Annotated in this window: 48 protein-coding genes; 31 read left to right on the top strand and 17 right to left on the bottom strand. The window is 70.4% G+C overall.

All coding sequences use genetic code 11. The features are described from left to right. The 14 genes from Q8S40_RS15965 to Q8S40_RS15900 form a co-directional block, all read left to right on the top strand. On the top strand, window positions 1-921 hold a 921-nt coding region (locus tag Q8S40_RS15965), incomplete at its 5' end, for an HAD-IC family P-type ATPase (protein WP_305671165.1). Then, entirely contained in the window at window positions 911-1441 is a 531-nt protein-coding gene (locus Q8S40_RS15960) for a copper chaperone PCu(A)C (protein WP_230165286.1), read from the top strand. The genes Q8S40_RS15965 and Q8S40_RS15960, both read left to right, overlap by 11 nt. 2 nt (window positions 1442-1443) lie before the next feature. Next, window positions 1444-3087, top strand: coding sequence for an apolipoprotein N-acyltransferase (lnt, locus tag Q8S40_RS15955; RefSeq protein ID WP_305671164.1), 1644 nt, complete (start codon window positions 1444-1446; stop codon window positions 3085-3087). After that, window positions 3084-3806 carry a cytochrome c biogenesis CcdA family protein gene (locus Q8S40_RS15950; RefSeq protein WP_230165284.1) on the top strand — a complete coding sequence of 241 codons (723 nt, stop codon included), beginning with the start codon at window positions 3084-3086 and terminating at the stop codon, window positions 3804-3806. Before lnt ends, Q8S40_RS15950 begins: the two co-directional genes overlap by 4 nt. Continuing rightward, window positions 3803-4306 carry a signal peptidase II gene (gene lspA / locus Q8S40_RS15945; RefSeq protein WP_244458921.1) on the top strand — a complete coding sequence of 168 codons (504 nt, stop codon included), beginning with the start codon at window positions 3803-3805 and terminating at the stop codon, window positions 4304-4306. The genes Q8S40_RS15950 and lspA overlap by 4 nt, the downstream gene beginning before the upstream one ends. A gap of 29 nt (window positions 4307-4335) precedes the next feature. Further along, window positions 4336-5004, top strand: a complete 669-nt coding sequence (locus tag Q8S40_RS15940; protein WP_230165282.1) for a thioredoxin domain-containing protein — start codon at window positions 4336-4338, stop codon at window positions 5002-5004. Between the two features lie 46 nt (window positions 5005-5050). After that, entirely contained in the window at window positions 5051-5548 is a 498-nt protein-coding gene (locus tag Q8S40_RS15935; protein ID WP_305671163.1) for a M23 family metallopeptidase, read from the top strand. Continuing rightward, a complete protein-coding gene (locus Q8S40_RS15930; protein WP_305671162.1) occupies window positions 5545-5871 on the top strand; it encodes a YnfA family protein in 327 nt (108 codons plus the stop codon). Before Q8S40_RS15935 ends, Q8S40_RS15930 begins: the two co-directional genes overlap by 4 nt. Beyond that, a complete protein-coding gene (locus Q8S40_RS15925) occupies window positions 5868-6260 on the top strand; it encodes a DUF2946 family protein (protein WP_230165279.1) in 393 nt (130 codons plus the stop codon). Before Q8S40_RS15930 ends, Q8S40_RS15925 begins: the two co-directional genes overlap by 4 nt. A 53-nt stretch (window positions 6261-6313) precedes the next feature. Next, window positions 6314-6811, top strand: a complete 498-nt coding sequence (locus Q8S40_RS15920; protein ID WP_230165278.1) for a copper chaperone PCu(A)C — start codon at window positions 6314-6316, stop codon at window positions 6809-6811. Window positions 6812-6818: 7 nt separating this feature from the next. Further along, window positions 6819-7439 carry an SCO family protein gene (locus tag Q8S40_RS15915; RefSeq protein WP_305671161.1) on the top strand — a complete coding sequence of 207 codons (621 nt, stop codon included), beginning with the start codon at window positions 6819-6821 and terminating at the stop codon, window positions 7437-7439. A 248-nt stretch (window positions 7440-7687) separates the two neighbouring features. Beyond that, window positions 7688-8155 (top strand): RidA family protein, encoded by a 468-nt coding sequence (locus tag Q8S40_RS15910; protein WP_304814698.1) that lies wholly within the window; start codon window positions 7688-7690, stop codon window positions 8153-8155. Further along, window positions 8152-9780: a GMC family oxidoreductase gene (locus tag Q8S40_RS15905; RefSeq protein ID WP_305671160.1), complete on the top strand. Its 1629-nt coding sequence runs from the start codon at window positions 8152-8154 to the stop codon at window positions 9778-9780. The genes Q8S40_RS15910 and Q8S40_RS15905 overlap by 4 nt, the downstream gene beginning before the upstream one ends. Window positions 9781-9899: 119 nt before the next feature. Further along, window positions 9900-11057 (top strand): glycosyltransferase family 2 protein, encoded by a 1158-nt coding sequence (locus Q8S40_RS15900; protein ID WP_305671159.1) that lies wholly within the window; start codon window positions 9900-9902, stop codon window positions 11055-11057. Here Q8S40_RS15900 and Q8S40_RS15895 read toward each other — a convergent pair. Genes Q8S40_RS15895 through Q8S40_RS15885 form a run of 3 tightly spaced genes read right to left on the bottom strand, consistent with a single transcriptional unit; the run spans window position 11002 to window position 13471 of the window. Beyond that, window positions 11002-11571 carry an SAM-dependent methyltransferase gene (locus Q8S40_RS15895; RefSeq protein WP_305671158.1) on the bottom strand — a complete coding sequence of 190 codons (570 nt, stop codon included), beginning with the start codon at window positions 11569-11571 and terminating at the stop codon, window positions 11002-11004. The genes Q8S40_RS15900 and Q8S40_RS15895 overlap by 56 nt on opposite strands. After that, window positions 11568-12344 carry a PIG-L deacetylase family protein gene (locus Q8S40_RS15890; protein ID WP_371136846.1) on the bottom strand — a complete coding sequence of 259 codons (777 nt, stop codon included), beginning with the start codon at window positions 12342-12344 and terminating at the stop codon, window positions 11568-11570. Before Q8S40_RS15890 ends, Q8S40_RS15895 begins: the two co-directional genes overlap by 4 nt. Then, a complete protein-coding gene (locus tag Q8S40_RS15885) occupies window positions 12335-13471 on the bottom strand; it encodes an acyl-CoA dehydrogenase family protein (protein WP_305671157.1) in 1137 nt (378 codons plus the stop codon). Before Q8S40_RS15885 ends, Q8S40_RS15890 begins: the two co-directional genes overlap by 10 nt. 404 nt (window positions 13472-13875) lie before the next feature. Here Q8S40_RS15885 and Q8S40_RS15880 point away from each other — a divergent pair, with 404 nt between their 5' ends. After that, a complete protein-coding gene (locus Q8S40_RS15880; protein WP_305671156.1) occupies window positions 13876-15906 on the top strand; it encodes a carbohydrate-binding domain-containing protein in 2031 nt (676 codons plus the stop codon). Between the two features lie 85 nt (window positions 15907-15991). On the opposite strand, the gene Q8S40_RS15875 is transcribed toward Q8S40_RS15880, so the two are convergent. Continuing rightward, on the bottom strand, window positions 15992-16993 hold the full coding sequence (locus Q8S40_RS15875; RefSeq protein WP_305671155.1) for an LLM class flavin-dependent oxidoreductase: 1002 nt from the start codon (window positions 16991-16993) through the stop codon (window positions 15992-15994). A 57-nt stretch (window positions 16994-17050) separates the two neighbouring features. Between Q8S40_RS15875 and Q8S40_RS15870 the strand changes: the two genes are divergently transcribed. Next, window positions 17051-18298, top strand: a complete 1248-nt coding sequence (locus Q8S40_RS15870) for a glycosyltransferase (RefSeq protein ID WP_305671154.1) — start codon at window positions 17051-17053, stop codon at window positions 18296-18298. Here Q8S40_RS15870 and minE read toward each other — a convergent pair. The 3 genes from minE to minC form a co-directional block, all read right to left on the bottom strand. After that, window positions 18295-18591 (bottom strand): cell division topological specificity factor MinE, encoded by a 297-nt coding sequence (gene minE / locus Q8S40_RS15865; protein WP_304812050.1) that lies wholly within the window; start codon window positions 18589-18591, stop codon window positions 18295-18297. The two genes, Q8S40_RS15870 and minE, sit on opposite strands and share 4 nt — an antisense overlap. Next, the gene (gene minD / locus Q8S40_RS15860; RefSeq protein WP_304812052.1) at window positions 18588-19406 is read right to left on the bottom strand and encodes a septum site-determining protein MinD; all 819 of its coding nucleotides are present in this window, start codon (window positions 19404-19406) and stop codon (window positions 18588-18590) included. Before minD ends, minE begins: the two co-directional genes overlap by 4 nt. 97 nt (window positions 19407-19503) lie before the next feature. Next, a complete protein-coding gene (gene minC / locus Q8S40_RS15855) occupies window positions 19504-20277 on the bottom strand; it encodes a septum site-determining protein MinC (RefSeq protein ID WP_305671153.1) in 774 nt (257 codons plus the stop codon). A gap of 233 nt (window positions 20278-20510) precedes the next feature. Here minC and Q8S40_RS15850 point away from each other — a divergent pair, with 233 nt between their 5' ends. Further along, window positions 20511-20648 (top strand): hypothetical protein, encoded by a 138-nt coding sequence (locus tag Q8S40_RS15850; protein WP_305671152.1) that lies wholly within the window; start codon window positions 20511-20513, stop codon window positions 20646-20648. Further along, window positions 20645-21079: a thioesterase family protein gene (locus Q8S40_RS15845; protein ID WP_305671151.1), complete on the top strand. Its 435-nt coding sequence runs from the start codon at window positions 20645-20647 to the stop codon at window positions 21077-21079. The genes Q8S40_RS15850 and Q8S40_RS15845 overlap by 4 nt, the downstream gene beginning before the upstream one ends. Window positions 21080-21095: 16 nt before the next feature. Here the strand turns inward: Q8S40_RS15845 and Q8S40_RS15840 are convergent, their stop codons facing one another. Beyond that, window positions 21096-21770 (bottom strand): hypothetical protein, encoded by a 675-nt coding sequence (locus tag Q8S40_RS15840; protein WP_305671150.1) that lies wholly within the window; start codon window positions 21768-21770, stop codon window positions 21096-21098. A gap of 88 nt (window positions 21771-21858) precedes the next feature. Between Q8S40_RS15840 and Q8S40_RS15835 the strand changes: the two genes are divergently transcribed. The 4 genes from Q8S40_RS15835 (at window position 21859) to Q8S40_RS15820 (ending at window position 25038) form a co-directional block, all read left to right on the top strand. Then, window positions 21859-22200 (top strand): thioesterase family protein, encoded by a 342-nt coding sequence (locus Q8S40_RS15835; RefSeq protein ID WP_305671149.1) that lies wholly within the window; start codon window positions 21859-21861, stop codon window positions 22198-22200. Between the two features lie 105 nt (window positions 22201-22305). Further along, window positions 22306-23175: a hypothetical protein gene (locus tag Q8S40_RS15830; RefSeq protein ID WP_305671148.1), complete on the top strand. Its 870-nt coding sequence runs from the start codon at window positions 22306-22308 to the stop codon at window positions 23173-23175. A gap of 58 nt (window positions 23176-23233) precedes the next feature. Then, window positions 23234-24211, top strand: a complete 978-nt coding sequence (locus Q8S40_RS15825) for a D-2-hydroxyacid dehydrogenase family protein (protein WP_305671147.1) — start codon at window positions 23234-23236, stop codon at window positions 24209-24211. Then, window positions 24208-25038: an alpha/beta hydrolase gene (locus tag Q8S40_RS15820; protein ID WP_305671146.1), complete on the top strand. Its 831-nt coding sequence runs from the start codon at window positions 24208-24210 to the stop codon at window positions 25036-25038. Before Q8S40_RS15825 ends, Q8S40_RS15820 begins: the two co-directional genes overlap by 4 nt. Window positions 25039-25089: 51 nt before the next feature. Here the strand turns inward: Q8S40_RS15820 and Q8S40_RS15815 are convergent, their stop codons facing one another. Beyond that, window positions 25090-26304, bottom strand: coding sequence for a Zn-dependent hydrolase (locus Q8S40_RS15815; protein WP_305671145.1), 1215 nt, complete (start codon window positions 26302-26304; stop codon window positions 25090-25092). A 76-nt stretch (window positions 26305-26380) separates the two neighbouring features. Between Q8S40_RS15815 and Q8S40_RS15810 the strand changes: the two genes are divergently transcribed. Then, the gene (locus Q8S40_RS15810) at window positions 26381-26767 is read left to right on the top strand and encodes a RidA family protein (RefSeq protein ID WP_305671144.1); all 387 of its coding nucleotides are present in this window, start codon (window positions 26381-26383) and stop codon (window positions 26765-26767) included. Here the strand turns inward: Q8S40_RS15810 and Q8S40_RS15805 are convergent. Next, a complete protein-coding gene (locus Q8S40_RS15805; protein ID WP_305671143.1) occupies window positions 26764-27717 on the bottom strand; it encodes a tripartite tricarboxylate transporter substrate binding protein in 954 nt (317 codons plus the stop codon). The genes Q8S40_RS15810 and Q8S40_RS15805 overlap by 4 nt on opposite strands. A 122-nt stretch (window positions 27718-27839) precedes the next feature. On the opposite strand from Q8S40_RS15805, the gene Q8S40_RS15800 reads away from it, so the two are divergent. Continuing rightward, window positions 27840-28907 carry an LLM class flavin-dependent oxidoreductase gene (locus Q8S40_RS15800; RefSeq protein ID WP_305671142.1) on the top strand — a complete coding sequence of 356 codons (1068 nt, stop codon included), beginning with the start codon at window positions 27840-27842 and terminating at the stop codon, window positions 28905-28907. Here Q8S40_RS15800 and Q8S40_RS15795 read toward each other — a convergent pair whose 3' ends face one another. From Q8S40_RS15795 to Q8S40_RS15775, 5 genes are all read right to left on the bottom strand, one after another. Continuing rightward, window positions 28908-29672, bottom strand: a complete 765-nt coding sequence (locus Q8S40_RS15795; protein WP_305671141.1) for an SDR family NAD(P)-dependent oxidoreductase — start codon at window positions 29670-29672, stop codon at window positions 28908-28910. It abuts the gene before it with no gap. Further along, window positions 29669-30643, bottom strand: a complete 975-nt coding sequence (locus tag Q8S40_RS15790) for a 3-hydroxyacyl-CoA dehydrogenase family protein (protein ID WP_305671140.1) — start codon at window positions 30641-30643, stop codon at window positions 29669-29671. The genes Q8S40_RS15795 and Q8S40_RS15790 overlap by 4 nt, the downstream gene beginning before the upstream one ends. Before the next feature lie 66 nt (window positions 30644-30709). Next, entirely contained in the window at window positions 30710-31324 is a 615-nt protein-coding gene (locus Q8S40_RS15785; protein ID WP_305671139.1) for a DUF2243 domain-containing protein, read from the bottom strand. A gap of 35 nt (window positions 31325-31359) precedes the next feature. Beyond that, window positions 31360-31698: a hydroxyisourate hydrolase gene (gene uraH, locus Q8S40_RS15780; RefSeq protein ID WP_305671138.1), complete on the bottom strand. Its 339-nt coding sequence runs from the start codon at window positions 31696-31698 to the stop codon at window positions 31360-31362. Further along, window positions 31695-32876, bottom strand: coding sequence for a urate hydroxylase PuuD (locus Q8S40_RS15775; protein ID WP_305671137.1), 1182 nt, complete (start codon window positions 32874-32876; stop codon window positions 31695-31697). The genes uraH and Q8S40_RS15775 overlap by 4 nt, the downstream gene beginning before the upstream one ends. 245 nt (window positions 32877-33121) lie before the next feature. Between Q8S40_RS15775 and Q8S40_RS15770 the strand changes: the two genes are divergently transcribed. Both Q8S40_RS15770 and Q8S40_RS15765 read left to right on the top strand, forming a co-directional pair. After that, the gene (locus Q8S40_RS15770) at window positions 33122-34411 is read left to right on the top strand and encodes an HlyC/CorC family transporter (protein WP_305671136.1); all 1290 of its coding nucleotides are present in this window, start codon (window positions 33122-33124) and stop codon (window positions 34409-34411) included. A gap of 129 nt (window positions 34412-34540) precedes the next feature. Beyond that, window positions 34541-36358 (top strand): hypothetical protein, encoded by a 1818-nt coding sequence (locus tag Q8S40_RS15765; RefSeq protein ID WP_305671135.1) that lies wholly within the window; start codon window positions 34541-34543, stop codon window positions 36356-36358. Window positions 36359-36361: 3 nt separating this feature from the next. On the opposite strand, the gene Q8S40_RS15760 is transcribed toward Q8S40_RS15765, so the two are convergent. Continuing rightward, a complete protein-coding gene (locus tag Q8S40_RS15760) occupies window positions 36362-36967 on the bottom strand; it encodes a glutathione S-transferase N-terminal domain-containing protein (protein WP_305671134.1) in 606 nt (201 codons plus the stop codon). Next, entirely contained in the window at window positions 36964-37953 is a 990-nt protein-coding gene (locus Q8S40_RS15755) for a LysR family transcriptional regulator (RefSeq protein WP_305671133.1), read from the bottom strand. Before Q8S40_RS15755 ends, Q8S40_RS15760 begins: the two co-directional genes overlap by 4 nt. A 132-nt stretch (window positions 37954-38085) precedes the next feature. On the opposite strand from Q8S40_RS15755, the gene Q8S40_RS15750 reads away from it, so the two are divergent. From Q8S40_RS15750 to ggt, 5 genes are all read left to right on the top strand, one after another. After that, window positions 38086-39909 (top strand): CocE/NonD family hydrolase, encoded by a 1824-nt coding sequence (locus Q8S40_RS15750; RefSeq protein WP_305671132.1) that lies wholly within the window; start codon window positions 38086-38088, stop codon window positions 39907-39909. Between the two features lie 122 nt (window positions 39910-40031). Next, entirely contained in the window at window positions 40032-41627 is a 1596-nt protein-coding gene (locus tag Q8S40_RS15745; RefSeq protein WP_305671131.1) for an ABC transporter substrate-binding protein, read from the top strand. Between the two features lies 1 nt (window position 41628). Then, window positions 41629-42168 carry a GAF domain-containing protein gene (locus Q8S40_RS15740; protein ID WP_305671130.1) on the top strand — a complete coding sequence of 180 codons (540 nt, stop codon included), beginning with the start codon at window positions 41629-41631 and terminating at the stop codon, window positions 42166-42168. A 2-nt stretch (window positions 42169-42170) separates the two neighbouring features. Further along, window positions 42171-43166, top strand: coding sequence for a tripartite tricarboxylate transporter substrate binding protein (locus Q8S40_RS15735; RefSeq protein ID WP_304813176.1), 996 nt, complete (start codon window positions 42171-42173; stop codon window positions 43164-43166). A gap of 69 nt (window positions 43167-43235) precedes the next feature. Then, entirely contained in the window at window positions 43236-44843 is a 1608-nt protein-coding gene (gene ggt, locus Q8S40_RS15730; protein WP_305671129.1) for a gamma-glutamyltransferase, read from the top strand. The last annotated feature ends 315 nt before the right edge of the window (window positions 44844-45158 follow it).

Here is a 45158-nt window from a genome sequence, read left to right as displayed (position 1 = left end):
ACGCTGACCGAAGGCCGTCCGCGCGTCACCGACGTGCTGCCGGCCGAGGGCCGCACGGCAGAGGCGGTGCTCGCGCTCGCCGCGGCGGTCGAGCAGGGCTCCTCCCACCCGCTCGCCAAGGCGATCCTGGCGGAGGCGGCGGCGCGCGGTGTCGCGGTGTCGGCGGCAGAGGCGCAGTCGGCCATCCCCGGCCGCGCCGTGGCCGGCACGGTCGATGGCGTGCAGGTCAGCATCGGCAGCCCGCGCCATGCGCGGGAGTCGAACGCCACGCTCGGCCCGCTGGAGGCCGAACTCGACCGGCTCCAGGGCGAGGGCAAGACGGTGTCGGTCGTGCTTGCCGGCGGCGCGGTCGCCGCGCTGGTCGCTCTGCGCGACGAGCCGCGCGCGGACGCCGCGGCCGGCATCGCGGCGATCACCGCGCTCGGCGTGCGCCCGGTGATGCTGACCGGCGACAACCGCCGCACCGGGGAGGCGATCGCCATCTCGCTCGGCCTCGACGCCAAGGCGGAACTGCTGCCCGACGACAAGCTGCGCGAAATCGGCAAGCTGCGCGAGCGCGGCGCGGTGGTGATGGTGGGCGACGGCATCAACGACGCGCCGGCGCTGGCGGCGGCCAATGTCGGCGTGGCGATGGGCGGCGGCACCGATGTCGCGCTGGAGACCGCCGATGCCGCCGTGCTGAAGGACCGCGTGACGGGGGTGGCGGAACTCGTCTCCCTGTCGCGCGCGACCATGGCGAATGTGAAGCAGAACGTCGCCGTCGCGGTTGGGCTGAAGGCGGTGTTCCTGGTCACCACAATGCTCGGCATCACCGGGTTGTGGCCGGCGATCATGGCGGATACCGGCGCGACGGTCCTGGTGACGCTGAATGCGCTCAGGCTGCTGCGCTGGACGCCTGCCAGGCCCAAGGATGCTGCCTGATGTCCTTCGTCGTAGATCCCTGGGTGGCGCGGAACAGCACAAGGGCGACCGTATGACGCCCGGCAGCATTCCCGGGCGGCGCTGGCTGATGCCCGCTGTCCTCCTCGCGTGGCGCCTGATCCTGTCGGGCCCGGCTGCGGCCCAGGATGTTCAGGCGGGCGGCCTGCTTCTGACCGGAGCCTGGGCGAAGGCCGCCGACAACGACCAGCGCCTGTCGTTCGGGTTCGTGACGATCCGCAACCGGGGCAGTGAGGCGGACAGGCTGCTCTCCGCCACGTCGTCCGGCGCGGCCGCCGTGGAACTGCGTGAACCAGACCCGTCCGCCTCCGGCGGTGCGCGCGCCGTCACAGAGGGCTTCGTCATCCCTGCCGGTGACGTCGTCGCCCTGGAGCCCGGCGGGCGGCACCTTCTGCTGCGCGACCTGCAGGCACCGCTCGCGCTCGGCGACGAAATCCGCGTCACGTTGCGCTTCGAACGCGCGGGCGCAGTGGTCCTGCCGCTCCGGGCGCATTGGCACTGACAATGGGAAGGCCGGCCCCGAACGACAGCGCTGATCTGCACCGCGCCATGAAGGGCTTCGTGCTGCCGCGGACCCGCCACGACGGCGCGTGCGTGACGCGGTCGCAAGCGGCACGCGGACCAATCCGCCGCGTGACGCACCGCATGGCCTATGGCGCCACCGCGCTCGGGCTCGGAGCGCTCAGTGCCATCGCGCTGGCGCCACTGCACATCGCGCCCGCCGGCGTGGTGGCCTTCGGCGGCCTGTGGTTCCAGCTTGAGCGGACGGCGTCCCTGCGCGGCGCCTTCGTGCTTGGCTGGTTGTTCGGCCTGGGATCGTTCCTGGTCGGCCTGTCCTGGATCACCGAGGCGTTCAGCGCGGATGCGGCGCGCTTTGGCGCGCTGGCGCTGCCGGCCCTGGCCGCGCTCAGCGCCGGCCTCGCGCTGTTCCCCGCATGCTCGGTCGCTGCGGCGCGGCTGCTGGCGGGCCGCGCGGGCGGCGTGCCGCTCGCCCTGGCGTTGGCCGCGTTCTGGGTCGCGGGCGAATGGCTGCGCGGCGCGGTGCTGACCGGCTTTCCGTGGAATATCGCGGGCCATGCCTGGGGCGCCAGCGATGCCGGGCTGCAGGCGGCGGCGCTGGTCGGCATCCATGGCCTCGGGCTGCTCGCCGTGCTTGCCGCGGTGCTGGCCGGCGTGGCGGTGCGGCAGCGGCGCGTCGGGCCCGCGCTTGCCGCGACGGTCATCATTGCCCTGCCCTGGGCCTGGGGCACAACGCGGCTTGCCGATGCGATGCCCGCTGACGCGCCAGGCATCCGGCTGCGCCTGGTGCAGCCGAACATCGCGCAGGACCTGAAATGGGCCGAGGGCGAGCGCGAGCGCATCCTCGGCCGCCTGCTGGCGCTCAGTGCCGCGCCTGCGGCGGATGGCGTGGCACCGACCCACATCATCTGGCCGGAAAGTGCCGTGCCCTACCTCCTCGCCGAATCGCCGGCGATCCGCGCGGAGGTCGCGCGCATCATCCCGCCGGGCGGCGCGCTGCTGACCGGCGCGGTGCGACGGACCATCGCGGACGATGGCGGCCCGGCGCTGCTCAACAGCCTGGTCGCGCTCGACGACACCGGGGCGATCACCGCCGCCTACGACAAGATCCAGCTGGTGCCGTTCGGCGAATACCAGCCGCTCCGCCGGCTGCTCGCGGATCTGCCGAAGATCACCGTCGGGACGGTGGACTTCATCCCCGGCCCGCCTCGCGAGGCGATGCGCGTGGCCGGGCTGCCGCCGCTCTGGCCGCTGATCTGCTACGAGGCAATCTTCCCCACCACGTTGCCGGCGCAAGGTCCGGCGCCGGGCTGGATCCTGACGGTAACCAACGATGCCTGGTTCGGCACCTCCTGGGGCCCCTACCAGCACGCCCTGGCCGCCCGGCTGCGCGCCATCGAACTCGGCCTGCCGCTGATTCGCGTGGCGAACAGCGGCATCTCGCTGGTGACCGACGCGGTGGGGCGCGAGCGCGCGCGGCTGCCGCTGGCGACCGAAGGCGTGCTGGACCTGCCGCTGCCGGCGGCGCTGCCCGGCGGCACGCCCTATGCGCGCTTTGGCGACCTGCCTGTCGCGATCGGCGTCGCGGCGCTCGCGGGAATCGCGCTGGCCGGGAGGCGACGCGCGTGACGATCGACCTCACCCTGTTCGGCATGGTTCTCGCCTTCGGCGGGGGGCTGGTGTCGTTCCTGTCGCCCTGCGTGCTGCCGCTGGTGCCGGGCTACGTCGCCTGGGTGGCGGGGACCGACCTCGCCACGGCGCGCGCCGAGCGTTGGCGGGCGCTGCGCCTGTCCGTCTTTTTCGTGCTGGGCTTCGGGCTGGTGTTCGTGCTGCTGGGCCTCGGCGCGACCGCGATCGGCGGGCTGCTGCGGCGCTGGTCCTACGAGCTCACCGTCGTCTCCGGCCTGCTCATCGCGGCGATGGGGCTCGTGCAGATGGGCCTGCTGCGCGTGGCGCCGCTGATGCGCGACCTGCGCTTCAGGCCGCCGGGCGAGGGCGGCGGCCCGGTCTCCGCCACGCTGATCGGCGTCGCCTTCGGCTTCGGCTGGACGCCCTGCATCGGGCCGGTGCTGGCCGGCGTGTTGACGGCCGCGGCGCTGACACCCGGCGCCGGGGTCGGGCTGCTGGCCGCCTATGCGCTGGGCCTCGGCGTGCCGTTCCTGCTGGCGGCCTTCTACCTGCCGGCAGCGATGGCTCGTGCGCGGCGGCTCGGGCGGCTCGGGCGGATCCTGCAGGTCGCGAGCGGCGTCGTCATGCTCGCGGCCGGCCTGGCCATCGCAACCGGCGAGATGACCCGTCTCGCCATCTGGATCCTGGAGGCATTTCCATGGCTGGCTCGGCTGGGATGACGACGCCCGCCCCCCGCGCGCTGCGCCGCTTCGGCCTGATCGCGGCACCAATCGCAGCGGTCATCGACCAGGCGACCAAGGCCTGGGCGCTGGAAGCGCTCTGGCCGCCCTACAGCGAAGGGATCACGCTGCTGCCGGTGCTGAACCTGCGGCTTGGCTTCAACACCGGCGTCACCTTCGGGATGTTCGCCGACAGCGCGGCCGGCGCGGTGTGGCTGCTGGTCGGCATCAAGCTCGCCGTGGTGGCCTGGCTGCTACATTGGCTGCGGCGCGCGGCCAACCGGACCGAGGCGACGGCGATCGGCCTCATCATCGGCGGGGCGATCGGCAACATCGCCGACCGCCTGCGCATCGGCGCGGTCACCGACTTCATCGACGCGCATTACGGCGGCTGGCACTGGCCGACCTTCAACATGGCCGATGTCGCCATCGTCTGCGGCGTCACGCTGCTGGTGCTGACTAGCTTTCGCGCACCGTCGCCCCAGGTGCAGCCGCAATGACCACTATCCCAGAGCCGGAGGAACCACCCATGTCCCACACCATAACCCGCCGGGCGGCGCTTGCCGCCGCATTCGTCGTTCCGGCGGCGACCGCACTCGCCCAGGCGCCCGGGCCCCAGGCCTTCGAGCCGACGGCACCCGCCCCCGACACCCCGCGACCGCTGCCGGGCGAGCGCATCATCGGCCGCGCCGATGCCCCGGTGGCGGTCATCGAGTACCACTCGCTGACCTGCGGCAATTGCGCGAACTTCCACACCACGATCTTCCCGCGCATTCGCACGACCTTCATCGAGCCGGGGCTGGTGCGCTTCGTGATGCGCGACTTCCCGCTCGACCGCGTGGCGCTCGATGCGGCGGCGATGGTCCATTGCGGCGGGCCGGAGCGATACGAGGCGCTGATCTCGACCCTCTACGCGAACAAGGAGGCCTGGGCGCACAGCCCGGATGCGCGCACCTGGCTGCGCCGCGCCGGCACGCTCGCCGGGATCCCGGCGGCGCGGATCGACGCCTGCATGACCGACCGCGGCTTCACCGACCCGATCATCCTGATGCGGCTGCAGGGCGAGCGCGAGTCGGGCGTCAACGCGACCCCTTCCTTCGTGATCAACGGGCAGCTGCATCGCGGCGTGCAGAGCTTCGAGCGCTTCTCCGCGCTGATCCGCCCACTGCTGCCGCCGGGCGCGGCGCCCCGTGGCTGAGGCTCCGGGGTTGCCTTCCGGAGCGGGTCAAGGCACGGACCGCGCCATGATCCATCGTCCCTCCCTGATCCTCGGTCTCGCCTTCGTTCTCGGCACCGGGTCCGCCGCGCTCGCAGCCCCCTGTCCAGCGACCATGCCGGTCGCGGGCGAGTTCTCCTCGGGCTTCGGCTTGCGCCACGGCAGGCCTCATCCCGGCGTGGACATCCGCGCGCCGGTCGGCACGCCCGTGGTGGCGCTGAGCGACGGCGTGGTGGTCTTCGCCGGCCGCTACTACGACTACGGCCTGATGATCGAGATCGAGCACGCCGACGGCTCCCGCGCTCGATACGCCCACCTGGCACGCTTCGCGCCCGGCGTGGCGGCCGGGCGTCCGGTCGCGGCGGGCCAGGACCTCGGCGTGGTGGGGCGCACCGGCCGCACCACCGGGGCGAACCTGCATGTCGAGCTGCGCCGCGACGGGCGCGCGGAGAATCCCTGGCCCTGGCTGACCCGACAGTCCTGCATCCCCGGCATCGAGGTCGCCGAGGCGCCCGCCCGGCGATGAGGACGGTCGCGATCTACGCCGCGGCCGCGCTGGCGGAGATCGCTGGCTGTTTCGCCTTCTGGGCGTGGCTGCGGCTGGGCCATTCGGCGGTGTGGGCAGCCGCGGGCGTCGCCGCGCTCATCGCCTTCGCGTGGTTGCTGACCCTGGTCGAGGTGGAGCATGCCGGCCGCGCCTATGCGGTCTATGGCGGCGTCTACATCGCGGCGACACTTGTGTGGCTGCGGGTGGTCGAGGGTTTCGAGCCCGATCGCTGGGACCTGATCGGCGGTGCCGTTGCCCTGGGTGGCGCGGCGATCATCCTGTGGGGGCCGCGCGCCGCATGAGGCGGGCCTGGGCCGAACTGCGCGTGCCGATCTCCGCCCTGGTGCTGCTGGCCATGGTGGCGCGGCTACTGGCGCCGCTGCCGGCCTTCGCGGCAATGGACAGGGCCGCCTTCGACGCGATGCTGCGGGCAAGCCTGTGCCTGCCGTCCGGCCTGCCCGCGCCGGATGCGCCCGAGCAGGCGCCGGACGCCGAGGCCGCGTCGCATTGTCCGCTGTGCCGTCTGCCCGATGCGGCGGATGCGCCGCCGCCGGCCCCACTCGTGCTGCCGATGCCGGCCTGGACGACGCTGGCCGCGCACCGCGCTGCCTTCGCCGGCGCATCGCCCCTGCCGCCGGCGCGTGCACCGCCGCCGGCCCGCGCACCGCCTGTCGCTCCGACCCTCGGCTGAAGCCCGCCCCGCCTGGCGCGGGGCTGTTCCATCCCTTGTCGGAGCAACCTTCCATGCGTCGCACCCTTCTGCGCGCGGTCCTGATGACCGGCGCCGCCTTCGTCTCCCTGCCCTTCCTTGGCGCCCCGCTCGCCGCGCACGATTTCCGTGCCGGGGACCTGGCCATCGACCATCCCTGGACGCGCGCCGTGGGCGCCGCGGCGCCGACTGCCGCCGGCTACATGGTGATCCGCAACACCGGCTCCGCGCCGGATCGGCTGGTCGCCGCCGAGACGCCGCGCGCGGCGCGCGTCGAGTTGCACGAGATGTCCGTCACCGACGGCATCATGCGCATGCGCCCGATCACCGACGGCATTGCGGTGCCGCCAGGCGGGGAGGTGCGGTTGGCACCTGGCGGCCAGCATCTGATGCTGATCGGGCCACAAGGCGGCTTCCAACAGGGCGCCAGCGTGCCGCTCACCCTCGTGTTCGAGCGCGCGGGGCGTGTTGCGGTCGAACTAGCCGTCGATGCGCCGGGTGCGCGCGGCACCGGGCCGCACCAGGGGCATTGAGGCGACGATGCTGCGCATCATCCGTTGGGTGGCCTGGGGCGCCGTTGGCGTCGTGGGCTTCCTGCTGCTGGCCACCACCGGCGGGTGGCTGGTCTCCGATGGTCCGCTGGCGCCGCCGCGCGTCGCGACCGGGCCGCAGACGCTGGCGATCGGCGGGCCCTTCAGCCTGACCGACCACCGCGGCCGCGCGGTCACCGAACGCGACTTCCGCGGCCGGCCGATGGCGGTGTTCTTCGGCTTCACCTATTGCCCCGATGTCTGCCCGACCACGCTCACCGAGATGACGGGCTTCATCGAGGCGCTGGGCGCCGATGCGGACCAGCTTCATTGGCTGTTCGTGAGCGTCGACGGCGAGCGCGACACGCCGCAGGCGATGGCCGCCTACCTGGAGGCCTTTGATCGGAAGATCATCGGGCTGACCGGCACCGAGGCGCAGATCGCGGCGGCTGCACGCGGCTTTCGTGTCATCTACCGCCGCGTTCCGCTGGAGGGCGGCGGCTACACGATGGACCATTCCGCCAGCATCTTCCTGCTTGACGCGGCGGGGCGGTTCGCCGGGACGATCGACCACAAGGAAAGCGAGCGTGTAGCGTTGGAGAAGCTCCGCCTTCTGACGCGGCGCGGCTAGAAGTGCGCACTGATTGGCTGTGAGCGGCGATGCTCGGGCTGCCATCCGGGCGGGCTCTCTGAGGCTATCATCTGACGGTATGGATGACGGTATATGACGGCGTTATGGGGCGAATTTCTGAATGAAAACTTGTGCCTAAGACTCTGATTGACCATCGAGTGGGAGTGACGCGCCAGCCTCAATCGGGGGATGGATCAGCGGCGCCCTGCCCGGCAGATTAGGAACCATTCCCGCCACGGAGCCGCCCCATGTCCGCCGAACGCCGCCTCGCCGAACTCGGCCTGGAACTGCCGCCCTCGCCGAAGCCGATGGGCAACTACGTGCCCTGGCGGATCGGCGGGGGGCTCCTGTTCCTCTCGGGCGTGGGGCCGCGGCGGGCGGATGGCAGTTCGATCACCGGGCTGGTCGGCGCCGATCTCGATGTGGCGCAGGGGTATGAGGCGGCGCGGCTCTGCGGCATCAACCTGCTGGCCAATATGCGCGGCGCGCTGGGTTCGCTGGACCGGGTGGACACCATCCTGAAGGTGCTCGGCATGGTCCGCGCCGTGCCGGAATTCGGCCACCAGCCGGAAGTCATCAACGGCTGTACCGATTTGTTCGTGGAGGTGTTCGGCGATTCCGGCCGCCCGGCACGCTCCGCCGTGGGCCTGGCCAGCCTGCCTCGCGGCATCGCCGTGGAGATCGAGGCCGTGGTGCTGCTGAAATCCGCGCCGTGACCGAAAGCTTCGACTACGTCATCGTCGGGTCCGGCGCGGCCGGATCGGTGCTGGCCAACCGGCTGACGGCTGACCCGGCTGTCACCGTCTGCGTGCTGGAAGCCGGGCCGCCGGACCGCAACCCCTTCATCCATATCCCGGCCGGCTTCATCAAGACGCTCGCCAACCCGGCGGTGACCTGGCAGTTCAAGACCGAGGCCATCCCGATGACCGGCGGGCGGCGCATCAGCACGACGCAGGGGCGCACGCTGGGCGGGTCTTCCTCCGTCAACGGGCTGATCTACAATCGCGGCCAGCCGACCGATCTGGACAGTTGGGCGCAGCGCGGCAATCGCGGCTGGGGCTATGCGGATTGCCTGCCCTATTACCGGCGCAGCGAGAATCGCATCGGCCCGGTGGGGAAGGAAATCGGCGAGTCGCGCGGCCGCAATGCGGATGGCATCCCGATCACCGACATGGACTGGATCAACCAGGTCTCGGAGGCCTTCATCCGCGGCTGCGAGGGCATCGGCATCCCCCGCGCGCCGGACTACAACAGCGGCCAACAGGCCGGCGTCGGCTACTACCAGCGCACCATCCGCAACGGCCGCCGCATCTCCGCCGCCGTGGCCTTCCTGAGGCCGGCGATGAAGCGGCCGAACCTGGAAGTCCGCACCAACGCCCGCGCCAGCCGCATCCTGTTCGAGGGCACCCGCGCCACCGGCATCGCCTACCTTACCGCGCGCGGCGCGGCGCCGCGGCAGGTGATGGCGCGGCGGGAGGTGATCCTGTGTTCCGGCACGGTGAATACGGCGCGGCTGCTGCAGATCTCGGGCGTCGGGCCTGCGGAATTGCTGGGGCGGCTTGGCGTGCCGGTGGTGCGCGATGTGCGCGGCGTCGGGTCCAACTTCCGCGACCATTATGCCAGCCGCTTCGTCATGCGCGCCAAGCCGGGCGTGGAGACGCTGAACGAATTGGCGCGCGGCCTGAAGCTCGGCGCGCAGATCGCCCGCTGGGCCACCGGGCGGCCGAGCATCCTGGCCACCACGCCATCCCATGTGCATGTCTTCTGGAAAAGCTTCGAGGGGCTGGACCAGCCCGATCTGCAATGCGTCTTCACCCCCGGCAGTTACGCCGAGGGCAAGGTCTATGTGCTGGACGACTACCCCGGCGTCACCGCCGGCGCCTGGCAACACCGCCCCGAAAGCACCGGCTGGGTGCGGGCGCGCAGCACCGACGTGTTCGAGGACCCGGAGATCAACCCGAACTACCTGTCGGACCCGATGGATATCCGCGTGCATCTCGGCGGCATGAAGCTGCTGCGCCGGATGCTCGGCACGCCGGAGCTGGGCCAGTATCTGGATGGCGAAACGCTGCCGGGGCCGAAGGTGCAGGGCGATGACGAGTTGCTCGATTTCGCCAAAAGGAACGGCAGCACCACCTACCACCTGATCGGCACGGCGCGGATGGGGCCGGAGACGGACCCGACCGCCGTAGTCAGCGACCGGCTGCTGGTGCATGGGCTGGCCGGGCTGCGCGTGGTGGATGCCTCGATCATGCCGTCCATGCCGTCCGCCAACACCTATGCGACGACGTTGATGATCGCGGAACGCGCGGCCGATTTCATCACCGGCGCGGTGACCTGAGTGACCGTTTGAGAATGCCGGCGGCTGACGACCTGCAGGTGTTCTCAAACGGTCACTGACCCTTCCAACGGTTCCGTGACGGAACGGCCCCGGGGTGGGGGGCGTTTGCCCGGCGCCCAATGCCGATTTCATCCCCCTCCCCGCCGCGCCTTGTCATCGCCATCCCTGCACGGGACGAGGCCGACCAATTGCCCGCCTGCCTTGCGGCCCTGGCGGTGCAGCAGGGCGTGCAGCAGGACGCGATCGCCGTGCTGGTGCTGGCCAATAATTGCAGCGACGACACCGCCGGTCTGGCCCGCAGCCTGGCACCGGCCCTGCCCTATCGGCTGGAGGTGGCCGAATGCTGCCTGCCGCCCCGCCGCGCCCATGCCGGCGGCGCCCGCCGCGCGGCGATGGATGCCGGCGCGGCCCTGTTCGGCGCGGCGCCAGGGCCCGATCCGCTGCTGTTCAGCACCGATGCGGATGGCCGCGCCACCCCCGGCTGGATCGCCGCCAACCTGGCCGCCTTCGCCGCCGGCGCGGATGCCGTGGCCGGCACCTACGCCACGGACCCCACCGAAGCCGCGTTGCTGCCCGCGTCCTTGCGGAGGTGGGAGGCGATGGAGGCCCGCTACGCCGCGCTGCTGGAGGAACTGGCAACCCTGGTCGATTCCGACCCGCACGACCCCTGGCCGCGCCACGCCGTGCATTCCGGCGCCTCCATCGCGCTGCGCCTGTCCGCCTATCGCGCCGTCGGCGGGCTGCCGGAGTTGCCGGTGGGGGAGGATCGCGCCCTGTTCGCGGCATTGCTCGGCGCCGGGCTGCGGGTGCGGCACAGCCCGGCGGCGCGCGTCATCGTCTCATGCCGCCTGGAGGGGCGGGCGGTGGGTGGCATGGCGGATACGCTGCGCCAGCGCCTGGCGCAGCCCGATGCACCGGTCGATGACAGGCTGGAGCCCGCCCTCGCCGCGCTGCTGCGGCTGCGCTGCCGCCACGCGCTGCGGCGCCTGCATTCCGGCCGGCCCCGCCTGGGCGACCCGGCCCGGCTGGCGCTGGCGCTCGGCCTGCCGCGCGAGAGGCTGCGCGCCATCGCCGCGATGCCGCATTTCTGGCCGGCCTGGGAGGAGTTGCAGCGCGCCGCACCGGCGCTGCGCCGCCGGCCGCTGCGGCTTGCCGATCTGCCGGAGGAAATCGCCCGCGGTCGCACCCTGCTGAAGCTGCTGCGCCTGGGCCGGGCGGTGTTCAGCGGCCGCGCAGCAGGTCCAGCCGGTAGCGATCTGCGCGGTTTTGCCAGGTGACCTCGGCCTGCGACGAGAGGGCAGCGCAGAAGGCCTCGGCGGCCGCATCGCCGGTCAGCGGGTAGTCCGTCTCGCCCGTCCAATGCACCAGCAGGATGTCGCCGCCCGCTGCCAGGCTGGCCGCTGTCCGTGCCGCCAGGCGGTGCAGATCGTCCCGGTCCAGATAGTACAGAACCTCGGAAAACAGCATCAGGTCGAAGCGCGCCGCCGGCCAATCCGCCGGCAGCACCGCCTGGCGCAGCGTGACCTGCGGCAGCGCGGCGCAGCGGTCCCGCGCCGCCTGCAAGGGCGCGGCCGCCGCATCCACCGCCAGCAGCGCGTCGCAGCGTGGCGCCAGCGCCGCCGTCAGCACGCCGATGGAACAGCCGGCCTCGAAGGCGCGTCGGTAGCGGCGGCGCGGCAGGGCGGCGAGGGTGGCTGCGTATTTGTCGCGTTCGTAGTCGCTTTCGGCGAAGCGCCAGGGGTCGGGGTCGGCCTGGTACAGCGCCTCGAAATACGCCGGTGGCAGGCTCATGCCGGATCCTCCAGGAACAGTTCCTCCGCCCGGCAGGCGAGGTCCAGCAGCGCCTGTGGCAGCACGAAGCCAGCCGGATCGTCCTGCACCACCTGGCCGAGCTGGGACCGGTGGGCGGCGATGGCGCGGCGCTTGGCGGGCAGCCAGGCCGAGACATCCAGGCGATGGCCGCGCGGCGGCGCCGGCAATTCAGGCGGCGGGGCCAGCGGGAAGCCGGGCACGGGATGCGCATGGGCCAGGCCCCAGACCGGGTAGGCGAATAGCCGGGCCGCAAGGCGCTGCCGCAGCGCCGCAGCCAGGACGAAGCTGGCGGCGTGGTCGGCATGCGGGTCGTGCTGCCAGGCGGCGAAGATGGTGCAGGACGGCGGCGCCAAATCCAGCAGCCGCGCCAGCGCCGCGTCGAAGGCCGCACCTTCGCGCGGCACGCTGCGATCGGGCAGCCCCAGGAAATGCAGGTCCCGCGCCGCATCCAGACCCAGCGCCGCCACCGCATCCCGCGTCTCCGCCTGGCGCAGCTCCGCGAGGCGCACGGGCGGCCAGGTGCGGGAGCCGGGGTGGGACCCGGCGCCATCGCTGACCACCACCACCGTCACCCTCCGCCCCGCCGCGGCGCAGGCGGCGAGAAGCCCGCCGCAGCCGACGCTCTCATCATCCGGATGCGGCGCCAGCACCAGCGCCGCGCCATCCGGGCCGAGCAGCGCGGCGGGGTCGGCGCCGCGGGGCAGGTCGCGCTCCGCCGCGCGCAGCCAATCCCCGGCCGGGATCAGCCCCACAGGTCACCCGGCTCCGCCGCCGCCTCCAGCACATGCGCCGCCGCGCCGACCAGCGCCCGGTCCGGCGCCGGCTGGCGCAGATAGGTGGCGAGGTCGCGGGCGACGCGCTCGATGGGGTTGGGGCGCATGAAGGCCTGCAACCCGATGGAGCGCTGCGCCAGTTCCAGCACATCCAGCGCCGTCCGCTCCACCGCCAGCCGTGCCAGGTTCACATAGGCCACGGTGTCCGCCTCCGGCAGCGCCGCTTCGGCGCGTTGCGCGGCGGAGTGCACCCAGAGCCGCGCCGTCTCCGCCGCCATCGCAGCCTGGCCGAGCCGCGCCGCCTGGTGCGGGTCACCGCCTCGGCCGGTGTGGCTGAGATGCGCGCGGAGCAGGCCGAGCACCGCTTCCACCCCGCCGCATTGCACGGCGGCGAAGCGCCAGGCGCCGCCGGAGAAATCCGGCTGGCGCAGGTAATCGCCCTGCTGGCCGATCAGCACGGCAGGCAGGCCGGTGAAATCCACGGCGCCGGTGGCGGAGGCGCGCATGCCCTGCGCGGTCCAGGGCGACAGATCCGCCCGCTCCCCCGGCGCAAGATCAACCAGCAGCATCTGCGGCGGCGCCGCGACGCTGTCCCGTGCCGTGACCAGCGCACGGTCCACCCGGCCGGCACCGGAACACAGGATCTTTCGCCCGCGCAGCACGCCGTCCGCCACGGCCAGGGGCGGCTCGTTGAAGCCATCGGTGTTCCAGACGCCGAAGAAGCAGCCTCGCCGTGCATCCCGCGCCGCGGCCTCGGCCTGCGCAGGGCTGCCATGGCGCAGCACCAGGCGCAGCGCGTTCACATGACCCTCATAGAGCCGACCCAGCGGCAGGCTGGCGCGGCCGACCAGCCGCAGCGCGGTGGCCAGCGGCGCGGCCCCTTCCGGCGTGGTGCCAAGGCCTGCGCCGCCAAGGGCGCGCGGCAGGGGGGCGGTCAGCAGGCCGATGTCGCGCAGCGCGGCGACACCCGCCCCGGGGAAGGCGCCATCGACATCCAGTGTCGCCGCTTCCGCAGCGATATGGGCGGCCGCTTCGCGCAGCGCGGCGAGAAGCCCGGTCGTGGGGTCGGGGCGTATCGGTTCAGGCCGAAGGTGCAGGCTTCTCATGTCACAGCGCGGCAGCGCATCCCCGGTCCCTTCATCACGGCACATGATGCGCCGAATGCGTAACGGGCGAGGATGCGAAAGGATGCAGCCCGGAGCCCTGCGGGAACGGGGATGAGCCTGCACGGCCAGTGCCGCCGCGGACGACCGGCCCAAGCCTCGCCGGACGAGATCCGAAGCGGCAGCAGTCACGCCGCCATCGCCATATCAGCGCCGAATCACGACATAGAATGAACACATTCGTCGGAAGTTAATCCGGACCTATTCAGCGCGTAGAATAATCTAATACAGTTCTGGTTTGCCTGAATTTCTGAACGAACACCGAACAATTTTTTCTCTAACTTGACTCCTCCACGCCACGATGATTTTTGATTGTCGCGGACCGCCAATATCGTAAGGAATTTATAGTGGCGATTTTGACTATAGGTGAGGACAAGCAGTTCTCGAATATTTCTGCCGCAGTGGCAGCGTCGCGTGATGGGGATGTTCTGGCGGTCGACGCCGGCACCTACATCAACGACTTCGCGACCATCGATACCAAGATCACGCTCCAGGGCGTCGGTGGCATGGTGAAGATGGTCGCCACGGAGGCCCCCGGGAACAGGAAGGGGATCCTGGTCACCAACACGGACATCACGATCGATCGTTTCGAATTCTCCGGCGCCGCGGTGCCGGACGGCAACGGCGCCGGCATCCGCTACCAGGGCGGCGATCTCACGATCACCAACAGCTATTTCCACGACAACCAGAACGGCCTGCTGGCCAACCCGGCGCCCTCGGGCAGCATCACGATCCGTGACTCGGAGTTCAGCAGCAACGGCGCCGGCGACGGCTACACCCACAATCTCTATGTGGGCGAGATCGGCAGGCTGACCGTGTCCGACAGCTACTTCCACGACGCGGCCGTCGGCCACCAGATCAAGAGCCGTGCCTTGGCCACCACCATCACCGACAGCCGCATCGTGGATGGCGCGGATGGCACCGGCAGCTACAGCATCGACCTGCCCAATGGCGGCGTCGCCGTCATCAAGGGCAACGTCATCGAACAAGGCGCGAAATCCGGCAACCCGGTGATGATCTCCTATGGCGTGGAGGGCAATGTGCACCGCGGCTCCACCCTGGAGGTCAGCAACAACACCTTCCTGAACGACATGGCCTCGCCAAGCGCCAGGCTGCTGTGGAACGCGACCTCGACGACCGCGACGCTCACGGCCAACAGTGTCAACGGGCTTTCGCCGTCGCAATACGGCACCGGCCCCATGACCATCACCGATATGATCACGCTGACATACGATCCCGGCGTGGATACCGCCTCGCCTTGGGCCGTCATCGTGGCCCCGCCCCCGGCATCGCAGCCCACCCCCGCGCCGGAACCGGCCCCTGCGCCGGAACCCAGCCCGGCGCCGGAACCCGCACCCGCGCCGGATGCCGATCCGGCCGGCGTTCCACTGACCATCAGGCTCGGTGCGGAGAGCTGGCAGGGTGACCCCATTGCCGTTGTCATCCTGAACAGCGAGACGGTCTTCAACGGCGCCATCACCGCGCCGCACGCAACGGGAGGGCAGGTGGTGGAACTTGGCAGAGTCGATGCCGGCCAGCCCCACCAGGTTTCCGTCCAGTTCACCAATGATGCCTGGGGCGGGACGGCCACCACCGACCGGAACCTCCATGTCCAGGCCATCGAGATTGGCGGCGTCGATACAGGTTCGTCGCGCAGCCTGATGTCGAACGGCACCGCGAGCTTCACGGTCGCTGCGGCTCAGCCGGCGGCCGAGCCGCCCGCACCGCCGGAACCCGCACCAGCGCCGGATGCCGACCCGGCCGGCGTTCCATTGACCATCAGGCTCGGTGCGGAGAGCTGGCAGGGTGACCCCATTGCCGGTGTCATCCTGAACAGCGAGACGGTCTTCAACGGCGCCATCACCGCGCCGCACGCAACGGGAGGGCAGGTGGTGGAGCTTGGCAGAGTCGATGCCGGCCAGCCCCACCAGGTTTCCGTCCGGTTCACCAATGATGCCTGGGGCGGGACGGCCACCACCGACCGGAACCTCCATGTCCAGGCCATCGAGATTGGCGGCGTCGATACGGGCCTGTCGCAGGCCCTGATGTCGAACGGCACCGCGAGCTTCACGGTGGCTGCGGCTCAGCCGGCGGCCGAGCGGCCCGCACCGCCGGAACCGGCAACGGCGCCCGCGTCTGCACCAGCGCCGGTGGATGCCACGCCCCCGGTCAGCACCGGAGACGACACGCGCTTCAGCCAGGCGGAGTGGAACGCCGTCATACAGTCGGAAAACGGGCAGCTGGACGGTGAAGGCGTGGCGCTGGTCCAAGCCTGGGCCGATAGCGATGCCAGTGTCATGGCCGATGCGGATATGATGAACGCGCTGCAGGGCACCCAGAGGGCAGACCCGACAGCGGGTGACTTCCTCTTCGTCTGACCCTTGGGGCCGGGGCGGCGCGGGCCGTTGCGCCGCCTCTCACGCGTATCGGACAGACCCGCCGCCGTCCCGGCGCATCAACCCGTCAGGCAGCAACGGGCGCCGCCGCACGCGCCTCCGCCAGGATGCCGAAGGAGCGCAGCCGCGCGGCATGGTCGTGGATCTGGGCCGTCACCATCAGCTCATCCGCGCCGGTGCGGGCGACGAAATCCGCGAGGCCCCGGCGCACCGTCTCCGGCCCGCCGACGATGGAACAGGACAGCGCATTGTCCAGCATCGCCTGCGCCCGCGGGTCCAACCGTTCCGCGAAACCCTCCATCGGCGCGGGCAGCTTGCCGGCGCGGCCGGTCCGCAGGTTCACGAAGGCCTGTTGCAGGGAGGTGTACAGGAAGCGCGCCTCCGCATCGGTCGCCGCCGCCACGACGTTGACGCCCAGCATCACATGCGGCGCCGCCAAACGGGCGGAGGGCCGGAAGCGGGCGCGGTAGATCTCCACCGCATCGCGCATCTGCGTCGGCGCGAAATGCGACGCGAAGGCGTAGGGCAGCCCCATCATCGCCGCCAATTGCGCGCCATAGGTCGAGGAACCAAGGATCCAGGCCTCCACCGCCAACCCGGCGCCGGGCACCGCCTGCACCGCCTGGCCCGGCTGGACGGGCTCGAAATAGGCCAGCAGCTCCATCACGTCGCGCGGGAAGTAGTCCACATCCGCATGCAGGTTGCGGCGCATCGCCTGCGCGGCATGGCCATCCGTGCCCGGGGCGCGGCCAAGGCCGAGGTCGATGCGGCCGGGATGCAGCGCGGCCAGCGTGCCGAACTGCTCCGCCACCAGCAGCGGCGCGTGGTTCGGCAGCATCACGCCGCCGGCACCGATGCGGATGCGGCTGGTGCCATGCGCGACATGCGCCAGTGCCACCGCCGTCGCCGCACTCGCGATGCCCGGCATGTTGTGATGCTCGGCCATCCAGAAGCGGTTGTAGCCAAGCTGCTCCGCATGCCGCGCCAGATCGGCGGAGTTGCGGAGCGCCTGCCCGGCATCACTGCCTTCGGGGATGGGCGAGAGGTCGAGGACGGATAGGGTGATCATGCGCCGGATATGGGCATCGGCCCTGGGCGGCAAAACCCTGGCGCGCGAGGATGTGCCATGCGCGGGGAAGACAGGTTGATCGTATTGCAGACGCTGGGCACGCGCGGCGATGTGCAGCCCTTCCTGGCGCTCGCCCGCGGCCTGCAAGCGGCAGGCTTCGCCGTGCGCCTGGCCACCGCGCCCCGCTTCCAGGCGGAGGTGGAGCAGGCGGGCGTGGCCTTCGCGCCGCTGCCGGGCGAGATGCTGGCGCTGATCGATACGCCGGAAGGCCAGGCGGCGATTTCCGGCCGGCACAGGCTGTGGGCGGCGCTGCGCCTGATGCGTGGGCGCGGGCCGATGTTCCGCCGGCTGCTGGACGCGCAGTGGGCGGCGGCGCAGGGGGCCGCGCTGCTGGTCTGGCACCCGAAGGCGCTGGGCGGGCCGCATATCGCGGAACGCCTCGGCATCCCGGGCTTTGTGGCGCTGCCACTGCCGGCGCTGGCACCCACGGCTGCCTTCCCTTCCCCGCTGCTGCCCTTCGCCGAACTCGGCCCGTTGAACTGGGCGAGCCATGCGCTGATGCTGCGGGCGGCGGAGCGTATCGCCCGGCAGCCGCTGCGCGATTGGCGGCAGAAGGTGCTGGGCCTGCCACCCGCCGGGCGCGGCGCGGCGGCGGCCGGGCGGCTGCACGCCTACAGCCCGGTGCTGGTGATGCGGCCCGCGGATTGGGATGCGCGCACCCATGTGACCGGCCCCTGGGTGCTGCCGACGCCGCAGGATTGGACCCCGCCACCGGCCCTGGCCGCCTTCCTGGCCGCCGGGCCGCCGCCGGTGCATGTGGGCTTCGGCAGCCTGCCGACGGAAGACGCCGCGCGGATGGGTCGGCTGGTGGCGGAGGCGCTGGCGCTGGCCGGGCAGCGCGGCGTGATCTCAACCGGCTGGGGCGGGCTGGCGCTCGATTCGCCACGGCCGGGACTGCATGTGATCCAGGGCGCGCCGCATGGCTGGCTGTTCCCGCGCATGGCGGCGGTGGTGCATCATGGCGGCGCGGGCACCACGGATGCCGGGCTGCGCGCCGGCTGCCCCACCGTCGTGTGCCCCTTCTTCGGTGACCAGCCCTTCTGGGGCCGGCGGGTGCAGGCGCTGGGTGTGGGACCGGCGCCGATCCACCAGCGTGCGCTCACTGCCGAGGCCCTGGCGGCCGCCATGCGCCAGGCGGTCAGCGACCCGGCAATGCGGGAAGCGGCCGGTCGCCTCGCGGCGCAGATGGCGGGCGAGGATGGCGTGGCCGAGGCCATCCGCATCCTGCGCCGCGCGATCCTCTAGCCCGCCGCGGCGCGCCGGTTGGCGGTGGCGGGCGGGCCGGGCAGATCGATCTCGATGGCGAGCGTGGACATGTCCCCGCCCCGATCCAGCGAGACATTCACCCGGCCCGGATCGATGGCGACATAGCGCGCCACCACCGCCACGATCTCCATCTGCAGCTTCGGCAGGAAATCCTCCCGCGTCCGCCCGATGCGCTCATGCGCCAGGACGATCTGGAGCCGTTCCTTGGCGTTGCTGGCGCTTTGCGGCGGCTCGGGCTTGCGGCCCTTGAAGAGATCAGCGAGCCAGCTCATGCCGCCCTCCCCCCGAACAGACGTGAAAACAGGCCCTTCTTGGCCGGCTCCAGGAAGCGATGCTCGATCTTGTCGCCCAGGAAGCGCCCGACTGCATCCTTGTAGGCCTGACCGGCGGCGCTTTCCTGGTCCATGATCACCGGATTGCCGGTGTTGGACGCCTTCAGCACGCTTTCGCTTTCCGGGATTACGCCGAGCAGCGGGATGGCCAGGATTTCCCGGATATCCTCCAGCTTCAGCATTTCCCCCTTCTCGACGCGGTTCGGATCGTAGCGCGTCACCAGCAGATGCTCGCGCACCGGCTCGCGCTTGTCTTCCGCCCGCTTCGACTTGGATTGCAGCACGCCCAGGATGCGGTCGCTGTCGCGGACGGAGGAGACCTCCGGGTTCGTCACGATGATCGCCTGATCGGCGAAGTACAGCGCCAGCAGCGCGCCCTTCTCGATACCCGCCGGGCTGTCGCAGACGATGAAGTCGTGATCCTTCGAGAGTTCCTCGATGATCTTGCCGACGCCTTCCTTGGTCAGCGCGTCCTTGTCCCGCGTCTGGCTGGCCGGCAGGATCGAGAGTGTGTCGACGCGCTTGTCGCGGATCAGCGCCTGGTTCAACCGCGCCTCGCCGCTGATGACGTTGACGATGTCGAACACCACGCGCCGCTCGACGCCCATGATCAGGTCGAGGTTGCGCAGCCCGACATCGAAATCGATGACCACGGTCTTCTTGCCACGCTGCGCCAGGCCGGTGGCGATGGCGGCGGACGATGTCGTCTTGCCGACCCCCCCCTTGCCCGACGTGACCACGATGATTTCCGCCATGCTGACCCCCATCAACCGCGACCCCGTGGGGCGCGCCGCAACCATTCCAAAAGAACCTCGGCAGCTTCAGCCGCCAGGGAACAAACCCGGTCGGCTTTCAGCCGACGGGGTCGAACCGCATATGCTCGCCGACCAGCCGCGCCTGCACGGTCTTGCCGATCGGTGCCTCCCCCAGCCCTTCCCGCACCGCGTAATAGCCGGCGATGGAGACGAGTTCCGGGTCGAAATTCAGCGCGAAGACCCGCGCTTCCGCATTGTCCTGGCCGCCGGCGATGGCGCGGCCGAGCAGGCGGCCATAGACGTGGATGTTGCCATCCGCGATCACTTCCGCCCCGCGATTCACCGTGCCGACGATGATCAGGTCGGTGCCCTGCGCCCAGATGCGCTGGCCGGCGCGCACCGGCTGGTCCACCACCATGGCGGCGCGCAGCGCGGGGGCCTCGGCGGGTGGCGCGGTTTGCGGCGGGGCGGGGGGCGGCGGGGGCATGGGCGCGCCGGGGGGCGCCATCGGCAGGTCTTCCTCCCGCGCGCCACCGGCCTGGCGCAGCGGCGGCAGGCCGGCGCCCTGGGCGGCGATCCGCATCTCATGCGTGCCGCCGGTGGTGCCGATCGGCACGATCTCGATGGCGCGCAGCCCCTGCACCAGGGCGGCGAAATCCACCTCCTCCGGCCGTGCGGGAATGTCGTCCAGCCCGATCACCACGGGGGCGAAGCGCAGGAAGCCAGGGGCACGGCGGAACTGGTCGCCCAGCGCCGGCACCAGGGCCTCCACCCGATGATCCAGCAGCCGCATCACCAGCAGATTGAAATTCGCCCCCCGCAGGCGGAAGGGTTCGAGGCGCGAGGCGGAAGGCTGGGGCGCGGCGGACATCGCGAGGGGGGATTTCCCGGGCCAGGAGGTGCAGGATCGAAGGGAGGGGCGGCGTAATCCTGCTCTATACCGGCCCCGGGACAGAGCGCGAAGCCTTCTCACGCAGGCATGACACTTTGCAGGCGCTTGGCGCCCGAATCTGCGATGCGGCGTGAAGTCCGAATCGGACCGGGAACCCCTTCACCCGGCCGCGGCGCTGTTGTTCCATACCGCGCGGATGGGCGGAGCGCGTGATGACCAAGAAGCTGCCGGAACGGACGGATTACCGTTTCTTCCTGGATATCCCGACCCGCTGGATGGACAACGACATCTACGGCCACGTCAACACATTACCCCGATGGTGTGACGCGGGCGTAAGGGACCGAACATGACCGAGCGCAAGCCGCCAGCCCGCCTGTCGGATTTCCCGCACCATTGCACGATCACGACGCGCTGGTCGGATAACGATGCCTATGGGCACATAAACAACGTTGTTTTCTATGGATTTTTTGACACTGCGGTGAACCGCTGGCTCATCTCGGTGGGTGCGCTCGACATCGCGGCCAGCGAAGCCATCGGCCTCGTGGTCGAAACGGCATGCAGCTACCGCAAACCCCTTACCTACCCGCAGAACGTGTTGGTCGGCATGCGACTTGCCCATCTCGGCAACACCTCGGTCCGCTACGACTTAGCTGTCTTTGGAGCGGGTGATGAAGAAGCGGCGGCTGAGGGCCGCTTCACCCACGTTTACGTCGCCCGCGACACTGGCCGCCCGGTGCCCGTGCCACCGCTTCTGCGCGTGGCGTTAGAGGTGTTGACGTAGCACCTGATCAGCGATGTCATCCCCGAGCGGCCTTGCTTGCTTCGCGAAGCCTTCGAGCGATGTCCTTCTCGCGTTTCAATAGCTCTTCCCAGACGAAGTCGGGGATCAGCCACGGCAAGTTGCCGTAGCCCGCAGTAACCTGCGTTCCCGCAGGAGGTAGAAGTAGATGCTTCTGGGCGAGCCCTTTCGGCAAGGGCGATAGAACCGATTCTACGACGGTTTGCTGGCGCTTCTGGATAGCCTCGTCAAAGAGCGTCAGCTCAGCGAGGCTCAGATATTCGAGGCGTCGTAGGATGGCAGCCCTCTTCTCATCTTCCTCCCGACGCAGCGCTTCGGCTTGTTCCATCGCGGCGCGTGCCTCACGCTCGACCTCTGCCTTGCGTTCTTCTGCGCGGAGGATTGCTTCTGCGAGCGAAGCTGCATCCCTCTCTCTCCGTCGCTTCTCCGCCGCCTGCCGCACGCGCCAGCGAACGAAGGCACGCATACCGGTCTCGATGCTCTTGGCTACGGCCACAAGGCCGAATAGCCACATGACCACTTGAGCGATCCAACGGTGATCTGAGGGGACAACATCAAGCACTACCCATGCGGCGAGCGCTATGGCGCCGCAAACCAGCGTGGAAACGGTGGATAGAATCCGTTCGAGCGTCCCTATGGCGGCTTCCATGCACGCAATGATGGGGAACTTCACGACGTGTGTGAAGGCGCAACATCCTTTCCTGAACCAGCCGACGGATCACCCGGGCGGTTGGGAGAGCTAGTCGTGCGCAATCAACAACGTGACCTATTACTCCTATTTCGATACGGTGGTGGCGCGCTTCCTGCTCGGCACCGGTGCCATCAACCTGGTGGACAGCCCGGTGATCGGGGTTGTGGTGGAGACCCAATGCCGCTTCCACGCACCCATCGCCTTCCCGGACGCCGTGACCGCCGGGCTGCGGGTGGAACGCGTGGGCACTACCTCCATCCGCTACGGCATCGGCATCTTCCGCGAAGCAGGCCAGCAGGTAAGCGCGGAGGGGCATTTCGTGCATGTCTATGTGGATCGCGCGACGCAGCGCCGGCCGACACCGCTTCCGGATGTACTGCAGCAGGCCGCGACCGCGATACTTGTGCCCTGACGCCACCGGACAACCGAAGGTTGCGGCGATTTGCTCCAGCCGTTAGCCTTTGGACTTGCCCCGTGATGAGGATCGGATGAACCACGCCGGCAGGCCCTGTCCCGCATGAGCGCCACCGGCCTTCTCCCGGCCTGGCGCCTGGCGCCACCGCCTGCTGCGCTGGCGCAGCCGGTGCTGTCCGTCCATGCCCTGCGCTATGTGGCGGAAGGCAGGCCGGGCGCCCTGCCCGCCATTGCCGGGCTACGCCTGCAGGCGATGGGGATCGCCAGCGCCGAGCACGGCTTCGATTCCGCCACCGGCCTCACCTCCCTGCGGGACCTGCCGCCCGGCCCGCGCCGCATCCTGGTCACGGACCCGCAGCGCCGCTACCTGCCCGGGGCATTGACCGTGGTGGTCCCCTCCCGCTTCCCGGTCCGGCCGACGGCCTCCCCGCCAGGCGAGGCATCGCAATACGGGGCTTTGGGGGGCGGGGCAGCGGGGCGCGGGGCGCCGCTTCGGGTCTCGATCCGCCTGCGCCCCTCGCCCAGCCGCGCGGTGCCGGATGGGATGACGGCGGTGATCGGGCGGCTGCGGGACCAGCAGGGCCGCGGCATCGCGCTTGGCCGCCTGGAATGCACCACCCTGCTGCACGGCCAGCCGGTGCGGCTGGTGACCTGGACCGATGCCGATGGCAGCTTCGCGCTGCTGCTGCCTGGCGAGGCACCACGGCTCGACATGCCACCGCCACCGCCCGTGGCCCGCAGGCTGGAGGTGCGGGTGCCGGTGCCGGCCCTCGCGGCCGCGCACGCCGCCGCTTTCCGGGGCGCGCTGCCGGATGGGCTGGATGGCATGGCGGCGGAGCAGGTGGCGCTGCTGTTCACCCCCTGCGCCGTCCAGCTTCGCGCCGCCGACGGCGCACCCGGCGACCAGCCGCCCGGCCTGCTGCCGATCCGTCCCGGCCGCAGCATCCGCTGGGACCTCGTAGCGCCCCATTGACGACACGGCGCCGCTGCCCGCAATTCGGCTCCAACCGATCCGGAAGGAAGCAGACGGCATGGCAACGCTGAACAGGCTGGCGATCCTCGATGATTTTCAGGGCGTAGCCCGGGAAATGGGACCCTGGGACAGGCTGCCGCCTGGCCTGAAGATCGAGGTGTTCGAGGATGCCCTGGCCGACCAGGATGCGCTGGTGGCCCGCCTGCTGCCCTTCGACGCCATCCTCGGCATCCGTGAGCGCACGCCCTTCCCCGCCGCGCTGCTGAAGCGCCTGCCCAATCTGAAGCTGCTGATGACGACCGGGGAGCGCAACCGCGCCTTCGACGTCGCCGCCGCCAATGCCCAGGGCATCACCGTCTGCGGCACGCCCAGCAGCGGCGCGCCCACCGTGGATATCACCTGGGGCCTGATCCTCGGCCTGCTGCGCGACCTGCCGGCCCAGACCGCCAGCCTGCGCGCCGGCACCTGGCAGGCCAAGGGCGCGCCCAACAGCGTCGGCACGGCGGCGGAGGGGCTGACGCTGGGCATCCTCGGCCTCGGCAAGCTCGGCACCCGCGTGGCCAGGGTGGGCCAGGCCTTCGGCATGAAGACCATCGCCTGGAGCCAGAACCTGACGGCGGAAGCCGCCGCCGCGGTCGGTGCGACGCGGGTGGAGAAGGCGGAGCTGTTCGCGCAGGCGGATGTGGTGACGCTGCACATGATCCTGTCGGATCGCTCCCGCGGCATTGTCGGCGCCAGCGAATTGGCGGCGATGAAGTCCACCGCCTACATCGTGAACACCAGCCGCGGCCCGCTGATCGACCAGCCCGCGCTGATCGCGGCGCTGAGCGAGGGCCGCATCGCCGGCGCCGGGCTGGATGTGTTCGACCGCGAGCCGCTGCCGCTGGACCACCCGCTGATGTCCTGCCCGAACACGCTGCTAACGCCGCATCTCGGCTATGTCTCGCGGCAGAATTTCGGCGCGTATTTCACCGGCGCGGTGGAGGCGATCGAGGCCTATCTGGCCGATGCGCCGATCCGCGTGCTGACGCCATGAACGCGCTGCCCGCCTTCTGGGCCGCCGCCAGCCAGGCGGAACGCGACGCCGCCTACAACAATGCCGAGGCCGTGGCCGACAGCACCGCGCTGATGGCCGAGCGCGATGCGGCGGCGGAGGCGTTTCGCGCCGCAAATCCCGGACATCTCGACCTGGCCTATGGCGAGGGCGAGCGGGAGGCGTGGGACCTGTTCCCCGGCAACGACCCGGCCGCGCCCTGCCTGGTCTTCATCCATGGCGGCTACTGGCAGCGCAACCGCCGCGAGAACTTTTCCCACCTCGCGGAGGGGGCGCTGGCGATGGGCTGGTCCGTCGCCTTCAACGGCTACACACTGGCACCGGCGGCATCCCTGACGCAGATCGCCTGGCAGATCCACCGGGGGCTCGATTGGCTTTCGGCGCATGGCGCGCAGCATGGGATTGCGGGGCCGCTGGTCGCCTCCGGCTGGTCCGCCGGCGGGCATCTGACGGCACTCGCCCTGGAGCATCCGGCGGTGACGGCCGGGCTGGCGATTTCCGGCATCTTCGAACTGGCGCCGATCCGCGACACCTACCTGAACGCCGCGCTGAAGCTGACCGAGGCCGAGATCGCGGAGCTTTCGCCGATGCGCCGGCCCGTGGTGCACAAGCCACTCGCCATCGCCTATGGCACCGCGGAACTGCCGGAGCTGGTGCGCCACAGCCGCGACTTCCACGCGCTGCGCAGCGCCGCCCATGCGCCCGGCCCGCTGGTACCGATTCCGGGCGCCGATCACTTCCGGGTGCTGGAGGCGCTGCGCCAGCCGGGCGGTTCGCTGCTGCGGCTGGCGGAGACGCTGCTCAGTTAGCTTCTCCCTCCCCCGCCTTTGCGGAGGAGGGTCGGGGTGGGGGACGGCGTTTTACCCCACCGGCGCGTTGTTGCCGAGATAACGCGCCACGCCCGCCGCCAGCACCTCGACGCATTTCGCGAGGTCCTCGTCCTTCGTATCCTCCGCCCAATGGTGGCTGATGCCATTGATGGAGGGGGAGAACAGCATGGCGGCGGGCATCACCTTCGCCATGTATTGCGCGTCATGCCCCGCGCCGGATGGCATGTGGCGCCAGGCGCCGGGGGCCAGGTCCTCGGCCGCCGCGGCCAGCGCTGCCTGCATCGCCGTGTCGCAAAGCGCGGGCTTGGACAGGCTCAGCGCCTCCAGCTTCACCGTGCAGCGTTCGCGGCGATTGGCCTCCTGCACGCAGGCGCGCAGGCAGGCTTCCATGCGGTCCAGCATCGGCTGCTCCACATCGCGGAACTGGAACAGTACCTCCGCGCTGCCCGGGATGATGGAAGCGGCGCCGGGGTCGAGGCTGATGCGGCCGCAGGTCCAGGTGCTGCGCGGGCCGCAGGCGAAGGGCATGCGTTCATCCAGCATCGCCAGCAGGCGCACGGCCGTCAGCCCGGCGTCGCGGCGCTCCGCCATGGTGGTGCCCCCGGCATGATCCTGCATGCCCTCGATGAGAATGCGCCACTGCCAGATCGCGACGATGCCGGTGACCACGCCGACCTGCTGCGCGGCCGATTCCAGCTGCGTGCCCTGCTCGATATGCAATTCGAGAAAACCCTTGTGACGGCCGGGCTCCAGCTGAATCCGGGGCAGCCCCTCCAGCCCCGCCTCGCGCAGCGCCTGGCGCAGCGGCTTGCCATGGTAGCGGTTGGCCAGCCGGTCGATTTCGTCCTCCGGCAGCTCGCCGATGAAGCTGCGGCTGCCGATGAAGCCGCCGTAGTGGCCTTCCTCATCGGCGAAGGCGATGACATCCACCGGCAGGCCGCTGCGCGCCAGCGCCACGCCCGCCATCACGCCCAACGCACCATCCAGCCAACCGGCCTGGTTCTGGCTTTCGATATGGCTGCCCACCAGCAGCTTCGGGCCCGGCCCGGGATGGCGGCCGATGACGTTGCCGATGCCGTCGATGGACGGCTCCAGCCCACATTCCGCCATGCGGTCCATCAGCCAGCGGCGGCTTTCCATATCCTCCGGCGAGAAGGTCGGGCGGTGCACGCCGGTCTTGTAGGCACCGATCTTTCGCAGCTCGTGCAGGTCCTTCAGGAAGCGGGCTGTATCGACCTGCGGCATATCGTGCGACCTTCGGCTGTTGCCTCTCCATGGTGGAACGCGCATCCCTGCCGCGTCCAGAGAAGGAACCCGCGCCATGCCCGAAATCAGCCGATTCATGCCGCCCGCCGGCGGCCGCCCCTACCCGCCCTTCGCCATCTCCGTCCGGCATGGCGCCACGCTCTATGTCTCCGGGATTGGGCCGATGGGGCCGGATGGGGTGCCGAAGGATGATTTCGCGGCGCAATTCGCGATCGTCATCGGCAATCTGCAACGCGCGCTGACCGAGGGCGGCAGCAACATGCGGAGCATCCTGAAGGCGAATGTGCTGCTGACGCGTGCCGGTGACGTGGCGGAGATGAACCGGCTCTATGCCGAGGCCTTCCCCGCCGATGCGCTGCCGGCGCGCACCACCTGCGTGGTCGCCGCGCTGCCGGTGCCGGAGTTCCTGCTCGAGATCGAGTGTATCGCCGCGGTGTATTAGGACTGCTTCCAGGGCGTGCTGCGCCAGATCGCGCCATAGGCCGCATGTTCGCGTTGCACGAAGGCGGTCATCGTGGCGCGGTCCATGTAGCGCAGGATCAGGTAGTCGCGGTCGGTCAGCGCCTTGAACTCCGGATCCTGCGCGGTCTGGCGCACCGCATCCTCCCAGCGCTGGATGATGGGCGCGGGCGTGGCGGCGGGCAGCGCGAAGCCGCGGGCGGAACCGGCTTCCAGCTTCCAGCCGCCCTCCCCGGTCGTCGGCAGATCCGGTGCGCGGTCCCAGCGGTTTTCGGACATCAGCGCCAATACGCGCAGCGCGCCCTGGATATGCGCGCGCACGGTCAGGCTGACGGTTGAGATGGACCCCGCCACATGCCCGCCCTGGACAAGCTGCATCGCCTGGCCCGCGCCCGGCGTCGGCACCCAGGTGAAGCGCACCCCGGCCGCGCGTTCCAGTTGCATCAGCGCCAGATGCGGCGCGCTGCCGACCCCGGCACCGGCCATCGTCACCGTCTCCGGCTGCGCCCGCGCGGCCTCCACGAGTTCAGGCAGCGTCCTGTAGGGCGAGTTAGGGCCGACGAAGATGGTGTAGGGCTCATCGGTCAGCAGCCCGACATAGGCGAAGCTGTCCACCGTGTAGCGCGGCGTGTTGTCGAACAGCGCGGTCACCAGCGCGGGAAAGGACACCAGCGCGGCGGTGCGGCCATCCGGCGCGGCGGCGGCCAGTTCGTTCAGCATGATCATGCCCCCGGCGCCGGGGCGGTTCACCACGATGACCGGATGGCCGAGATACTTGGCGAAGAAGGGGGCCGCCATGCGCGCGGCAAGGTCGATATTCCCGCCAGGCGTGAAGCCGACGAGCAACTGCGCCGGACGATCCTGCGCATGGGCGCGGGAGATGAGGGCGGGCAAGGCGAGGCTGGCGGCGAGAAGGCTGCGGCGCTGTGGCAAGGCAGGAACCTCCGCATGGGGAGCGCACATCCTAACATCCGCACATTCCCGCGATGCAAGGATTAGGTTGCAGCATTGTAAGTCGCTGGCTACGGTTTCCGCTGATGGTCAGGAGCCGCCGCATGCTGCGCTTCAGCAATTTCCTGTTCCCCGAAAGCCGCGACCCCGATCGCGACGCGGATGCGATCCGCGAGGCGATGGATGAGGCGCTGCTCTGTGAGGAGCTGGGTTTCGAGGTTGTGTGGCTCGCCGAGCATCACTTCGATGGCAATTGCGCATATGTCGACCCGGTGACCTTCGCCGCCGCGATCCTCTCGGCGACCAAGCGCATCAAGGTGGGCTTCGCGGTCGCGCAGGTCTCGCTGCATCACCCGACGCGGCTGGCGGAGCAGATGTCGCTGCTCGATAATCTCTCCCGCGGCCGCGTCATCGTCGGCCTCGGGCGCGGCACGGCCTACAACGTGTACGAATACCAGGGCTATGGCATTCCGGCGGAGGAAGCGCTGGAACGCTACGAGGAAGCCGAGGGCATCATGCTCAAGGCCTGGACCAGCCCCGAGGGCATGCGGCATGAGGGGAAGCACTGGACCCTCAACATCCCGCGCCTGCGGCCCACGCCCTTCACCAAGCCGCATCCCTATGTAATCCGCGCGGCGTCCTCGGAGGCCGGTGCGCTGCATCTGGCGCGGCGTGGCGTGCCTTTCCTGATGAATGTGCAGTCGCTGGAGACGACGCGCGACCGCCTGCTGCAGTACCGCGCCACCATGGCGGAATCAGGATTCAGTGCGGAGCAGGTGGAAGCCTGCCTTCAGGAAAGCTGGTGCTGGCGCAACATCTTCGTCGCCGAGACGGATGCGGAGGCGCAGCGCATCGCGGTGCCCAACTTCATCGCCATGCAGGAACAGCGGAAATCGCTGCGCGAAAAGATCTACCGCGAGCAGGGCATCATCATGAAGAAGGAAACGGTGCCGCCCGCGCGCGTGGACCCGGAGAAGGCTCTGATCGCAGGGTCCCCCGCCACCGTCGCGGCGCGGATGGCGGAGATCGAGGCCACCGGCATCGGCGGCGTCATCGGCAGTTTCCGCCTCGGTCCGATGCCGGCCGAACTTGCCGCACGGTCACTGCGCCTGTTCATGGAGGAAGTGGCGCCGCGCTTCCGCGCGACGCCGCAGGCACTAGCCGCCGACTGATCAGGTCGTCAGCCCGCCATCCACCACCACCGTCTGGCCGGTGACCATGGCGGCGCCGGCGAGCAGGAACACGATGACCTCCGCCAGATCCTCCGGCGTGCAGCGGCGCTTGAGCAGCGCGCCCTCGATCGAGGATCGGCGCTGTTCCTCCGTCCATTCAATCATCCAGGTGCTGTCAACGGCGCCTGGCGCCACGGCGTTCACCCGCACCTCCGGCGCCAGGCCGCGTGCCAAATTCTTGGTCAGCGATATGACACCCGCCTTGGTGGCGCCATAGGCCATCGAGGACCCAGCCGAATTGATGCCGGCGATGGAGGCGATGTTGACCATCGCGCCCCCCGCCGCGCGCAACGCCGGCCCGGCCGCCTTGGCGCAGCGGAACACGCCGCGGAGATTCACCTCCAGCACCGCATCCCACAGCTCTTCCGTCAGCCGGTCGAAATCATGCGGCGCGATGGCGGTGGGCGTGCCAGGCGTGCCGGCATTGTTCACCAGGTAGTCGAGCCGGCCGAGCTCGGCCACCGCCTGCCCCACCATCCGCGCCGCATCCGCCGCATCCGCCACACTGCCGGGCGCCGGCAGGATGCGCGCATTGGTCTCGGCCTGCAGGCGCGCGACGGACTCCGCCCCGCGCGCATCGCCGGCCAGGAAATTGATCGCCACATCGCAACCGCTGCGCGCCAGCAGCGTCGCGGTGGCCAGCCCGATGCCGGAGGCACCGCCCGTGACCAGCGCCGCCTTGCCCCGAAGATCGTAGGTGATCATTGGTCGCGTCCCTCCCCTGCCAACGTGCCGATCTGCCGCAGCGCGCGTTTCAGCGCGAGCAGCCGGCGGTCCCGGTCTTCCAGCACATCCGCCGTGGCGCCCGGCCAGTCATAGAAGCCGGCGCCGGCCATCACGCCGGTGCGGCCTTCCGCCACCAGCGCATCCACCGCATCGCATTGCCCGCGCACCGGCGGCGGCGCGTACATGCGGTTGGCCAGGCTGGTCTGGGTGAAGGCGAGGCCGGTGAAATCCGCCTTGGCCAGCACGCCCAGGATCGGCAGGCGCAGCGAAATGCCCTCGATGATCGCGGTGTCGATCTCGGATGCGGTGGCGACGCCTTCATCCAGCAGCTTCTGCACTTCCAGCGCGATGGCGGATTGCACGCGGTTGGCGATGTAGCCGGGCACGAATTTCCGCATCACCACGGGGCGCTTGCCCATGGCGCGGCACAGATCCACGGCAAAGCTCACCACCGCCGGGTCGCATTCCGGGCCACCGACGATGTCCACCAGATCCACCAGATAGGGCGGCGTGTACCAATGCATGATCAGCGCGCGGCCCTGGCGGCGGGCCGGAATGAGCGGAAACGGGTCGAGGTAGCTGGTGTTGCTGGCGATGATCGCCTGGGCAGGGGCCAGGCGGTCCACCTCCTCGAACAAGGCGCGCTTGGCGTCCGGTTGCTCGATGATCGCCTCCAGCACCAAATCGGCGTCTTCCAGCGCCTCCGCCAATACGGGCAGGCGCGTCACGGCGTGGTGCAGCCAATCGGCATCGGCCTCGCGCGGGGCCTCGCCGGCCACAACCAGAGTCTCCAGCGCCGTCTCCATCAGCCCGCCAGCCTTGTCGAGCGTCGCCATGCTGCTGTCGGTCAGCCGCACCTCATGCCCGCCCAGCGCGAAGACCAGCGCCAAAGCGTGGCCCATGGTGCCGGCACCGATGATGGCGACCTTGATGCCTGTTGCGCTGGCCATGTGCTGTTCCATCCCGAATCGTGGCGCCGAAACTGGCCCGGCGCCGCGCCGCGGGCAAGTCGCGGGTCAGCGAGGCGCCTCGGTCCGGGTCCAGGCGGCGCAGAAGGCGGGCAACAACCCGCCGGCGGACAGCTGCATCACCGGGTCCACCTCCCGCGGTGGCAGCGCGGCGGCGGGGGCGCCGGCCAGGACGCAGCAGGCCAGCCCCGCCGCGATGGCACGCCCGCCCGGCCCGCCATCCCGGCGGCGCAGCCAGGCGCCGAGCGCCACCGTCACCACGCCCAGGCCGAAGAACAGAAGGTCCCACGCCAGCGCATTGGGCGAACCGTCCCGGATCCGGTGCAGGCCGAGGATCCAGTGGTTGAGCACCGCATCCAGGATATGCCAGGCGCCGAAGCCGATCAGGCAGGCGGCGACCAGCACCCGCCCGGCGCCCGAGGCGGCGGCGTGGCAGCGGCGGGCCAGCAGCAGCCACAGGCCGGCGAAGCCCAGCAGGTAGTGGGCGGCGTGGAAAACACCGTCCCAGAGCATGTGGAAGCGGAGATCGGCGGGGTCCGTCACGCCGCTCAGCAGATGGTGCCATTGCAGGATCTGGTGCAGCAGGATGCCGTCCAGGAAGCCGCCGAGGGCGAAGCCGATCAGCAGCGCGGGCAGGGTCAGGCGGCCAGGGTCGGTCTGCATGACCGCACCAACGCCGGCTGTCTGCGCGCGTTCGTTCAGCTTCCGCGATAGGTCGCGTAGGACCAGGGCGAGCAGAGCAGCGGCACGTGGTAGTGCCCCTGCCCCGCCGCCAGCCGCACCACGATCGGCACCACATCCAGGAACCCCGCCCCGCCGAAATGCGCGCCGATATGGAAGCGAAGCTCATAGGTGCCCGGCGCGAAACTGTCCGGGCCGAGCAGCGGCGCATCGGTGCGACCATCGGCGTTAGTCACCGCCTGCGTCAGCTTCACCGGGCCGGTGGCATCGTGGCGGAACAGTTCCACCGTCACGCCCGCCATCGGCCCGCCGCTGGCGGTATTCAGGATGTGTGTGGTCAGCGCGGAGGGCTTCATTCGCGCGGTGCCCCGGCGGCCACCCAGGCGATCAGGCTGGCGCGTTCCTCCGCCGTGATCTCGGTCAGGTTGCCGGGCGGCATCGCCTCCGTCGCCACCTGCTGGCGGATGGATTGCGCCCAGCGGCGGATCTGCCCCGGCTCATCCAGCCGCACGCCCTTCGGCGCCTCGACGAAGCCTTCCTGCGTCGGCCGGGCGGCGTGGCAGGACGCGCAGCGCGCGGCCATGATGCCCTCGACCTCGGCGAAGGCCGGCGCCGGCCCGCCGGCCGGCGTGCGGGCCGGCATCAGCGCGAAGGCCATGACACCCACCACCACCGCGGCCGCGGCGGGCAGCGCCAGCGGGTTGCGGCCGAATTGGCGCTGCACGAAGAACTGCCGCACCAGCGCGCCGGCCAGCGTGATGCCCAGGAGCACAACCCAGTTCCATTCGGACCCCCAGGTCATCGGGTAATGCGGGCTGATCATCAGGAACAGCACGGGCAGGGTCAGGTAGGTGTTGTGGACGCTGCGCTGCTTTCCCCAGCGGCCATACTTGGCATCCGGCACCTGCCCCGCCTGCATCGCCGCCACCATCTTCCGCTGGCCCGGGATGATGACCATGGCGACATTCGCCACCATGATCGTGCCGGTCATCGCGCCGATCTGCAGGAAGGCGCCGCGGCCGGAGAAGATGTGGCAGGCGGCGAAGGACGCCACCACCAGCAGGCCCACGCCGAAGGCCGAGAGCCAGGTCTCGTTCTCCCCCCATTTCGAGCGGCAGGCGAGGTCATAGACCACCCACCCCGCCACTAGCATGGCGGCCGAGATCGCCACCGCGACGCCGGGCGAGAGGTCCATCACCGCCGGGTCCACCAGATAGGTGCTGGCCTGGCCCCAATAGATCAGCATGAACAGGCCGAACCCGCTGATCCAGGTCCAATACGCCTCCCATTTGAACCAGTGCAGCTTCTCCGGCAGGCTGGCCGGGGCGTTGGCGTATTTCTGCTTGTGGTAGAAGCCGCCGCCATGGATCGACCATTGCTCCCCCTTCACCAGGGGGTTGCCATCCCGCGGCGGGTCCAGCTGGTTGTCCAGGCCGATGAAATAGAAGCTGGTGCCGATCCAGGCGATGCCGGTGATCAGGTGCAGCCAGCGGATCAGCAGGTTCGCCCATTCGGCGAGGTAGGCGGGGTCCATCGTCTCAGGCGTCCTTCGGCCGCGCGTCGCGGGCGTCCTCCGGCCGCGGGGAGATGCCGCGCGGCCCGTTTTGCATAGCAACATTCGCGCCAGCGCGCCCCGGCGTCCAGCGCCCGCGCGCTTGTGTGGCGCCGCAGCATGGCGGCCCCTGCAAGCGCGGCGCCGATTGTGGTAGCTCTCGTCTCTGGCCACCGCCCGCCGCATTCCGCGGCCCGGGCATGGCCTCGCGGGGGTTAGGTCGGTCAATGGACGGAACCAGTCTGGTGATGCTCGGGATCATCCTGGCATTGCTGTGTGCCTCCGCCATGTTTTCCGGCACGGAAACCGCCTTTACCGCCGCCAGCCGCGCCTTCGTCACCCGCCGCGCCAAGGAAGGCGACCGCCGCGCGGTCACCCTCGGCAAGCTGAGCGAGCGCAAGGATCGGGTGGTGGCCGCCATCCTGGTCGGCAACAACCTGGTCAACACCACCGCCACGGCGCTGGCCTCCGCGCTGCTGATCTCCTGGTTCGGCGAGGGTGGCGTCGCCTATGCGTCGCTGGTGATGACCGCGCTGCTGGTGATTTTCTCCGAGGTGCTGCCGAAGACGCTGGCGCTGCGGTCGCCGGATTCCGCGGCGATGCGCGTGGTGCCGGTGCTGTCCACCACCATGCGGCTGCTTGGCCCGGTGGCGGATCTGGTGAACATCGTGGTGCGCGGCACGCTGCGGCTGTTCGGCGCGAAGACGCCGGAAGCCGAGCGCCCTGGCATCACGGAGGACGAGCTGCTCGGTGCCATCGACCTGCATGGCATGGGCCACCAGGGCCCGGCCGATCTCGCCGCACGCCAGGAACGCGGCATGCTGCGCGGCGTGCTGGCGCTGGATGACATGACGGTGCGCGACGTGATGACCCACCGGTCCCGCGTCGTCGCCCTGAACACGGCGGAGAAGCCGGAGGCGATGCTCGCCAAGGTGCTCGCCTCCCCGCATGCGCGCTTCCCCCTTTGGGGGCGGGATGGGGAGGAGATCCTGGGCGTGGTGCATGCGCGGGACGTGCTGCGCGCCCTGCAGGCAGCCGCGGGTGACACGGCGAAGATGGACCTGGTCGCGGTGGCACAGCCCGCCTCCCTGGTGATCGAGACGCGGCCGCTGCGCGAGCAGCTTCAGGAATTCCGCAAGGCGCCGATCAAGATGGCGATGGTGCTGGATGAATACGGCTCGCTGAAGGGCATCGTCACGCTGGAGGACATCGTCGAGGTCGTGGTCGGCCAGATCGTGCAGCGCGGCGAGGCGATTCTCGGCGACCTGTCCGAGAATGGCGAGGTCGAGGTGCGCGGCGACCTGCGGGTGCGCGACATCAACCGCGAACTCGGCTGGGACCTGCCGGAGGATGAGGCGGCGACCATCGGCGGCCTGGTGGCGGCGCGCCAGCGGGGCATTCCGCAGGTGGGCACCGAGGTCATCATCGGCCCCTATATGCTGCGGGTGCTGGAACGCCGTGGCCAGCGGATCGACCGGTTGGTGGTGCGGCCGCTGACCCCGGCGATCGCGGCCTGAGCGCCCCGCCGGGGACCGGCATGATGTCCCACAGGGCGAAACACGCTGAAACCAGCCGCCATGTGCGGCATTGGACCTGCGCCGGTCATCATGGATAGGCTGCCGGCCAAATCATCCCCGGAGCCTGCCATGCGCCGCCGCCTCGCCATGCTCGTCTTCACCGGCGCCTTCACCGGCGCCCTGGCGCTCGCCGGTGCCGGTGCCCTCGCCCAGGCGGAGGCCGAGCGCCAGCTCGATGCCGCGCTGGAACGGCTGCGCCTGGCCTTCGGGCCGGAGGCGCGGCTGGCGGTCGGGCAGCGGCAGGTGGACCCGGTAACCGGCCGCGCGCGGCTCGGCGAGCTGACCATCACGGCACCGACGGAGCGCATCACCGTCACCGAATTGCTGCTCCAGGACCTGACCGGGACGCGGCTCGGCCGGGCGGAGGCGCGCTCCATCCTGCTGGTGACCAATATCGGCACGGCGGAGGACCGCTTCGAGGTCGCCCGGCTGGTGCTCGGCGGCATGTCGCTGCCGGCGGCGGGGCAGGAATTCAGCCTGTCCACCTTCGAGCTCGGCACGATGGAGCTGGAGGCGCTGCGTGGCACCGGCCAGCCCGGCCTGCTCACCGTGGGTCGCGCCTCGCTGGAGGGTTATGGCCCCGGCGTGCTGGGCGCGGCGTCCCTCGAAGGCGTCGATTTCCGCGATAGCGGCAGCGGCGCGCTGGCCTTCCGCCTCGGCCGGGCCGCGGTGCAATCCATGGTGCTGCCGCCGCTGGATGGCTCGATGCCGGACCCGCGGCAATTCTCGGTCCAGCTTCTCACGCTGGAAGGGGCGGAGCTGCGCGAGCCGGACAATCAGGTGGACCTGGCGATCGGCCGCTTCGCGCTGCGCGACTGGGTGCCGGGCAGGCTGACCGACCTGGCGGTGGAAGGGGTGCGGGTGGCCGCGCCCTTCGGGGCGCTGGGCGCCGGCGATGTCCGCATCGGGCGCATCGCCTCCCAGGGTATCGACATGGCCGGGACCACCATCGCGCTGATGGATGGGGTTCAGGTGCCGGACCCGGTGGTGGGCACGCCGCAAAGCGTGGTGATGGAAGGGCTGACGGCGCAGGCGGGCGGCCAGCCGGTCTTTGCCCTCGGCCGCACCGCGATCGAGGCCTCGATGGATGCGAGCGGCCTCGCCGAGACCAGCATGGGCCTGCAGGGGCTGCGGGTGACGCTACCCGCCGGCACCGTCGCCTGGCTGGAACAGCATGGCTACCGGGAGATCGCCGGCGGGATGGAGCTGCGCGGCTCGGCGCGGCGGGAAGGTGGCGTGCTGGATATCGCGCCCTTCGGGCTGCGCTGGAGCGAGGCCGCCAGCCTGGCGCTGCGGACCAACCTGAGCGGGATGCCGCTGCCCCGGCCGGGCGAGGAGCAGGATGACGACGCCATCATGGCGCAGTTGATGCGGGCCAGGCTGCACGGCCTGACCCTTTCGCTGCGCGACGAGGGGCTGATGGGCCGCGTCCTGGCCGAGCAGGCGCGCAGCCAGGGGGTGCCTGAGGCGCAGCTGCGCGAACAATTCGCGCAGATGGCGCTCGCCATGCCGATCCCGGGCGCTGGTCCGGCCGCACCGCCCAGCCGTGCGGCGCCCGCCCCGGCCCCGGCGCGCAAGGGTGCGGCACCAGCGGCGCCCCCGGCCTCCAGCTCCAAGGGACCGGCGGGCAGCTCCAAGGGCGCAGCGCCCCAGGCAACGGCACCCCAGACTTCGGCACCCCAGACTTCGGCACCCCGGGCAGCAGGCCCGGCCGATCCGTTCCTGTCGGTGCGCGAGGCGCTGGCCAGCTTCATACGCCAGCCGGGCGAACTGGAATTCACCCTGCGCCCGGCGCAGCCGGTCAGCTTCGAGGATATGCAGGGCCTGGCCGCCGCCGGGCCGGTGGAGACGGCTCGGCGGCTTGGCCTGTCCGCGGTCGCGCGCTGAGGCTCAGCCGGCGGGCGGGGCGGTGCGCGCCATGGCGGGCATCGTGCTGACCTTGGCGTACCAGGCCTCCAGCTTCGGATGGCCCGGGCGCCACGGCTCGTTCGGGTAGCGGAAATCGAGGTAGCCGAGGGCGCAGGCGATGGTGATCTCGCCGATCGTGGTCAGCGCACCCAGCGTCTCCGCCTCCGCCTCCGCCTCCAGCGCATCGATCGCGCGCGTCACCTTGCCCTGCTGCGTCTCGATATAGCTGCGGCGGCCTTCATCCAGCGGCAGCGCGATTTCGCGCCGGCGCGGCTGCGTCGCATCCATGATGCCGTCGCCGAGAGCCTGCTGGCGCAGCGCGGTCCAGCGCGCCGGGCCGGCGGCGGGGAACAGCTTCGGTGCATCGCCGATGCTGTCGAGGTATTCGCAGACCACCGGGCTGTCGTACAGCGACAGGCCATCATCCGTGACCAGCGTCGGGATCTTCGACAGCGGGTTGTGCCGCAGCAGCGCCGGGTCCTTGCCGGCTTCCGCCCAGGGGGTGATGCGATCCTCGATGCCGCGCTGGATGGCGCAGGCCATCGCCTTGCGGACATAGGGGCTGTTGGGGGAGACGGTGAGCTTCATTCGAGCGGTTCCTCCGGTGGTCCCGCAGTCTCCGCCGCGCGGCGCATCGCGGCAATATCAGGCCCTCGCCGCCGCAGGCTGCGCCGTAGCGCGGCGGCTTCCCGCCGCGCCGTCTCGGCCACCAGCACAGCGAACTGATCCACGATGTCCGGGCGCGGCTGCCAGGCCGGGAAGAACAGGCCGTAGGGAATCGGGATCGAACAGGCGAAGGGCCGCATGGCCAGGTGCGGCGCCGGGGAGGACAGCACCACGAAGGGGTCCGCCAGCGCCACGCCCAGCCCCTGCGCGACCAATTGGCAGACCACCACGCCGTTGGATGCCTCGAAGCGCGGCCGCGGGGTCAGCCCCGCCTCCCGGCAATGCCGTTCCAGCCCCTGGCGCAGCAGGGACCTTTCATGCGTCACCACCAGATCATGCGCCAGCAGATCGGGCAGGCCCACCTGGCGAAGCTGGGCCAGTTCATGGTCGCGCCGCATCACCACCACCGCCTCCAGCGCGCAGACCGGTTCCACCTTCAGCTTGGGGTGGGCCAGCGGCAGCACGGTGACGCCGAGGTCGAAATGCTCCTGTTCCACCACCGTCTCGGCATCCAGGCGGATGCGCGTATCGACCAGCGCGGTGAAGTCCGGCACCCGCGCCGCCATGGTGCGCAGCGCCGGGCCGAGCACCACGCTGGCGACCTGCGGCGCCGTCAGCACGCGCAAATGGCTGTCGCTGCGGCCATCCCGAATGCCGGCGGCCAGGCGTTGCAGCCCGTCATGCCCGGCCAGCACCCGCTCGGCCTGCCGGTAGAAGCGCAGCCCCTCCGCCGTCAGGGTCAGGCGGCGGTTCTCGCGGTGGAACAGGCGGAAGCCGAGATCGGCCTCCAGCGCCGCCAGCAGCCGCCCCGCCTGCGGCTGGGTGCGCCCCAGCCGGATCGCGGCCTGGGAGACGGAGCCGCCATCGACGAAGGCGCGCAGCGCGTCCAGCGACCGCAGGTTGTGCATCCCGCCCCCTCATTCTGTGCGGAAACCGCATGGTTTGGCACCCATAACGCATTTGACGCAGCCGCGCAGCTTCGCGCATGGATGCCGGACCGGTGACACAGCCGATGTCCCGGCTCCAGCGAGGCTGCGACCATGTCCGACCGCGACGAAACCGGCGCCGCCTGGCGCCTGGCCCCCTCCAGCTACGCCGCCGGCCGCGAGGTGGAATTCGCGCTGCCGGAGGCGCCGGCCTCCCGCTACCTGACCATGCGCGATGGCTGCCGGATTGCGGTGGATGTCTGGCTGCCACAGGGCGTGACGGGCAAGGTGCCCGCCATCCTGATCCTGACGCCCTATTACCGCCGCTTCCGGCTGCGCGAGGGCGGCCAGGGCGATGCGATCCCCAATGCCGGCAAGTTCGTGCGCCATTTGGTGCCGCGCGGCTATGCGGTGGTGGTGGTGGATGTGCGCGGAACGGGGGCTTCCTTCGGCACCCGCGACAGCTTCCGCTCACCGCGGGAGCGCGAGGATTCGGCGGAGATCACGGATTGGGTGGTGGCGCAGCCCTGGTCGGATGGGCAGGTCGGCGCCACCGGCATTTCCTACCCCGGTGCGGCGTCCGACTTCCTGGCCAGCACCGGCCACCCGGCGGTGAAGGCGATCGCGCCGCTTTTCGCCGTGTGGGACACCTATGCGGATAATTACTACCCCGGCGGCATCCAGTTGAAGCAATTGGCGAAAAGCTATGACGATCTGATGGTCGCCATGGACCATGACCGGCGCGACCTGCTGCGCAACTATGTCTACTACGCCAATCCGGATCTCGCCGGGCCGCATCCGGTGGATGAGGATGCCGATGGCAGCCTGCTGGCGGCGGCGCTGCGCGAGCATGCCGGCAATTTCCGCCAGCCCGATTTCATGGCGGAGTTCCGCTTCCGCGAGGACCCGCTGCCCTATGATGCGGGCTTCAGCTCGGCCTCCTTCAGCCCCTATTCGGTCCGCGCCGGCATCCGGCCGGATGTGGCGGTGCTGGCGGTCTCCGGCTGGATGGACGGCGCCGGCTACGCCAATGGCGCGATTTCCCGCTTCCTGACGCTGCGCGACAATCCGGTGCATCTGATCCTGGGGCCGTGGGATCATGGGGCGCGCTGCAACGTCTCCCCCTGGCGGCGGGATCAGACGCCGGAATTCGATCTGCTCGGCGCCGTGCTGCGCTTCTTCGACCATTATCTGCTGCGGCGGGATACCGGGCTCGACCGGGAAGCGCCCGTGCATTTCTTCAGCCTGCATGCGGAGGCCTGGCGCGCGGCGGAATCCTGGCCACCGGTGGAGAGCACACAGCGCCTGTATCTCGCGGCCGAGGGCGCGCTGGCCGATGCGCCCGGTGCGGCGGGGCAGGATGCGGCGCAGGCGGATTTCGCCTGGGGCAGCGGCGACGGCACGCGGTATGAGCGCATCGCCGGCATCAACAGCACCACCTACTATCCGGATTGGGGGCAGCGTCAGGCGGGTTTGCTCGGCTGGTCCTCCGCGCCGCTTCCGCAGGACATGGAGTTGGCCGGGCACGGCCTGGCTGATCTCTGGCTGGAATCGAGCGAGCCGGATGCGGCGCTGTTCGTCTATCTCTCGGAAGTCGAGGCGGATGGCACCGTCCGTTACGTGACGGAAGGCCTGCTGCGCGCCCTGCACCGCCAGGAAAGCCCGGCGCCCGATGCCTACCGCACCACCTGGCCGTTCCGCAGCTTCAGCCGCGCCGATGCCGCGCCGCTGGTGGCCGGCGAGGCAACCCGCCTCCGCATCCCGCTGCTGCCCACCGCCTGGGTGTTCCGCCAGGGCAGCCGCATTCGCCTGTCCCTTTCGGGGGCGGACGCCGACCACGCAGCGCAGGTGCCGCATGGCCGGCCGCCGCGCCTGACCCTGCTGCGCGGCGGCGAAAGGGCCTCGGCCCTGGAACTGCCGCTGCGCCCCTGCGCATAGAGCGCGATGCGTTCACCCAGTTTCACGCACCACGCTCTAACCTTTTGTTTGAACGCGTGATTCAGACCTTCGGTGCCTTCGCACCTTCGGTCATCACGCTCTGACCGTTACAGGAGATGCCCATGCATCGTCGCGATCTTCTCGCCGCCGCCGGCGCGCTGGCCACCACCGGCTGGGGCGCGCTGGCGCCGCGCCCGGCAAGGGCTTCCGGCACGACCCTGCAGATCGGCCTCGGCGGCGCCTTCACCACGATGGACCCGCATTTCTACCACGCGGTGCCGAACCATACCGTCGCGATGCATATCTATGAGCGGCTGATCAACCGCGCGCCGGATGGCAGGCTGATCCCCGGCCTCGCCATCGAATGGAAGCCGCTGACCGACACGCTGTGGGAATTCAAGCTGCGCCCGGGCGTGAAATTCCACGATGGCGGCGATTTCACCGCGGATGATGTGGTCTTCACCTTCGAACGCGCCCGCGACGTGCCGAACAGCCCCGGTGGCTTCGGCGGCTTCCTGCGCGCGGTGCAGCGGGTGGAGGTGGTGGACCCGCTGACCATCCGCCTGCACACGCCCGTCCCGGCGCCGGATCTCGGCCCGAACCTCACCTATGTCGGCATCGTCTCCCGCCGCGTCGGCGAGGGTGCGACCACGGCGGACTACAATTCCGGCAAGGCCGCGGTGGGCACCGGCCCTTATCGCTACGGGTCCTACACCCCCGGCAACCGGGTGGAGATGACCCGCAACGATTCCTGGTGGGGCCCGAAGCCGGCGTGGGAGACGGTGTCGCTCCGCCTGCTGAGCAACCCGGCCGCCCGCACCGCCGCGCTGCTCTCCGGCGATGTGGACATCATCGATACCCCCTCGGTCAGCGACCTGCCGCGGATGCGCGCGGATGATCGCTTCCAGGTGACCGCAATCCCCGGCATCCGGCTGATCTACCTGGTTCCCGATCTGTCGCGGGAGGGTGCGAGCCCCTTCGTCACCGACGCCAGCGGCACGCCCCTGCCGCAGAATCCCTTCCGCGACCTGCGCGTGCGCCAGGCGCTGTCGTTGGCCTTGCGGCGGGAGGCACTGGCGGATCGGGTCATGCTCGGCACCGCGACGCCGACCGGCCAGTGGATGCCGCCGGGCGCCTATTCCTACGCCCCCAGCGTCAAGCCGCCGGAGGAGGATGCCGCGCGCGCGCGCGCTCTGCTGGCCGAGGCCGGGCTGCCGAATGGCTTCCGCCTGACGCTGCACACGCCGAATGACCGCTACCCGAACGACGCCCGCCTGGCACAGGGCGTGGCGCAGATGTGGGCGCGCATTGGCGTGCAGACCACGGTGGAGGCGCTGCCCTGGGCGAGCTATGCCGCGCGCGGCGGCCGCCAGGAATTCTCCATGGGCCTCTGGGGCTGGGGGAGTGCCACCTTCGAGGGCGGCTACATGCTGACCCAGTGCTTCGCCACGCATGACCGGCCGCGCAGCATCGGCCTGTACAATTACGGCCGCTACAGCAATCCGGCGCTCGATGCGCTGGCCGCCCGCGCCGTCTCCACGGTTGATGAGGCGGCGCGCGAGGCGCTGCTGATCGAGGCGACGGAACTCGCCATGGCGGATACGCCGATCATCCCGATGCTGATGCTGCAGAATCTGTGGGCGGTGCGGAAGGGCATCAGCTTCCTGCCGCGGTCGGATGAGCGGACGCTCGCGGTCGATGCACGGCCGGCCGGCTGACATGACGGCGCGCCCCGACCCCCTGCCCTATCTGGCCCGCCTGGCGCTTGCACAGGCCGAGCCGGCGCAGCCCGGCGCCACGCTGGCCGCGTTGGATGCGGCGCTGGCGGGCGCCGTCGGGCACATCCTGTGCACCATGCAGGTGCACCATGCGGGTGGCGAGGCGGAGCGGGTCTGGTCGAACCTGCCGGATGCCTATCCGGTCGGGGGCCGCAAGCTGGCCTCCGCCGCGCCTCGGATGCGGGAGCTGATGCAGCATGGCCGGCCCATCCTGATCCGGACGGAGGCGGAGCTGCGCGCCAGCTACCCGGACCATGCGGGTGCGACGGCACTCGGCTGCGGCAGCGCCATGAACACGCCGCTGCGCTGGCAGGGCCGCACGCTGGGGCAGGTCAATCTGATGCACCGCTCCGGCTGGTACACGGAAGATGATCTGATGCTGGTCCGCTGCTTCGCCCAGATGGCGATGCCGGCCTTCCTGATCCTGGCCGAAACCGGCACGATCCGCTCGCCGCAATCCCCCCAAGCCACAGGAACCTGACCATGCAAGCCGGAATCACCCGCCGCCAACTGCTCACCGCCGCCGCGCTGGCGGCCGCAGCGCCGCTGCTGCCCCGCCCCGCTGCCGCCCAGGGCACCCCCTGGCCGCAGGCGCAGCCGATCCGCGTCATCGTGCCCTTCGGTGCCGGCGGCGCCACGGATATCGCGGCGCGCGTCATAGCGCAGGAAATGCAGGCGACGCTCGGCCAGACCCTGGTGATGGAAAACCGCGGCGGCGCCGGCTCCACCCTCGGCACCGGCTTCGTCGCGCGCATGCCGCCCGATGGCTACACGCTGCTGATCACCACCATCAGCGGCCTGGCGATCGGGCAGACGCTGTACCGGGACCGCATCCAGTACAATGCGGACACCTCCTTCGAGCACATCGCCATCATGATGGGCACGCCGTATCTGCTGTGCGTGAACCCCAACCAGCCGATCCGCGATGTCGCCGGCTATGTGGCCGCGGCGAAGGCCGGGCCGATGTTCTACGGCACATCGGGCGCCGGCGGCGTCGCGCATCTGCTGGGCATGCGCCTGGCGGCGGCGACCGGCGCGCCGCTGGAGCATGTGCCCTATCGCGGCTCCGCACAGGCGATCACGGACCTGATGGCCGGCGTGGTGCCGAGCGTGCTGGACAGCCTGACCGCGACCAGCGCCCACATCAAATCCGGCGCGCTGCGGCCGCTGGCGACGACGGCGCCGGAACGCTCGCCGGATTTCCCGGATGTGCCGACCTTCCGGGAACTGGGCTACCCCGAGGTGGTGGCCGATGGCTGGGCCGGCCTCGCCGCTCCCGCCGGCACGCCGCGACCGATCCTGGAAAAGCTGGCCGAGGCGGTGCGCAGCGCGCAGGCCAGCCCGAACGTCCAGCGCCGCTTCGCCGAGACCTCGACCACCGCCGGGCGGCTTTACTTGGCTGACGCGCAGAAATTCGTGCGCGACGAGATCGCGGCCTGGGCGCCGGTGATCCGCGCCTCGGGCATCACGCCGGATTAGTGCTGGTTTGTCCTCGGGCGCCTCGGCCAGCTTCGCTGGCTGCAAAGAGTTGCAATAGGGAGAGACACGATGCGGGGCATGGTGGTGGCGGCGCAGCCGGAGGCGGCGGAGGCGGGGGTGGAAATCCTCCGCCAGGGCGGCAATGCGGTGGATGCCGCCATCGCCTGCGCCTTCAGCCAGGGCGTGGTCGATCCGCAGATGTGCGGCATCGGCGGCTTCGGCGCGATGCAGATCTGCATGCCCGCACGCGGCATCCATACGGTGCTGGAATTCTTCGGCAAGGCGCCGCTGACCGCCACGCCCGAAATGTGGGCCGACAAGTTCATCGGCCAGTCGCGTGACGGCTTCGTCTTCCTGCTGCGCGACCAGGCCAACGACATGGGCTACGGCGCCGTCGGCACGCCGGGCAATGTCGCGGGCTATACCGAGGCGCTTTCCCGCTTCGGCAGCATGAAGCTGCGCGATGTCATGCAGCCGGCGATCGGCCAGGCGCGGCGCGGCGTGATGGTGCGGCCCTACATGCATTACTACTGGGCGATCGACCATGGCGGCGATGGCCAGGTGAATGTCGCCGACAAGCTGCGATTCAGCGAAACCGGCCGGCAGGTCTATTTCCGCGCCGACGGCACGCTGAAGCGCCCCGGCGATGTGCTGCACAACCCGGACATGGCGCGCAGCCTGGAACGCATCGCCGAAGGCGGTGCCGAGGTGTTCTATCGCGGCGACATGGCGCGCGAGATCGCGGCCGACATGGCCGCCCAGGGCGGCGGCGTGACGCTGGAGGATCTGGCGGCCTACCGGGTGCGGGAGAAGGCGCCTTGCTGGGGCAGCTATCGCGGGCTGCGCGTCGCCTCAAACCCGCCACCGGCCGGCGGCGGTTCGCTGATCGAGCTGCTGCACATCATGGGCTGCTTCGACCTCGGCGCACTGGAGCACAACAGCCCGGAACATCTCCGCATCCTGGCGGAAGCGATGAAGTGGATGACGATCGACAAGGACGCCCATATGGGCGACCCCGATTTCGTCGACGTGCCGCTCGACCGGCTGCTCTCGGCCGGGCATGCCGAGGCGCTGGCGGCGCGCATCCGCGCGGGCGAAAAGGCCAGCGTGGCGCGGGCGGAGGAACCGCGCGACCCGCCGGATACCACCGTGGTCTGCGTGGTGGATGGGCAGGGCAATGCCGTGTCCCTCACCCACACGCTCGGCATTCCCTCCGGCGCCATCACGCCGGGGCTGGGTTTCATGTATAATGGCTGCATGAGCGGCTTCGACCCGCGCCCGGGCCGCGCCGCTTCCATCGCGCCGGGCAAGAGCCGTGGCAGCGCCATGGCGCCGACCATCCTGTTCCGCGACGAGGCGATCGCCATGGTGCTGGGTGCGCCGGGCGGCACCTACATCGTACCGGCGCTGGCGCAGGCCATCAGCAATGTGGTGGATTTCGGCATGGGCATGTCGGACGCCGTGGCGGCGCCCCGCATCGTGGCGCTGAGCGACACCATCGATGTCGCCAACCGCATCCCGCACCGGGTGACGGATGCGCTGGGGGCCATGGGCTATCCGGTGGCACGATCCTACCAGAGCTACGCCTTCGGTGCGCCGCATGGCGTTCTGATCCGGGACGGCGCCTGCTTCGGCGGGGCGGACCCGCAGCGGGACGGGATGGCACTGGGCGCATGAGGGCGCGCTTGCCATCATTCAGCCAAGCCCCCCGCGCTTCGGGTCCCTGAACCATCACCAGGGGCGGACCGCCAAGGCTAACCGACGATCAGCACCGCCGCGCCGCATCCACGGCCTGCCCGATTGCTTCAGGGCAGGCCTGGTCGCGCATCACGGATGAAGGCGGTTCATCGGGCGGAGGTCAGTGGCCCTGCCCAAGCCGCTGTCCCGCATAGGTTGCCGCCCGGATCGGGGCCCACCAGGCCTCATGGTCCAGGTACCAGCGCAGCGTGTGCTCCAGCCCGCTTTCGAAATCGTACCGCGCGGTCCAGCCCA

Source organism: Falsiroseomonas sp. (genome assembly GCF_030695085.1).
In the GTDB taxonomy this organism is placed as follows: Bacteria; Pseudomonadota; Alphaproteobacteria; order Acetobacterales; family Acetobacteraceae; genus Falsiroseomonas.
The sequence above is the reverse complement of the archived record's forward strand: the minus strand, read 5'-3'. Positions and strand labels throughout refer to the sequence as shown.

Bases quoted from the DNA above. Each gene is read 5' to 3' on its own strand.
- Q8S40_RS15960 (WP_230165286.1), top strand. From the start codon at position 911: ATGCTGCCTGATGTCCTTCGTCGTAGATCCCTGGGTGGCGCGGAACAG.
- lnt (WP_305671164.1), top strand. From the start codon at position 1,444: ATGGGAAGGCCGGCCCCGAACGACAGCGCTGATCTGCACCGCGCCATG.
- lspA (WP_244458921.1), top strand. From the start codon at position 3,803: ATGACGACGCCCGCCCCCCGCGCGCTGCGCCGCTTCGGCCTGATCGCG.
- Q8S40_RS15940 (WP_230165282.1), top strand. From the start codon at position 4,336: ATGTCCCACACCATAACCCGCCGGGCGGCGCTTGCCGCCGCATTCGTC.
- Q8S40_RS15935 (WP_305671163.1), top strand. From the start codon at position 5,051: ATGATCCATCGTCCCTCCCTGATCCTCGGTCTCGCCTTCGTTCTCGGC.
- Q8S40_RS15930 (WP_305671162.1), top strand. From the start codon at position 5,545: ATGAGGACGGTCGCGATCTACGCCGCGGCCGCGCTGGCGGAGATCGCT.
- Q8S40_RS15925 (WP_230165279.1), top strand. From the start codon at position 5,868: ATGAGGCGGGCCTGGGCCGAACTGCGCGTGCCGATCTCCGCCCTGGTG.
- Q8S40_RS15920 (WP_230165278.1), top strand. From the start codon at position 6,314: ATGCGTCGCACCCTTCTGCGCGCGGTCCTGATGACCGGCGCCGCCTTC.
- Q8S40_RS15915 (WP_305671161.1), top strand. From the start codon at position 6,819: ATGCTGCGCATCATCCGTTGGGTGGCCTGGGGCGCCGTTGGCGTCGTG.
- Q8S40_RS15910 (WP_304814698.1), top strand. From the start codon at position 7,688: ATGTCCGCCGAACGCCGCCTCGCCGAACTCGGCCTGGAACTGCCGCCC.
- Q8S40_RS15900 (WP_305671159.1), top strand. From the start codon at position 9,900: ATGCCGATTTCATCCCCCTCCCCGCCGCGCCTTGTCATCGCCATCCCT.
- Q8S40_RS15895 (WP_305671158.1), bottom strand. From the start codon at position 11,571: ATGAGCCTGCCACCGGCGTATTTCGAGGCGCTGTACCAGGCCGACCCC.
- Q8S40_RS15885 (WP_305671157.1), bottom strand. From the start codon at position 13,471: ATGAGAAGCCTGCACCTTCGGCCTGAACCGATACGCCCCGACCCCACG.
- Q8S40_RS15875 (WP_305671155.1), bottom strand. From the start codon at position 16,993: ATGATCACCCTATCCGTCCTCGACCTCTCGCCCATCCCCGAAGGCAGT.
- Q8S40_RS15870 (WP_305671154.1), top strand. From the start codon at position 17,051: ATGCGCGGGGAAGACAGGTTGATCGTATTGCAGACGCTGGGCACGCGC.
- minE (WP_304812050.1), bottom strand. From the start codon at position 18,591: ATGAGCTGGCTCGCTGATCTCTTCAAGGGCCGCAAGCCCGAGCCGCCG.
- minD (WP_304812052.1), bottom strand. From the start codon at position 19,406: ATGGCGGAAATCATCGTGGTCACGTCGGGCAAGGGGGGGGTCGGCAAG.
- minC (WP_305671153.1), bottom strand. From the start codon at position 20,277: ATGTCCGCCGCGCCCCAGCCTTCCGCCTCGCGCCTCGAACCCTTCCGC.
- Q8S40_RS15850 (WP_305671152.1), top strand. From the start codon at position 20,511: ATGACCAAGAAGCTGCCGGAACGGACGGATTACCGTTTCTTCCTGGAT.
- Q8S40_RS15845 (WP_305671151.1), top strand. From the start codon at position 20,645: ATGACCGAGCGCAAGCCGCCAGCCCGCCTGTCGGATTTCCCGCACCAT.
- Q8S40_RS15830 (WP_305671148.1), top strand. From the start codon at position 22,306: ATGAGCGCCACCGGCCTTCTCCCGGCCTGGCGCCTGGCGCCACCGCCT.
- Q8S40_RS15825 (WP_305671147.1), top strand. From the start codon at position 23,234: ATGGCAACGCTGAACAGGCTGGCGATCCTCGATGATTTTCAGGGCGTA.
- Q8S40_RS15820 (WP_305671146.1), top strand. From the start codon at position 24,208: ATGAACGCGCTGCCCGCCTTCTGGGCCGCCGCCAGCCAGGCGGAACGC.
- Q8S40_RS15815 (WP_305671145.1), bottom strand. From the start codon at position 26,304: ATGCCGCAGGTCGATACAGCCCGCTTCCTGAAGGACCTGCACGAGCTG.
- Q8S40_RS15810 (WP_305671144.1), top strand. From the start codon at position 26,381: ATGCCCGAAATCAGCCGATTCATGCCGCCCGCCGGCGGCCGCCCCTAC.
- Q8S40_RS15800 (WP_305671142.1), top strand. From the start codon at position 27,840: ATGCTGCGCTTCAGCAATTTCCTGTTCCCCGAAAGCCGCGACCCCGAT.
- Q8S40_RS15795 (WP_305671141.1), bottom strand. From the start codon at position 29,672: ATGATCACCTACGATCTTCGGGGCAAGGCGGCGCTGGTCACGGGCGGT.
- Q8S40_RS15790 (WP_305671140.1), bottom strand. From the start codon at position 30,643: ATGGCCAGCGCAACAGGCATCAAGGTCGCCATCATCGGTGCCGGCACC.
- Q8S40_RS15785 (WP_305671139.1), bottom strand. From the start codon at position 31,324: ATGCAGACCGACCCTGGCCGCCTGACCCTGCCCGCGCTGCTGATCGGC.
- uraH (WP_305671138.1), bottom strand. From the start codon at position 31,698: ATGAAGCCCTCCGCGCTGACCACACACATCCTGAATACCGCCAGCGGC.
- Q8S40_RS15775 (WP_305671137.1), bottom strand. From the start codon at position 32,876: ATGGACCCCGCCTACCTCGCCGAATGGGCGAACCTGCTGATCCGCTGG.
- Q8S40_RS15770 (WP_305671136.1), top strand. From the start codon at position 33,122: ATGGACGGAACCAGTCTGGTGATGCTCGGGATCATCCTGGCATTGCTG.
- Q8S40_RS15765 (WP_305671135.1), top strand. From the start codon at position 34,541: ATGCGCCGCCGCCTCGCCATGCTCGTCTTCACCGGCGCCTTCACCGGC.
- Q8S40_RS15760 (WP_305671134.1), bottom strand. From the start codon at position 36,967: ATGAAGCTCACCGTCTCCCCCAACAGCCCCTATGTCCGCAAGGCGATG.
- Q8S40_RS15755 (WP_305671133.1), bottom strand. From the start codon at position 37,953: ATGCACAACCTGCGGTCGCTGGACGCGCTGCGCGCCTTCGTCGATGGC.
- Q8S40_RS15750 (WP_305671132.1), top strand. From the start codon at position 38,086: ATGTCCGACCGCGACGAAACCGGCGCCGCCTGGCGCCTGGCCCCCTCC.
- Q8S40_RS15745 (WP_305671131.1), top strand. From the start codon at position 40,032: ATGCATCGTCGCGATCTTCTCGCCGCCGCCGGCGCGCTGGCCACCACC.
- Q8S40_RS15740 (WP_305671130.1), top strand. From the start codon at position 41,629: ATGACGGCGCGCCCCGACCCCCTGCCCTATCTGGCCCGCCTGGCGCTT.
- Q8S40_RS15735 (WP_304813176.1), top strand. From the start codon at position 42,171: ATGCAAGCCGGAATCACCCGCCGCCAACTGCTCACCGCCGCCGCGCTG.
- ggt (WP_305671129.1), top strand. From the start codon at position 43,236: ATGCGGGGCATGGTGGTGGCGGCGCAGCCGGAGGCGGCGGAGGCGGGG.